Here is a 57,671-nt window from a genome sequence, read left to right as displayed (position 1 = left end):
GACCAACCGCCTCACTGATAAAGTGTGCCGTCGTTTGACCCTCAACAGTCGTACCCGTCGCCAATATCAGCTCTTCAACCGGCTCTTGCTTAACCCGCCAGACCAACTGGTCGATATTTAAATCGTCAGCACTAATGCCGTCTATCGGTGATAAGTGACCACCTAAGACGAAATAACGCCCACGATAGCCTGCGGTTTGCTCGATAGCCATCACATCGGCGGCAGTTTCAACCACGCATAGCAAGCCATCATCACGCCGTGGATCTTGGCATAATGGACAAACTGCCTCGTCGCTAAAACTATGGCAGCGCTGGCATTCGACGATATCGCGCATCGCCTCATCAAGCGCTTGCGCGAGCGCCATGCCTTGGGGGCGTTTTTTGGTAAGCAAATGCAATGCCATACGTTGAGCGCTTTTTTGACCCACACCCGGCAAAATACGTAGCTGTTTGACCAGCTGATCAAATTTGGCTGTCAGCAAAGTAACTTCCTTTATTTAGCTTAATTTATAAATCGTAGCTATAAAAATGGGGTCGTATCATGTCGATAACAACCCCATTTTTGTGGTCAATCAGCAGTTTTTAGCGCTTATAGTCCGCTATTTAGAACAGACCTTGCATACCTGGTGGTAAGCCCATACCTGAGGTCGCACCAGCCATGGTTTCTTCATAGAGCTCATCCGCTTGACGCACCGCATCATTGATGGCAGCCGCGATTAAGTCTTCAATCATATCTGGCTCATCTTCCAATAAGCTTGGATCAATGGTCAAACGCTTAACGACGTGGCGACCGGTCATAGTAACTTTAACCAGACCACTGCCCGCTTCGGCTTGAACTTCTTTATTGGCCAATTCTTTTTTAGCGTTTTCAACGTTTGCTTCGACTTTCTTTTGCATCGTTTGTGCTTGTTGCATCAATGCTTGAATATTCATAGTTGCCTCTTTTATTTTGTCTTAATGCGTATAATTATAAAGCGTTATTCATCACTAAATCTGATGTTAATGGCGATTATACCTTTATCTTTACAAACTGTCTAAACCACGCGCCAAATCTTTGATGATATCTTCCACATCTTCTAAGCCTACCGACAGACGGATGAGACTATCATTAACGCCTGCTTCTGCGCGCGCCTCAGGCGTCAAGCGAAAGTGGGTAGTGGTCGCGGGATGGGTAATGGTGGTTTTAGCATCGCCCAAATTATTGGTGATAGAGACCATTTGTGTTGAATCAATCACATGCCACGCTGCGGCTTTTGCGTCCCCAATATTTGAATCAAGGCTTTTTGAATCAGAGCTAGCTGACGACTTAACTTCGAAGCCCATGATAGCGCCATAACCATCTTTCATATGATGTTGACGCGTTGCCAATTCATGAGCGGGATGGTCGCTTAATCCTGAAAAGTGCACGGTGCTGACGTTAGGATGATTGACCAAAAATTCTGCTATTTGATTGGCATTTCGACAATGCGCTTGCATACGTAATTTCAGCGTTTCAAGCCCTTTAGTAAAGACCCATGCGTTAAATGGGCTCATACTGATACCACCTGAACGAACCACAGTAAACGCCTCTTGCATCAGCTTATCGCTACCGACTAAAGCGCCGCCTAATACCCGACCTTGACCGTCTAAATATTTGGTTGCAGAATGAATGACCACATCCGCGCCCAAATCTAATGGGCGCTGCAAGGCTGGTGTGGCAAAGCAGTTATCAACGACCAATAAGATATCGTTGGCTTTACACAGCTGGCTTAAATAACCAATATCACAAATTTGCGCAAGTGGATTACTAGGGCTTTCACAATAAATCACTTTGGTATTTGGCTGCACAGCTTGCGCCCAAGCATCATTATCGAAGCAATCGACATAGCTGACTTCAACGCCAAACTTTGCCATATAATTATTAAATAAACCAATCGATGAGCCAAATAATTGATTGGCGGCAAGTAAGTGATCGCCTGCTTTAAGATACGCCAAACACATGGTCAAAATCGCGCCCATACCTGAGGCTGTCGCCACCGCGCGCGCGCCGTTTTCGAGCGCTGCCAAACGCCGCTCAAAGGTGCGCACGCTCGGATTGGTATGGCGCGAGTAAACGTTACCCGTTTTGCTACCATTGAAATGCGCGGCAGCGTCCGCCGCTGATTCATAGACATAAGAGCTGGTGGTAAAAATAGCCTCTGAATGCTCGCCTTCATCAGTGCGATGCTGCCCTGCTCGTACGGCGATGGTTTGCATGCCATAATTAAGATCTAAATTGAGCGCGTCATCGCGCCAGTTTGCATCTAATTTGCCTGCTTGTGATTTGTTTGCATCCAATTTATTTACATTGCTATCATCGTGCGCTTGCGACTGACTCATAAATTTTCCATTGTACTGGTTATTATTAAACATACGGCTTATTTTGATTATAAACAGCATTTGTTCGCGTTATCATAGCATGGCAAGTTATTCCAAACAGCTGGTTTCAAAGCCATGCTAAATATTATTTTTGCATAGCGGCTAGTCGTTATTTATCCATTAAACCCTTGTGATTAAACTGCTTACATCAAACACCTGAGCCAAAATAGCTTGCTGCATTTCTAATGACACAATGCAAGCGCAAACGGTGACTGTGCGATATGTACATCACAGCCAAATAAGTCGCCGCAACCGAAAAAAATAACGTATTTACAATAGGCATAGATGGCGTCAGCTGTTAAGCTTAGCGGCGCTGCGAATATTGCTTTGAGCAATAGGATTTTTGAACAATATAATTATACGCGCCATACTCAGTGCTACCATCGGTAAAAATAGCCCATAAATCAAGCCCATTTTTAACTCGTGCTTTATTCAATTCAGGTCCACTAAGGTCACTCATTTATGTCGATGTTCAGTATAGAACCAAGTAACTTATCGTTGAGCTTAACTCTCGGCCTTACCTTAGGTCTTAGTGGATGTCAGAGTTTGCCAAAGCAGCCGCATTTGCCTGAAAGCCAAGCTTTATCCGCGCGTATTGACGCTTTATATCAACAAGAGGGTCGCGAGCAAAATAACAAGCAAAAAGACGGCCAACAAAACAGCCCAAATACCAATGCAAAAACGGATAGCACTGACTTAGTCGCCGCTATCAGTGAACAAAACGAGATTCACCCTGATTTATCGGGCTATCATCCGATTGTGACAGGTGCCAACGCCTTTGCTTCACGCAGTATTTTGACCAGCATGGCTACGCGTAATATCGATGCCCAATATTATATCTGGCACGATGACCAAGCCGGACAGCTGATGCTAAAGGACTTATGGGACGCGGCCGAGCGCGGCGTCATCGTTCGTTTGTTGTTGGATGACTTTAATAATAGCGCCAAATTTGATCAGCATTTATTACGTTTTGCCAGCCACCCAAATATCGCCGTACGTATTATCAACCCATTGATGTACCGCAAATTTCAAACCTTAAACTTCGTGACAGGTCTACCGCGCATTAATCGGCGCATGCACAATAAAAGCATGACCTTTGATAAGCAAATCACTATTATTGGTGGGCGTAATATTGGTGACGAATACCTAAGCAATGACAAAAACAGCCAATTTGCCGATTTAGACGTTTTGCTCATCGGTAAAGTAGTCGCTGACATTGACAATAGCTTTGCCAGTTACTGGTCAGCGCCAATTTCATTTGATATCCAAACCCTTGCCACCCTTGATAAAGGTGAAACCACGGATTTTTTGGAAGGTTTGGACAAACTCAGAGCTGATGAAAAAAACAACAGTAAGAGCAGCTTAGACGTCTATAAAACCGCTATCGAAGATTCCTCTATTGATAGTGACTTAATCAATAAGCGCGTGCCCTTTCGCTGGACTGACATGCAGTTTTTAAGCGATGACGTCGGCAAATTGACCAAAACTGTCCCAGCCGATACCAATCTGGTGCATCAGCTGCGTACCTTATTGGGCAGTCCAACCAAACGCCTGACGATTATCTCATCCTATTTTGTCCCCACCAAAGACGGGGTCAATACACTGGTCGAGCTGGCAGAAGCTGGTATTGATATTAAGATCTTAACCAATTCCTTTGACGCCACTGATGTGACCGCGGTGCATTCTGGCTACAGTCAATGGCGCCCAAGCTTATTGCGAGCTGGGGTAAAAATCTACGAGCTAAAATCAACCGCTTCTGAAGAAAAACGCGAAAACAAGCTTTGGAAAGCGCGCAGTCAATCGTCTACCAGCCTGCATGCCAAGACTTTTGCCGTTGACGACTACCAAGTATTTATTGGCTCATATAATGTCGATCCGCGCTCCGCCAACATCAATACTGAGATGGGCGTCATTATCAATGACGAGGAGCTGGCAAAACAATTGCATAGTGCGCTCAGCGATGAATTATTGGGTCAAGCCTATGAAGTTAAGTTGTTAGAAAATGGCAGCTTGCAATGGCATACCGTAGAAGCTGGTGAAAAGGTTGTTTACGATTCAGAGCCGCGCGTCGATATTAGTGATCATGTTTGGTTGGCCATCATGTCATGGCTACCGATTGATTGGTTGTTATAGATAGCCAATACTTTTATCGCACGACTGTTATTTCATACGCTTTATTTACCCATTTTAATAAACCCCTCTTTATGTGGATGCGTGATCTATTATGCCTTCTCGTTCTCAATATGCTCTGATGTCTTCTAAAGATAGAAATGCCGTGCTGTTTATTTGCTTTAGTAGCGCCGTCGCGTTTTTTGATTTTTTGATTTACTTATATCTTGCTGATATCATCGCTGCCGCCTTTTTTCCTGCTAATACCAGTGCGGCGATGGCGAAAATACAAGGGCTTGGGCTATTTGCGATTGGGTATTTGGCACGTCCGTTTGGCGGGGTTATCTTTGGGCGCTTTGGTGATATCAGTGGACGAAAACCGATATTATTAATGAGTATTTTGGTGACCGCTGCAAGCTTGCTGGCGATGGCCTGCTTGCCAACGTATGCGCAATGGGGTATGGCTGCGCCTGCTTTATTCATTATTTTACGCCTGATACAAGGAATGGCGTTTGGGCTTTTTGCACCGCTGGCTTGGGTTTTTGTGTCAGAGCATGTGCCGCGCCAATATTTGTCAGTCGCCTGTAGTTATGTAACGGCAAGCTTTTTTGTCGGTGTACTATTTTCCAACGCCTTTTTTCTTTGGCTAACCAACTCCATGACCACCGAGCAACTGGCCGCTTATGGCTGGCGGGTACCATTTTTTATGGCGGCCATCTTAAGCGTGGTGCCTTTTTTGGCGTGGCGCTGGATAGATGAATCGCCGTTTTTTATCGCCATGAAAGCTGCAAAGCCGCGTGATTATATTGCCAAACCCTTTATCCTGCTCTTTAAGCATTGTAAGCATTCTATCTTTATCGGCTTGCTACTTACCTTTATCATAGCCAGTATCACCACCGTTATCATTCTACTCCTACCCGATTTAATTGAGCTGCGTTTTACTTTGGATAATGATTTATTTGGCTTTTCACACAGTTTAGGCATCGTATTTATGATTCTCGGCTGTGTGTTTTACGGAATCATATCCAACCATCAAAACTTTGGTAAAGTATTGGCCATTGGTTCTATCTTGTTGATTGCGCAGATGTTTGCATTCTTTTATCATCTACAAGCAAGTGGCGATTACATTCTTATCATGTATGCGCTGTTAGGGTTTTGTGCGGGTATTGTGGGCATGGTTCCGGCCATTTTGGTACAATTATTTCCCACCAACGTGCGCCTCACTGGCATGGCGCTTTGTTATAATGTCGCTTATGGGATTGTTGGAGTGTTGGTACCTTTTGGGCTTGGTTACGCCACTTTATATATCAGCTTTTCGCCTGCGCTATACATTGCCTTTGTAGGCTTTATCGGTATTATCATGGGCATTTATTTTTATAATTTGCCTGAATTCAAAAAAATCGATGAAGTGATTTAGAGAATAATTACTGAGCTTTTCCCTATTTTTGCTTTGTTATTGATTTTCCTATTATTTAACTTATATAGATAGAATAATCAAAAGGCGTCATGAAAATAACACTCATGGCGCTTTATCTATTCTCCTTTTAAACACATTTAAAAATGCACGTAAAAGTAAGGTCGGTTCGCAATAAAATTGGCAAATTGATGAATATCGACGTGAGACTGGTATAACGATTTTAAAACGACCTACTATATGCATGCATAATAACGAGGCTTTACCCTAATGGTTGATATGACCAACAAACGACTCTCTGTTGCGCCCATGATCGACTGGACAACGACAGATTATCGCTACTTTGCACGGCTGTTTAATCCGCACGTTTATCTTTATACCGAGATGATTAGTACTGGTGCGCTGCTCTATGGCAATCGCGCGCGGCATCTGCGCTTTGATACGCTTGAGCATCCACTGGTGCTACAGCTTGGCGGTGCCGATAGTAGCGAGATGGCCCAATGTGCCCAATTTGCGCAGCAGCATGGCTACGATGAGGTCAATATCAACGTCGGTTGCCCCTCTGATCGCGTCCAGCACAATAAAATTGGCGCCTGCCTCATGGCAGAGCCGCAGACGGTTGCTGATTTGGTCAAGCACATGCAGGCAGCGGTCAATATTCCGGTGACCGTTAAACATCGTATTGGTATCGACGATTTTGATAGTTATGAGTTTATGGTAGATTTTGTCGAAAAAGTCGCAGCGGCAGGTTGTACACGCTTTATTGTTCATGCCCGTACGGCGTGGCTACAGGGCTTGAGCCCGAAGCAAAATCGCGAAATACCGCCACTGCGTTATGAGGATGTTTACCGTCTCAAACAAGACTTTCCAACGCTTGATATAGAAATTAACGGCGGTATCGAAACGGTTGCTGATATTAAAGCCCATTTACAGCATATCGACGGCGTGATGATTGGACGGGCGTTTTATCACAATCCGTACCTACTGGCAGAAGCCAACAGTTTATGGGGCGCGCCGATTCCTAAGCGCTCGGATATTTTAGCGCAATTGTACCCTTATCTAGAAAAACAAAGCGCTAAAGGTGAAGCTCTACCAACGATGACGCGGCATTATCTGGGATTATTTCAAGGCTTAACAGGTGCGCGCAAGTGGCGACAGGCATTGAGCGGTAAACCGCAGCTAACGATAGACGATATTAAACGAGCCGCTGAAGAAGTCTTAGCCTTAAATCCAAATGCTTAGTCATCAATCACTATAAACATAAAATAACAGCTAATGGGGGCATAGCTAGTTGATAAAGACATTCATCAATTAGCTATTTGACGTTTATATATAAACCTTTAACTAATTTCCGCTAAATACTGCGCCATCGCGGCGCCATTATTAATAATATGTAGCAGCATCGGTAATAGTAGCGAGCCTGATTTGATACGCGCGTAGCAAAATATCAATGCCAATACCACAATGGTGCCGATTTCATAAATACCATATTGCAAGTGAATTACCGCAAATATCACGCTGGTCACTAGGCTTGCAACTAATGCGCCGCGATGCTCTGCGTTAGGTACGTTTGAGAACTGCTCAGCAATAGCCGACCATAACAATCCACGAAATATAAGCTCTTCATAAATCGGCGCGACAATCACCATGGCAAATATCAATAACCAGACTGAGCTGACAGACTGATATAAAGGGTCGACGAAGACCAACGGTGATTCATTGAGTAGGTAAGTTAACGCTTGACTACCAATCATAAATATCAGCAATAACCCTAACATACCGATGCCAACCGACCATGAAAACGGCTTGAGCGCTAGATACTGTTTTACATTGCCGCCCCTCACCCGAATCAATAAAACGCTGACTGCCACCAGTAAGATACAGCCAATAATGATAGAAAGACTAACCACCGTACCATCATTACTACCAAAAAAGAAAATATCGCCCATAGTGGCATTCTTAGTAGCGGGCAATACCATTTTGCCTGCAATATAGACGCCGATTAATTGACTGATAAAGAACGTCACTACCATGCCTATGACTAACAGCAATGCACCCAAGCTTGAAAATAGCGGCGCAGGTTTAGATGATGTGGTCTTAATAGATACGGTGGTCGCTTTTTTTAGCATAAATCGTCACTCAAAAAAGTGTGCTAGCTGCTCACATTACATTTATCCTAACCTCGAGGATTCACAACCATCGTTTATTTTGGCAACTGCTTTTTGATAAGCTCAAGCACTTGACGCGCCACCGACTCTGGGTGCTCAAGCGGGAACATATGACCACCGGCGTGGGTTTCATAATCGATATTCAGGCGTGATTTGATTTGCTGCGGGAAGCGGCGCTTAAGAAAGATACTGTCTTCACCAATGATGAGCGTCACTGGCGGTTTAGGTGCACGGTTTGGGGTCAGCCAATACCATGACGGATTGGTACGAAACACCTCAACTTCACTGGCTTTAGGGATTGCCAGTGTGACTTTGCCGTCCGCACGCTCATGTAAACCATGCTCGATATAGCCTTGAAAACTACGCTCATCGAAATCTTTAAAAAAGCCTTTATGACGCAGCTTATCATAAGCGTCTTCGCGGCTATCCCAGACATCACGGCGATGCTTGGACACGCCCGCTGGCGACAGCTTATCCATCAAGCGATTATTCATCAGCGGTAATCTATCGGCGTTTTTTGCCAAATGCCACAGCAGGCTTACTTTGCCATAAATCCACGGTGGATCCATCAGCACCGCTTGCGCAAATATCTCCGGCGCACGGTATAACGCCTGCATAGTACACATGGCACCAAGCGAATGCCCAACGCCTACTAACTGACTCACCCCATGCTGCTCACACGTGCGTTTAACGCTATCAATAATCTGCTGGGTCAGGCTTTGCCAATGGTTATCTACTGGATAATCGGGCGTATTACCCAGCATAGGGATATATTCAATGGTAAAAAATTCAGCAAGCGGGGCAAAAAACGGCGCATAAACGGCGCTTGGCATACCATTGGCATGGGCAAAATGAATGACAGGTTTTTGGGTTATCTTAGACTTGGGTAGTGACGCAAAGGTCTGTGGATTAATGGCACTCATGACAAGCTCTCAGTAATTTAAATAGCTGTTTATTATAATAATCGAAATTTATATACAATTAAGGCTGAGCATAATCATATACTCAGCCCTAACAATCATACACATTAAATCTAAAATATAAAGCGCTTAGCGCATCTGCGCTTGACCCTCTTCTTGTGGTAACACGTCAAGCTTGATACTTGAACCAAGACCGGCGCCTAACTTAACGGCAAAGCGATCCATAAACAAGCTAAATGGGTCGGTTGGCGTATAATTAACGACGTTATCAAGCTTCAACTTCTTCTCTAAAGTCGAAATACTGCCCTTTTTGTCAGCTAAGCCAAGCTCAATCGACTGCTCACCGGTCCAAAATAGCCCTGAAAACAGTTTATTTTCCTCAGGATTTTTTAGACGATCGCCGCGACCTTCTTTGACCGCATTGATAAAGTGCTTATGAGTATTGTCCAGCACTTTTTCGACATGCTGCTCTTCATAGTCAGTCAGCGGACGTGACAAGCTTAAAATATCTTTATACTCGCCTGCGGTAATGGTGCGGTCTTTAACGCCAAATTTATCCATTAAGCCTTCGATATTATAGCTTGGCATAATTACGCCAATCGAACCGACTAAGCTTGATGGATTGACATAAATCTCATCCGCAGCTGAAGCGATATAATAAGCGCCCGAAGCACCCATATCACCAATCACCGCATAGAGTTTTTTGTCAGGATATTCTTGACGCAAATCCATCATCGTCTGCCAGATTTCATCAGACTGTACGGGTGAGCCGCCGGGCGAGTTGATGTCAAGCGCCACGGCTTTGGCATTACTGTTTTCAAAAGCGCGAGTTAAGGCCTCATTAACATCGTAAGCATTGGCGACATCACCACTACTAATCGTTCCTTGGATTTCAACCACCGCCAAATGCGGCTTACTGGTATCAACGCCTTCAAGCCCGGACGGTGTTTTGGTACTACAACCGCGACCAATGGTCAAAAATATCAATAAAATATAACCAAAGGTCAATAGCTTAAAGAAAATACTCCAGCGACGGGCGCGGCGCTGCTCAACCACACTGGCTAATAACGTATTTTCAAGCAGTCGCCACTCTTGTCCACTCGGCTGATTTTGCTGCTGCAGCGGCGCTGGCTGGTTGGCCGAGTTGTCAGGACGTTTGTTAGGGTCTGGTGGCCAGTTGGGCATATAACTTCCTAAGTCAGAAACAATGTAAAACGATAAAAGAGAGAACTAAAAACTTGATATAGCAAAAGCGTGATAGCTATTTTTACTTGTATCAATGCTTTTATAGCGCTTTGATAAAGTTGAATAAGCTACTAAGTATGGTGGCATTTCGCTCATGGTTCAATAGCAGAACTGTGAAATAGCTTGATATTATAAAGGCGACAGGTTATAGGAGCGAAGTATTTTATAAGGATAATACCAATAAGTCAGATTATAAGGTTAATCCTTACTATCGGCCTCAAAAGCTAGAGCGGCATCTAGTGGCTTATTATCATAAGTGATTATCTCATGGATTTGTTGCTGAGTTATTACCTCAGTAGAGATATGCGAGGCACTATGTCCAAGCCATGTTGTGCTGTTTATGACATTACCTAAGGTGTTGTTTAATGAGTTTTTTAAAGTGTCATTTTTAGCATTCGGTTCAATCGCACATAATAACGCCCACATTTGCCACACGCGCGGATGGGTATCGACATTTAAAATCAAACGTGATTGAGCATTTTTAATCTGAGAAGGTTGCGCTTTGTTATCGGACTGAAGTGTTTGTACTTTAGTAGCTAATGATTTAAGCGGGTCAGCAGCATTGTAGTTTATCACGTGAATAGGTAATCGACTGTCAAGTTCAAGCGTACAGTCCCAGACACTGGCATCGTTTATTTTGCTCCAACCTGTGATAGCTTGCAACGTTAAATCACCATTGGCGAGTTGCCAGGTTTTACCTTGCTCACAAGCTTGGGCACTGATGGTTGCCTGAGTTTTATTTTTACCAGATTGACTGGTCAGTTGATAAGCGCGCTGGAGCTCGGGCCAACGCTCACTACGCCCGGCTTGCCAATACTGAGCGGTTGGGAGACGTTGACTTAACTCAGCGACGGTCATTGGTAGCAGCTCGGAGTCGTTTGGCTTATAGATGGTCGGCTGCAATGACTGACGGTTGTTATTTGTCAATGTCGCTAAAGATGTCGTCAAGGCCGCGCTACTGCTTTGGACTACCATACCTTCTAGACGCTTGATAGATAAGCTGCGTAGTTGTTGCTCTAATGTCGCAGATAGCTTGTCAGCGGTTAGCGTGCTTGGCATCGTACGAGTATCATAAGGCCTATGATCGGCTAAAATTAACCAGCTAACGTTTGTCTTATTATCTTCATTATTTAGCACAGGGTATTGTAGCACCGCCGCGCTTAAATATTGGTCGCCCGTTGGCAGAATATAGAGAGTCGGAGTCATGGTTAACGACTGCTGATTGGCGTATACCGTCATAACCAGTAGCGTTAACGGCGCTAGCGCGAGCCAACGACTGATAAGGCCACGCGGTAATAGCCACGGCAACATCGCCAATAATACCATCAGCAAAATTGCCATATTCACTGGCGTATAAAGCCATACCTCTGAGAATATCGGTAACGCCGTTAGCCACGTAATGAGCTCGTGTAAATAAGCGACGAGAGCAATCACCAGTGCCCAAATAGTATCAGCTAGCGCAGGCGCGATAAGATAGCATAGCCCAGCCAGTAAATTTAGCGGTACAATCACCCAACCAAATAAGCCGATGGCAAAGAGATTAACGATAAGCCCTAACAGTGATGCCTTACCGAATAACAATAAGGTTATGGGTAATAGCGCGATAAATAGCCAAAACTGTAACTTAAACAACCTTTTAAACCCTAGCCATAAGCGTTGAATTATCTTCGCATTTTTATTGTCATTAGAGTTCGTGGTCGTTAAGCTTGCAGACTCTGTTTGACTCCATTGTCCTGAGCTATCTTCGTACTTTAATAGCAGGGCTACCGCTATAAAAGACAGCCAATATCCTGCTTGCCACAACACATACGGGTCAAACCATGCCATCAATATCGCCAGCGCCAACAATATACGCATGGTACTAATTGGCAATAGCGTTAAGCGTATCAACCCTATCGCTAATAACATCCATGCGGTACGCGCAGCAGGTACATCAAACCCAGTAAATAAGGCATAAATAAAAGCCGCGCTCATCATGACCCACCAGCGTACTTGCCAGCGCGGGACATGACGATAGAGAGAGGGATAAAAACGATTCAGCAATAACGCTACCAATCCCGCTAATACAATCGCTAAAAATAAAACATGGGTCCCTGAGATGGCCAATAAATGAGAAATGCCTGCCAGTTGATATAAATCTTTGGTATCGCGATTGATTAAACTGCGATCACCGGTCAGCAAACTCAAAGTCACCGCTTTTGCTTGCTGCTGTGCGGTAGTTTGCGCTGCCCAATCTTGATAAAAATGCTGACGTAGCTGCCAACGTCCTTGGTCGATAGCGGTACGCAAACGGTATAGATAAGAATTGTCCGCTGTAGACAATGCTGCTGAGTCATTAAACGGAATAGTTGAAGTGCTGGTCGCTAATATCGTGGCAACCCCATCGATATGTCGCCCTCGCAACCACCGATAACTATCAAACCCCGTTGGATTGTTCAGCGCTTGCTCAGAGTTAGCAAGTGGGGCTAGCGTCAAAGTCATCAATAACTGATCACCTGGCTGCAAATCATTTAAATCTATAGTCTCCGATTTATTGTCAGTACTTTTTTTAGAAGATTTTTTAGGTAGCGGCTTTTTAGAGAAAGATTTTTTTGGATAAGCATTTAGCAGTATACGATATTGTTTATTTTCGAAATATTCGAAATTATCTCCGTTTAAGTTATTTTCTTTATTGCTTAGGCTATTATCAGTCACCTCTTTATAATTGGCATTGTAATTTACGCTCAGTTTGTCCAAATCCTGCGACGTTAGCTCGGACAGTAAAGGCGATATATGGCTAATGGTAGCAACCTGCCGATAGCCACTATTACTTGCGTCATCATAGACACTATCACTGATGCCTTCGATGCTCACCAACGCTTGCACGCGCACAGTTTGTTTGATGGCATTACTTTGCGCCTGTTGCTGACTTATCAAAGCGAGCAGCCCACTACCAGTAATCAGCGCTAACGCTAATACTGTCGTTAATAAATAATGAGCAAATTTATAGAGTAATGGTGATGTAGAAGATGGGGTTTTAGCAGAATTTTGAACAGCAAGATTTTGAGCAGAGGAATTTTTAGAAACCCCTTTTTTAGCGTCAATCGAGGGTGCAAGCGCAATGTAACGCTGATTGATAAATAGCAGAACAATGGTCAAAGCCATTAATAATAACGGCAAGATAGAAGATGTGCTGAGGTCTGGTAATAAGGAGCCAATAGGCAGCGGAATAGTATCCGCGACGGCCAAAACCCCCATCATAACGATGATTATCAAGCTACCAATTAACCAGTACACCAGCGCTCCTCGCTTGCTTGATAGCTCGTCCATTGCATATAATTTGCATGATGGATAATGACCGTTCTAAACATTGAACCAACCACCAAGTGCGCAAACCGTCAAGCGATGGCATTTATGTGGCTATTACCCTATACTTACCAGAAATATTGCAATAGTGATTATTCAACATTATCTAGCCGCTTTTCTGATAACATTTATAGCTATATTTTTTATTAATAATATCACTGTATATCAGCCCATCAATATGATTGAGCGGGTTGAAGTTAACATGTAAAGGCGATTCTGTGCCAAACAAACGTCTAAAAGACCTACTCCCTACCCCTGAAAAAATCTTAGAAAGTCGCTCATTAAAACTATTTGCGCCGCAACTTGCCGACCCGCGTTTATGGCATTTTAATCGCCATAGTTTAAATAAAGCGGTTTATATAGGCGTGCTCAGCGCATTTTTCCCGTTGCCAGGACAGATGTTGCTGGCCTTAATCGGCGCGCTTATTTTTCGTGCCAATGTGCCGATGGCGCTTGGTCTGACTTGGATTACTAACCCGCTGACGACTCTGCCGGTGTTTTATGCTGGCTACTATATCGGTGCCAAAATCCTTGATGTGCCGATGATTAGCTTGCGCATTATCGGTCGCATGATTTCAGATTTTACCTTATGGATTATCTCTGATGGCGCCAATCCTTTTATTACTTATAAAGGTACGGTATCTATCGCCGCTTTTTGTCTAGGATTAACAATTTTAGCGGTCATCAGCAGTATTGTCTGTGGACTGGCGTTTAAAGCCATCTGGCGCTATAAAACTGTCACCAGCTGGCAAAAACGTCAGAAAGACTCTGCTGAAAAAACCAGCAAGCATGAATAGCCTTAATTATTAATAATCGATCTTGCCACGTCAGTCATCTTATAAAAATAGCAGCATTTTATAAAGTTGGAAATATCTTATAAAATCATTACCCAATTCGTAAGCGACCTTATAACTCGCCTTCTTCCTCTTTATGCTTGTCGATAGCGTTTTTAACATTATCAGCCAGATTATTATCCATCACAAAGATATCTATCACCTTCTCATCTTTTAGCAGCGTATAACGTTTTCCCGTGGCGCTATCTTGTGCCTTTAAATCGTAATCTGCACCCGCTAAAGTAATTGAGTCAAAAACCGGCGTCAGTAAGTCTATTTGTGCTTGTCTATCAATGGTGTTAAACAGCGTCGGATCCATATAAGGCTTTAGTGGTTCGTTACCTTCTTCAGCACTGCCAAACGCTTCAATCGGATCATCATTTTTATCCATTTCATTATTCCTTATTTAGCATTTTAGTTATGATTTTATCTATTCGTTAAGTTTGCTAGATACAGTCTGTTTTTTGAGTTGCTTTTATCAGTAATTTTTATAGTCAGTAGCTTTTATAAAAAAGCCTAATCGTATCATGCTGATTATCAGTAACAGCAATTCTACAGTTTATTGGAAAAAAGTATTAAAAATGACGCCTTTAGTAATCTTCCCAATGTCCATTACGGAGCAGGAGCTGACGGTCAGCAAGGGCTGCCAAACTACGGTCATGCGTCACCATCAATAGCGCGGTTTGCATGGTGCTTTGAAGCTCGGATAACAGCCCAAATACGCTTTGCGCGTTGTCATAATCCAAATTACCAGTCGGCTCATCAGCCAAAATAAGTGATGGTTTGGTCACAAGCGCGCGAGCAATCGCCACACGTTGACGCTCACCGCCTGATAGCTCACCGGGTCTGTGCGCCAAACGATGCTCCAAACCGACACTTTTTAAAATATCTATTGCTTGTTGACGTGCCTCGGTCGTCGATACTTTTGGGCGCATCAGTAGCGGCATAGCAACGTTTTCAACCGCGGTAAATTCGGCTAACAAATGGTGAAACTGATAAATAAACCCCAAGTGTTTATTACGCATCGCCCCGCGCTCGGTCTCATTCATACTATTTAATAGCTGCCCGTGTAGCCAAACCTCCCCGCTACTTGGGGTATCAAGTCCGCCGAGTAAATGCAGCAAGGTACTTTTTCCCGAACCACTGGTACCGACAATCGCAATGCGCTCACCAGCATTGACGGTCAAATCCAGACCGGTCAATACTTGCGTGCTCACCGCCCCTTCATCATAAATTTTATTAATATTGGTCGCTTTTAAAATTTCAGACATGGTACTTCCTTTGTTTTATTTATCATAGCATTGACGATTGACGCCTGTAGACTACTCGTAACGCAACGTTTGCGCAGGCTGAATTTTCGCCGCTCGGCGCGCTGGATAAATGGTCGCCAAAAAGCTCAGTATAAATGATGCACTGGTAATCAGCACCACATCGGTCAAACGCAGCTGCGATGGCAGATAATTTACAAAGTAAGCATCAAACAAATTGAGGCCAAAGGTTTGATTGATAAAGCCCAAAATATCACTGACGGTCAGGGCAAAGATAACACCAAGTATCGTGCCCGCAATGGTACCAATAAAGCCGATAACGATGCCCTGTACCATAAACACATGGGTAATCAGACGCGGTGAAGCGCCAAAGGTTTTTAAAATAGCAATGTCTGCTTTTTTGTCAGTGACTAGCATCACCAAACTTGAAACGATATTGAAAGCGGCTACAAGGATAATTAAAAACAGCAGCAAGCCAACCATGGCTTTTTCCATTTGGATGGCACCAAATAAGTTGCCGTGCGTTTGCGTCCAATCGCTAGGATAAAGCTTGTTAGGCGCAATAGCTGCTGCTTTTTGGGCCGCCATCGGTGCGTTAAAGATATCGTCAAGCTTCATACGAATACCCTGCGCGCCCTCTGGTAGACGCAGTAATTTTGCCGCATCACCCATCGGAATAAACGCCATTAAGCTATCTACCTCGGGACTGATGGTAAAAATACCTGTCAAAGTAAAACGCTTGAAGCGCGGTATCACACCCGCTGGTGATGGCGACGCTTCTGGCAATACCAACGTCACTTTATCGCCTAAGCGCAGCCCCAACGATTGCACCATCTCTTCACCAAGAACAATACTGAATTCACCGTTTTGCAGTGTATCAATACTGCCTTCTACCATGTGCTCGTTGATGATAGAAACGTTTTTCTCATACTCTGGATCAACGCCGGTGACCATAATCCCAGCCACTTGACCGTTGGAGGTCAGCATACCTTGCAGCTGAATAAAGGGTGCGACGGCAGCAACTTCGGGATCTTCTTTAATTTTACCAGCTACCTCTTTCCAATCACCGATAATCTCGGTTGAAATAACCGTCGCTTGTGGCACCATACCCAAAATACGCGTTTTGAGCTCGCGATCAAAACCATTCATGACCGATAGCACCGTAATCAGTACCGCCACGCCAAGCGTCAGTCCAATCATTGAAATCAGCGATATAAAGGAAATAAAACCATTACTACGCTCTGCTCGGGTGTACCGTAAGCCGATAAATAACGCTAAAGGACGAAACATATTCAAACTCTTTATCTTATCTACGTGCGACTTTATTTATGTTATAAAATCCAATGCAGCAACCGCCTTTTAGTATGACACTCACTAAGGCTGTTGCCGCAAAAACATATCAATCGAACAAAAAACAGGGGATTATGAGCAGCAAAATACCGCTGTCAAAAGGGAGCTAGTTTGACACAATTTGACTTATATGTGCCAGTCATTAGCGCAAACTGCCAGTATTTTTTAATAAAAATTCAACTTTTCATATTATTTTTCGCGAGGGGCTTGCTATTAGTTGCGTCTATACCTATATATTGTATGCTAAGGACAATTGTCATTAACCCCTCATTGTTGTTTGCTGCCTCTTTACTGACGACATTGCTGGTTATCATAAACCAATCCGCTCATATATTGGATAATGGTCAGCAATCACAGTTTTAGACCCAAACCTCATGGCTGACTTAAGTTTGAGTATATTCATGACCATTAATTATCAATATAAAAATATCCAATCCCCCACCAAAATCATTCTATCTGACGAGCAGTCTGCCGGTCACGCCGATCATTGGCGCATTTTGACCGATGACATGAGTCAAGACGTGCCAGAATGGCTGCAAAAGATGATTGAAAAAGCTGCTATGCCGAAAGGGCTTAACAGCAATGTCAGTGCCAAAGACAGCTGTTTATTGCTATCTGAAGACCAGCCTTGTCATATCAATCAAGTGCTGGCGATGAAAGATAGCAAGCCTGAATGCTTTATTAATGCCTACCCTTGTGTCGATAGCCCTTATGGGCTGACGTGTAAAATTGAACGTATGATTGTCAATGACAATACCCATGATGCGGTCTTACGCTTACGCACCGCTGATGGCAGCATTATTTATGCTTTCGACCAGCTTTATACCGCCAACCGTCATTTATATCAGCAGGATATGGCGTATTATGTGAATTTTAGTGCTTGGGCGCATGAGATTAAGCTTAGCGAACAAGACGAAGTGATTATGGTCGAAGACCAAGAAGCCATTCGCTACCATCGCGCTTTTAACGACATTGTCGCCGCCAACGATGGAAAAATGCCCGTTGATTTACAAGAGCAAATCAAAGCGTGGCAGCCAGAGACCAAAGAACAAATGGCGCCCGTCGAGATTAATCTTGGTCATATGTGCGCGTATTTGTTCGGCGATACCATAGGGCAAGAAGACGAAGCGTGGTGTCAAGGTCAGGTACTCGGTAAGCAAGAAACACTATTTAATGGCCAGACCATCATCTTATTTGATGTGGTGGTACTACGAGAGCAAGATGCCGACCCGTTTGTCATTCGTATCGGCGCACCTAAAACCGAAGCCACCGCTGCTATTGAAGTGCATGACTATGTACAGGCGAATATCTGGTTACAAGCGGCGATTTACAAAGAAAATCAAAAACCACAAACAACTGCGCAACAATCAAAAGCCAGTTAATTTAGAAGTTACTTTACTGTTAAATTCTCCGACGAAAAAGCCCTTAATTCATATTAAGGGCTTTTTTTATGATAAACGTTATTGATACAAAAATGAAAAACAGGCCATTAAGCTAAAGTAGTCATTGACTTGATATTACTATAAAGCTCTTTTTGCTCCGCACTTGGGCGCGCGGTTTGTACTGCCATCAATTGTGACATATCACCTTCGACACGAATTTTACCGGCCATAAAAGCGCCCATGATTTCATTGGTATCAAAGTTGGTAATGATAGATTGCAGCAGGCTACGATCCAACAATAAGGTTGTGGTTGCCTTATCATTCAAACCGCGATGCAGTAAGCCGTCAGCAAAGCTTGCTTCGATATCTTGCTCCGTATCGGTAACTTTTAAGTTCACCACCATATTAGCAAGCGCTGGTGGTAAATTTAATTCACCGGCTTCTTGACCCATTTTCTCAACTTGCTCAAACCATTCGTCTGTCAAAAAAACTGCCATATTATTATCCTTAATACCTATTATTTATGAGGTTATTTATGAAGGTAGGCTTGTGCCAGCATACGGCTAAGCCTAACCACTATTTAAAAGTTCAAAATATTCGTTAATATCAGTATAAAGCACTTGGTTAGCGATAATACAAGGCGTCATTATAAGGTGCGATTCGATGATAAGTAAAACTTATTTATAGCGCAAATGCTGCTATTGTTACAAAACCATCGCTTAATTGTATTTTTTGCGCCAAAAAGCACTATCTTTTTTCACCCCTAGAATAGTAGGGAAATTGGGTATAAAATAGGTGTATAACGCTGAAAGATTATATCGTTCATAACTATTTTTACCAAAGAGTTTGTATTTTGGCGCATAGTTCTGATGATATTTGATTAGGTTTGCGTTACAATACCCTTAAACAGAGTCGGGAGTTTTAACTAAACATTACGTAAACATGGTTTTTGTCAGCCGCCGCTAGCATACATTGATGGTGTATAAGTTTTTTATCACCGATTGAATATCAGTATCTATCTTCGTTCATACTGGCTTTTTAGCAGTAATAATTAAGATACATACTCAGCCTCAATAGATGTTTGATGCTCAAGGAAGGCACATTATCTTATCAAATTTAACCGTTTATTATTTATTAATCATCCTATTATCGTCCAGCTGTGAGCGCCGTGCATTTATATCGCCGCCCTCTACTCAGCAGTAACCGCTGATAACTAGTGTAGGTTTGACTTAATAGTAAATAAGGTCTCGATAATAAGATTTGGCAAAAACAACATGTACCGCAACCATAATCTGCTTATAATTTTTTATAATATAGAGGCTGCGGAGAGTTAGTTAATTCTGTTGATAATTCGGGCTGTAAAGGAATCATCCAATGAGTTTACAAAACACAGCAGTCGCCCCAATTGACCGTGAGTATGAAATCACTGTCGTAAGATTCTTTACGATAATGGCCGTGATATGGGGCATCGTCGGCATGAGTATTGGTGTGTTCATTGCTTCACAGTTAGCATGGCCAGCACTAAACTTTGACATTCCATGGCTGACATTCAGTCGTCTAAGACCGCTACACACTAACGCGGTTATCTTTGCATTCGGTGGCTCTGCCCTGTTCGCAACCTCTTATTACGTGGTACAGCGTACCTGTAAGACGAGACTATTCGCCCCTTATTTAGCTTGGTTTACCTTTTGGGGTTGGCAAGCGGTTATCGTCGCAGCGGTGATTACTCTTCCTTTAGGTCTGACATCGACCAAGGAATACGCTGAGCTTGAGTGGCCAATCGATATCTTGATTGCTTTGGTATGGATTTCTTATGCCATTGTGTTCTTCGGTACCCTCATCAAACGTAGAACTTCACACATTTATGTGGCTAACTGGTTCTTTGGCGCATTTATTATTACGATTGCTCTACTGCATATCGTAAATAGTATGGCCATCCCGGTTAGCGCGTTTAAATCTTACTCATTATTTGGCGGTGCGACCGATGCGATGGTGCAGTGGTGGTACGGGCATAATGCGGTAGGTTTTTACTTAACAGCTGCGTTCCTTGGGATGATGTATTACTTCGTTCCAGTTCAGATTGGTCGTCCTATTTATTCTTATCGTTTGTCTATCGTTCACTTTTGGGCATTGATTGCTTCATATATGTGGGCTGGTGGTCACCATTTGCATTATTCAGCGCTTCCAGATTGGACGCAGTCTCTAGCAATGGTATTCTCAATCATCCTATTTGCGCCATCTTGGGGCGGTATGATTAACGGTGTCCTAACGCTATCAGGCAGTTGGGATAAGCTGCGTACCGATCCGATCATTCGCTTTATGATTGTGGCATTGTCGTTCTATGCAATGTCAACGTTTGAAGGTCCGATGATGTCTATTAAGACCGTCAACGCGTTATCGCATAACACGGACTGGACAGTCGGTCACGTACACTCAGGTGCACTTGGCTGGGTTGGTATGATTACCATTGGTTCGCTATATGTATTGTTACCACGTATCTATAACAAACCAAAAATGTATTCTATTAGCTTAATCACCACGCATTTCTGGTTAGCAACAGCGGGTACTATCTTCTATATCGTTTCTATGTGGATTTCAGGTATCGGCCAAGGCATGATGTGGCTTGCGACCAATCCAGATGGTACGTTGGTATATAGCTTCGTTGATACCGTTGAGTTCTCACATTTCCCATATATTGGTCGTGCTTTTGGTGGCCTATTGTATGTATCGGGTATGGTTGTTATGGCCTATAACGTTTATAAAACACTTAAGATGCCAGAAGGTAAGCCTGTTGATATCGCAGATCCTACTGATCATGAACCTAGTGTTGATAAACCTTCGGCAGCTAACGTATAAGGAGCGATCATGTCTGGTACACCGCATGAAATTATTGAAAAAAATACAGGCTTGTTGGTTATCGGTATTGTTATTGCCATTAGCTTTGCAACGCTCGTTGAAATCGTACCGCTGATTTATGATAACAAGGGTCCTGAAGAAGGTGGGGTAAACGCTCCCCTTCCCGCCATGGAGCCATGGACCGCACTTGAGTTTGAAGGTCGTGACATCTATATTCGTGAAGGCTGTCACGTCTGTCATACGCAAATGGTGCGTCCATTGCGTGCGGAAGTTGAGCGTTATGGACCTTACTCACGTGCTGCTGAATCCACGTGGGATCACCCATTCTTATGGGGTTCTAAACGTACTGGTCCTGACTTGGCACGTGTTGGTGGACGTTATTCTGAAGATTGGCAAAAACAACATCTTATCGATCCACGTTCATTAGTACCTGAATCTGTAATGCCTGGTTTCCCTTGGCTTGCAACCAATGAAGTAAACGGTACCAATGTGCAAACTAAAATGCGTCTATTCCGTGATCAGTTTGGTGTGCCTTACACTGAAGAAGATATCGAAGGAGCGCCAGATGCGGTACTTGGCGCCACTGAGCTTGATGCTCTGGTTGCCTACTTACAGCAATTGGGTACCGCGATGGAAGGACAGCGCTAATGGGTATTGGTGAATTACAAACAATTGCGACCGTTTCTGCTTTTATTGCCTTCGTGGGCGTTGCATGGTGGGCGTATTCGCCAAAAAACAAAAAACGCTTCGAAGAAGATGCACAACTTGCGCTTGATGACAAAGATAAAGAAGCTTTGGCTGAAGAGCAGCGCAATAAGGATAAACGATGACATTTTTTTGGAGTTCTTGGATCACCATACTAAGTATTATGTGTTGGGCGGGTATCCTCGGCGTCTTACTAATGGTGTTGAAATACAAGCCAGAAGTAGAAGAAGACGGTACTACTGGGCACACTTACGACGGTATTCAAGAATACGATAAGCCACTGCCTAAATGGTGGTTAGTGATATTTTTTGGCTCGATCATTTGGGCTGTTGCATACTGGATATTTTTCCCTGCTATCTTTCCATCAAAATGGGAAGGTATCACGACTGTAGAAGTAGATGGCGAAACCGTGCCATGGACCTCGCATAACGAGTTAGCAAGCGAGCTTGAAAGTAATAATAAGGTGTTTACCGATAACTTTGAGCAAAACATTTTGGCTAAAGCAGATGCTAGCGGTGCGACTAAAACGCTAGCAACGCTATCTGAGATGCAAGCAACCATGCGTCGCAGTGAAACACCACCTGCGAATCTGCAAACTGAGATTGATGAAAAAATCGCTGAGCTTGCACCGTACGTTGAAAAACTTGCTGAAAATCCGAATGCGCTAAAAGTCGGTAGTCGCTTGTTCTTACAGAATTGTGCTGTCTGTCACGGCTCTAATGCGAAAGGTGCGCTAGGCTACCCTAACTTAACCGATAATGACTGGTTATATGGCGGTGAAGCTTCACATATCCTAACGACGCTACATAATGGTCGTGTTGGTGGTATGGCAGCTTGGCGTGACCAACTTGGTGAAGATGGTGTGCGTGCAGCGGCTGAATATGTCTTGTCAATCTCTGGTAACCAACCAGGTTATGAGCTTGACCAAGCTAAAGTTGCTCAAGGTAAAGCCATTTTCCATGAGCCTACTAACTGCGTGCTTTGTCATGGTGAAGACGCTAAAGGTATGATCTCTACTGGGGCGCCAAACTTGACTGATAACATCTGGTTATATGGCGGCGATCGCGAAAGTATTCGTGATACCATTCGTTATGGCCGTGCCGGTGTGATGCCAGAATGGGAAACCAAACTGGGTAATGAGCGTATTATGCTGCTTGCTGCGTATGTTTATTCTCTATCAGACAGAACGCCTCAGCCTGCTAAAGCGCAGCCTGTTTCTGCCGCTGCACCAAAAGCAGCAACACCTGAAACGGCAGTTGCAAACTAAGCACATTTAGTCAGTTGTATATCGTAAATAAGTAGTATTTAACAAAGGGAGGACTGTTATTGCAGTTCTCCCTTTTTACTTATTTATCAGTTTTATGTTTTATTAATAAATTCTGCCTACGAGCAACTCGCAAAATCAAACTGCTGATAGATTTAATACGTTTTATGCTCTATCACCACTGGTTTTGATATTTATTAGGCTTAATAGTGATATGCTCTTCGTCTATCAATAAGTTGTAGATAAGTATTGCTTTTTAACATTCTCACCCCATTTATAGTAGGGAAACTGCTAAAATAGCAATCGAGTAGAAACACTATAGAATCATCTATTTAAGCATATTTTAATCCTTTATTTACAATCGCTCATTTGGTAGCAAGCTCGGATACTTTTTTTGGTATGAGACTTGCTACTTACTGACATTGATAACATCGCACACCCATATACCTAGCCATTCAAGGTATTTGTTCATCATGCCAGCAGACTGATTCTTTTTTTAAAGAGGCACGTTTATGTCAGCACAACCATCCAATAAAATTCCTGTCGTTGAGGTGGATCTTAACGCCAATAAAAAACGCGTTCACCCTAGATTTATCACCGGATTTTACCAAAATATCCGCGTGATTAGCATGTATGCGTTATTGGCATTATTTTTGATTTTACCGTGGATAAGGTATAACGGCAGGCAAGCTATCTGGTTCGATGTGCCGTCGCAGCATTATTATATTTTTGGTATGACGTTTCTGACCCAAGACTTTTACTTTCTTGCCGTCTTTGCGCTTATTGCGGCGTTTGCGCTATTTATGGTGACGGTATATGCAGGACGGGTTTGGTGTGGTTATGCCTGTCCGCAAACCATTTGGACGCATATGTTCCAATACGTTGAAAAAATAGTGATTGGCGATCGCAATAAACGCATCAAGTTTGACAAAGAACCTATGAATGCTAAAAAAGTCTTCAAGCGTTTCTTAATCTACTTTATTTGGTTTGTATTTTCGATGATTACGGCGATGACGTTTGTCAGTTATGTATCAGGGACAGAAGCTCTATATAGTAGTTGGCAAATGTTAGGGGGTGTTATCCCCTTCCCTGACTGGTCAACTTGGATATGGGTATCGATATTTATTTTCGCTTTTTCAACTTACGTCAATGCAGGCTACATGCGTGAGCAGATGTGTATCCAAATCTGTCCGTATGGCCGCTTCCAAAGCGTGATGTTTGATAAAGATACCTTGATTGTTTCTTATGATTATGAACGCGGTGAACCTCGCGGCGCCCGTAAAAAAGGCACCCATCCTGAGAATTTAGGCGACTGTATTGACTGTACGATGTGTGTGCAAGTATGCCCAACAGGTATCGATATTCGTGATGGTTTGCAGGTTGCGTGTATCCAGTGTGCCGCCTGTGTCGATGCTTGTAATGATGTAATGGATAAAGTTGGCTACCCACGTGGCTTGATTCGTTATACCACAGAGCGGCAATTGGTCGAAAAAGAGCCAAGCCGTGTATTACGCCCGCGCTTTTTTGCTTATTTAACCTTGCTTGCGGTACTTTGTGGCGGTGTGGTTTATGCATTGACAGACCGCGTACCGTTAGAGATTGATATTCGCCGTGACCGTAATCAGTTGTCGTCATTGAATCAACAAGGCATGATTGAAAACAGCTATATCGTTAAATTGACCAACAAAACCCAAAGTGCACACACTTATAAAATAAGCCTTGAGCCACAAGAGGGCTTGAGCTTAGGCGTACGCTTTAATGATGTGCCATTAGAAGCAGGCGAAAGCTTTGATATGCCAGTCAGTATTTATGGCGACCCTGAGGTGATTGAGTTTGGTCAAACGCCGATTACTTTAACAGTAGCCAGCGAAGATGGTAAATATAATGTGAGTAAACAAAATATCTTTACCACGCAAGGGCAGTAATTATTGAGTATGTAGTTGCTTTTATCTATTCATCCGCTCGTTAGTGGCACTTAGTCAAAGGCTAATTATCATTGACTTGCGGGTGAAGTATTTATCATTAAACTGGCTGCTCTGAGCCGTCGGTTTATTTTTTGATAGCGTTTATAATAAGCTGACAAACCGCACTTTATAAACGAGTATCTGATTAATAGGTATGTTATGTCTAGTCCAGCACCGAACTTTAAGCATCAAGACAGCCAACCATGGTACAAAAACTATATGGTGGTTATCTTTGTCATTGGCATGCCAGCTTTTGTAGTAATCGCTTGCATTTGGTTTGTTTATTATTCTTATCAAATCCGTGATAGCGTGGTACGCGACGATTGGTATATGGATGGCAAAACCCTATATCATGACGTCTCACGCGACAAGCTCACCTATGATTTAGATTTACATGGCAAGATGCAGTTTGCCGATAATGGCGATGTCGTGTTTTATCTCAATTATCCTGAGCAAAGCTTGCAGTCTGGTAAATTATTAAACGGTGAGCCTTTGACCTATCCTGATTCTTTAGAGTTGTCTATCTCGCACGCCACTGACATTAAAAAAGACCGCGATGCGGTACTCAAACATCAAGAAGGTAACAAGTACACGGCGCAAGTCGATTTGGATGACGTAAAAGGCAAATATTATTTGCAAGTCAGTTATGATGGAAAGAATGATTGGCGCATGCAGGATGTGGCAAAATTACCACGCCCTGAGGTGAGTTTTAACCCTCTACCCGTTTTTGCCAAAAGTTAATTGTTAAGGTTAAATAAATACAAAAAAAACCAGCCATTAGTGAATAATGCGCTGGTTTTTTTTGTTGGTAATTTTATAAAAACATAGTGAGTAAAAAGTAATATCGATACATCACGCACTGCTGATTTCAGTTTTTCTTGCTTGCTGTACCTGCGCAGACAGAGGCTACAAAAAGTTGATATCAGCAATACCGTCGCGTTTTTAGGATATTTTGACTATAGCTATCTATATGATTTAAATCACCGGATTAATCGTGGGGATTTTTTGCGTGGTACGGCTAGTTTTTGCCATGCTATCGGTGCTTTCTGCCTGCTGATCATGGTCGTGGTTGTGATGACTGGCAAACTTCGGATTAAAAACTTGAGTTTTTGGCGCTACTGGTAAACCAATCTCAGCCAAACTGTCGGTCTGCCCTGCTTGGATATTATCGCCTTCGAATAAGCGCTCATTGTCATCGCGCTCTATGCTTAAAGTTTCAAAGTCAAACAACTCGCGATCGGCCAATTGTGACGGTGCGACGTTTTGCATCGCTTTAAAAATAGACGCCAAACGCTGCGGATGGGCGTTATCCCATTCGCGTAGCATGTCATTGATAATTGCTCGTTGCAGATTGGTTTGGCTGCCGCATAGATTACACGGAATAATCGGAAACTCTTTTAAACGTGCGTATTCAATGATGTCTTTTTCTTCAACATAAGCAAGCGGACGAATCAGTAAGTTTTGCTTATCATCGCTTAGCAGTTTTGGCGGCATAGATTTCAGCGCGCCGCCGTGGAATAAGTTTAAAAAGAACGTCGCCAGCATATCATCGCGGTGATGACCAAGGGCGATTTTGGTGGCACCGATTTGTTTGGCAAAACCATATAGCGAACCGCGACGCAGGCGTGAGCAGGCCGAGCAGTACGTTTTACCTTCTGGCACCACGCTTTTGACGATACTATAGGTATCTTTTTCTAAAATATAATGGGCAATACCTTGCTCATTCAAATAAGCGGGCAAAATATCTTCTGGATAACCGGGCTGTTTTTGGTCAAGATTTACCGCAACGATATCAAAGCTAATCGGGGCAATGCGTTTGAGCAGCAATAAGATATCGAGCAACGTATAGCTGTCTTTACCGCCTGAAACGCAAACCATAACAACATCGCCGTCTTCAATCATATTAAAATCGCGAATCGCCCATGATACTTGGCGACGTAGCTTTTTTTGTAGCTTGCGAAATTCTGCCGTTTCAGTCGGTAAAATGTGCGTAGAAGATGCTTGCTCAGCGGTATTATCGTTACTCATGGTCTCGTCAGCACCGTCGTCATCCATGCTATCAGTATCTTCAGCATCACTATCCCAGCCAGTATTGGTAGAATCGGCATCTGCAGAAATCGTATCGCTAGTTGCTGCATCAAACTGGGAAGGGATTTTAGGCGTAAACAAGGTCGCTACGGTCATAAGGCACTCAATATCTTTACAAAGTTGATGTTACGGTAAAAATAAGCAGCCGTAACTTTAACAAGCTGGCTTTAAAAGCAGCGATTATAACAAATTTTGCTAACAGATTGAAAAGTCGCACAAAATTAGTGGCTTTTTGTGCCCATTTTTATCGCCACTTAAGGGCAATTAAACATATCTTCAAAGTTATGTAATAATGCCACCTTAGGGCGTTTCCTCAATTCAATCGATAGACATCTAAATGAGGACACGCCCTAGTTAAAATAGCCATTTCTCAGAAACTCAAATTTTTCAAATTTCTTAAACCAACAATAGACAATACTATGACTCAAATAACTGCGCAGACCTCCTCTCCCAGTCTCAAAGACAATGCTGATTTAGCAGCACTACATAAAAGCCAAAATGCCGTGGTGCTGCTATCAGGCGGGCTTGATTCCGTGACGTGTTTGTATTGGGCAAAGGCGCGCTATGCGTCTGTGACGGCGGTCAGTTTTAACTATGGTCAACGCCATAATAGCGAGCTTGTCGCTGCCAAAACCATTGCAAAGACTGCCAATGTTAACCATCGCATTATTGATATCGATATCGCCCAGCTTGGTGGCTCATCACTCACCGACCACAGCATGATTGTCCCTGATGGCGATGCGGATAAATTCCCGAGTAACGATAGCGATGGCAGTGATGTCAATAATATCGATAACGTTGATAACGTCGATAACTTTGATAATAATGCCATTCCAAATACCTATGTGCCGGCGCGTAATACCATATTTTTATCTTATGCCTTGGCAGTCGCTGAAGTCACTGATGCTAATCATATCGTCATCGGTGTCAGTTCGGTCGACTATTCAGGCTACCCTGATTGTCGTCCAGAATATATCGCCGCCTTCGAACACATGGCAAACCTTGCCACCAAAGCTGGCGTTACTGGTCATCATTTATCGATTCAAACGCCGTTGCAGCATTTATCCAAAGCCAAAACCATTGAGCTCGGTTTAGCGCTCGGGGTCGATTATGGGCAGACGATTTCTTGTTATCAGGCAGATGCCAATGGTCTTGCTTGCGGTATTTGCGACAGCTGCGTCCTACGCCGCCAAGGATTTGCCCAAGCTGGGGTTGCTGATCCGACGCGTTACCAGTCTAATGAGTCTTAATAAGCCTTTGGAAATATTCTGTTAAGCACTTGAAAATGCCACTATTATTATCTTAGCATAATGGCTTATTAAACATTTGCGCAACATTTGCTTGCATTAACACAGCACGCTAGCGTTGTATTTTAGACGATTTACTTGCTATGGTATGAGCGACTATGTCAGTCACAAGCGGCATATACTGCTGGTTTACTAAAATATAATGAGTGACATAGATAAAAAAGGCTTTTATAGTTACCTATACTTTTATCATCACTTATATAAGCCATAAAACCTGTGACCACATAACACTACCAAGATTTTTATATAAAATCTGAGAAATTGACACGACCCGTAGAGGATGTTTATGAAGTTTTTGCCCGTTTTACCCCTAGCTCTTGCGGCGCTGTTTGCCTTACCACAAGCAAACGCAGCCGACATCAAACAAGACAATATCAATACCTGTGTCAATGGCGCGGTCAAATATAAAGTCGCTAATAAAAGCGATGCCACCAAACTTTGTAACTGCACCATCGGTGTCCGTAGCAATATGACCATCGGTCAAATGTGGGAAATCGAAAGCTATGCAAAAAGCAAAAAAGACCCATCAGGTCTTCCCTACGTGAAAAAAATGCAAAAAGACTTGCAGCAATGCACCGTGGGCTTGGACCTAAAACAGCCACAAAAACCTGCCTAAGCTGCTTAAGAAAATATTTGCTAAAAAATACAAAAGACTGGTCATTGCCAGTCTTTTTTGTTGCGAATGAATAAGTGAAGTGTAAAACGGAGTATTTATTTCTGCCAATCTGCCTATAATAAGACCACCTACCATAATATACGCATAACCGAAACTAATAAGGATTTTATAATGGCTAAGCCCACCACAGAGAACCTTGCCCTGCCCGATTTTCCGGTCACTATCGTGCGCGAGCTAGACGGCAATTTTATTCATGACGATATCAGCCTAAAAGAGCTGGTTGCCCATACCGATAAGGGGCTTATCTTATATTTTTATCCAAAAGACAATACCCCAGGCTGCACCACGCAAGCGACAGAATTTACTACTCATATCAATGCATTTGATGAATTGGGCTACGATATCATCGGTGTGTCGCGCGATAGCGTTGAGTCTCACGAAAAATTCATCGCTAAGTACAATTTGCATATTCCCCTGATTAGCGACAGTGACGAGAAATTATGCCAATATTTTGATGTGATTAAAGAAAAAAATATGTATGGCAAAGTCAGCTTAGGCCTTGTACGCTCAGCCTTTGTCTTTAATAAAGATGGCATACTTACTCATGCACAGCGCAATTTACGCGCAGCCGGCTATACCGAACGCTTACTCGCCACGCTCGCGCCATAATATTTTTATGATTATTTGGCAATTTTATTTATCTCTATCGACTACGATAAAACCTTTTTTTTGTGAGTAATATGAATCAACAGACTGACAGCACCGCCGATAATAACACTAATAAAAAAGCGACGCGCAAGGTATCGGTGGCGGTCATCGGCGCCGGTACCGCCGGTCAAAACGCCTTTCGCCAAGCCAGAAAACTAAAAGACGACGTCCTCATTATTAATGACGGCTCTTGGTCAACGACTTGTATTGCCGTCGGCTGTATGCCGAGTAAACTTCTCATCGCTGCTGCCGATCGCGCCCATGACACCAACCATTCTGGCGAGTTTGGTATTCATGCTACTGCTCAAATAGATGGCAAACAAGTGATGGAGCGGGTTCGCGCCGAACGCAATCATTTTGCCAGTTACGTCCAAAAGCAAGTAGAAAGCTGGCCTGCTGAGACAAAAATAGCGGGTCGAGCTTATATCAACCAACAAGGTCTTATTGAGGTCAATGATGAACTCATCGAAGCCGATAAAATTATCGTGGCGACTGGTAGTAAGCCGTTTATCCCTGATAACTGGGCGGATAAACTTGGCAAAACATTATTGACTTCCGATACCGTCTTTGAGCTAACTGATTTACCAAAGTCTCTCGCCGTCAGCGGCGCAGGGGCTATCGGCTTGGAGCTCGCCCAAGCCTTTACACGTTTGGGCGTCGAGGTGACACTTTTTAATCGCGACAAACGCGTCGCCGGTCTAAAAGATGAGGATATCAGTAATAAAGCCATTGATTGCTTAAGTCGTGAGCTGACCATGCATTTGGGTAGCAAAATTAACGACGTCGGTCAGCAAGCAGCTAGTAATGATGGCTCAGCGGCTTTTATCGATTACGAAGACAGCGCTGGTGAGACGCGCCAGTGGCAGGGCGAGTATGTATTGGTCGCTACGGGCCGACGCAATAATATCGCAGCCCTAGGCGTTGAAAACTTGGGCGTTGAGCTTGATGACAAAAATCGTCCAAAGCAGCTCGATAAAAAAACAGGTAAAATTGGCAATTTAGAAGTTTATATTGTCGGTGACGCCAATGCCAATCTGCCTTTATTACACATTGCCAGCGATGAAGGTTTTAGTGCGGGTAGTATGGTCTGTAACAACAATAGCGATGCTTATATCCGCCCAACTGCTACGCCGTTTTCTATCGTCTTTTGCTCGCCACAAATCGTCAACGTCGGCATGTCGCTACCTGCAATACAAGCCGATTCAGAGCTTGAATACGTCATTGGAAAAGTCAGCTTTGATAATCAAGGTCGTAGCCGCGTGATGGGTGTCAATTGTGGTCTACTGCACATTTATGGTTGCAAAAAAACAGATAGAATCTTGGGCGCAAGCATGGTTGCCCCTGATGCTGAATATATCGGTCATATATTGGCGATGGCGATTACCAATGATATGAGTATAAAGGACATGCTCGATACGCCTTTTTATCATCCGACGATACTAGAAGGTCTGCGTACGGCGTTACGTGATGTGCAGCGTATGATGAAAATTCCTTATCAGTATCACGATACTCAAGAAGGGACTTTTTAATCGACTGATAAAACCATTTTTATTAAAATTAACGTTAATATGGTTTAAGCTATTACGCGCAGCTAAGCTCAGATTGAAAATGAGCTGCGCGGTTTACGCTGATTGTTCCTTAAAAATTTAGCGTTAAAACTTTATTATTAGATGATTTTATAGCTGAACTATCTTAGTATAAGCTCTTTTTACGATTCATTTGATGTAGACCCAAACTTTGCATGGATAAAACAATGGCAATCGCTGGTATTACTGACTTCTTTCGAGAGATTGTTCGCGACCTACATACCAGCCTATATATTGCTATCGGCGGCTCCATCGAAGAAGACTCACTCGACTGGACTTCTAAATCAGTAGAACTGGTGAGCACAGCCATCAAAATCCTAATACTGCTGGCGGTATTGGGGTTTTTTTATTGGCTTGCCATCTATCTTATCAAAAAAAGCAAAAGCCGCATTGGTCTCAATGAACGCCGCTCCAAAATCGCCCGCTCGGTATTACGCTATATTTGGATAGTCAGCAGCTTGATTGCCATTATGAGTCAGCTAAGCTTTGAACCAGATACGGTCAAAGCCACGGCCAAAGCCAGTACGTGGGCGGGAATTTACTATGTGTTATGGGCGTCATCTGGACAAATTATACATAAGGTTTTACAGCACTATGGTCTAAACGCCTCTATTGAGCAGCTGCTCAAAAATATTTTATCAGTGCTATTACTAGTCTTCGGACTTGCCAGCGTTATGGCACAATTTGGCTTTGATATCGTATCTTTGGTAGCAGGTCTAGGGATTGCCGGTATTGCCGTGGGTTTTGCCGCCCAATCGACGCTTGCTAACTTTATCGCCGGCATTACCATTTTACTTGAGCAGTCCTTTCAAGTCGGTGACTGGGTCAATATCAATGATAATGAAGGGCGGGTTGTGGTCATCGCGTTACGCACGACCCATATTTTGACCCGCGATAATATCACCGTCATCATCCCCAACTCCAATGTCGCCTCATCAGTGGTCACCAATTTGACCTCAAAAAACTTTATTCGTTTCGATATTCGTATGCGCATCGCTTTTGAAGACGATGTGGATAAAGCGCGCGAGGTCATTTTACAAGTGCTGTCTGATAGTGAAGTAGTGCTAAAACGCCCTGAAACCTCAGCGACGGTAGACGAGATTGGCGAATATGGGGTGTTTTTTGTTATCCGTTTTTGGGTTAAGCCCGCCGCCGTAGCGCGTATGCCAAAGATTAAAGAGGCCTTGACGGAAAATATCAAACGCGCCTTTGATGAGACAAATATCTCAACCCCCTACCCGCATATGCGCCTGCTAATGCCAAAAAACGTTGATTCTCCTATCGACACCAAGCCCTTTGCAACCACGACCAAACTGATTACTGAAGACAACTCATTAAAACAAGATGCTGAATAACGGCTCGATAATTTCAAAACCCAGTAAGTCATCATTTTTTCAATGTAGCTTTTAAACACTGCACCATAAACACTGCACCATAAACACTGCCACTTTAAACTATCCACTTCGTAATTATGGTAAAATTGCCAGTTAAACCTCATAATTTTAAGCCTCAAGATTTTAAACATCAGGGTTTTGAGGTGCATTATTTATCAATTTAGCCCACAGGTAACCGTATGACCGAAACCACCACGCCCAACTCCTTATCAACCGCTGCAGCCGAGTTGTCGCTTGACCTTATTATTACTTGTGCCGATGGGCTTGAAGCACCGCTACAAATTGAGCTAAGCAGCTTTGGCATTGCAAGCGAAATCAAAAGTACGGGACGCTTAGCGGTCACCGGTAGCTTGCGCGACCTATATACCATCTGTTTATGGTCGCGGGTGGCCTCGCGGGTATTGATGCTGATTAAACGTAAAAATATCAATACTGAATACGATGTGGCAGAACAGCTGTATGGCTTGGCAAAATCGGTCAATTGGACCGAGCAATTTAGCTTAGAGCAGACGTTTGCCATTCGTCTGTCTGTCGATAAGCGCGTTGCCGTCAGTCAGCAATTTGCCATGCTGCGTATCAAAGATGCGATTGCCGATACCTTTAACGAAATCTATGACAGCCGTCCGAATGTCGATAGTAAAAACCCAGATTTTTCAGTATTTGCGACGGTCAATGACAAGCAGGCTGAGCTGTATTTAGATTTATCAGGTACCAGTTTGCACCGCCGTGGCTACCGCGTTGCCATGACTGAAGCGCCGCTAAAAGAAAACTTGGCAGCGGCGCTACTTTATAGCGCGGGTTGGCATAAGAAAAATGATGCCGGTAATGCCCCTTTTTATAATGCCCTAATCGACCCGATGTGCGGCTCTGGTACTTTCATGATTGAAGCGCTACTCATGCACTGCGATTATGCTGTCGGTATCGATAAAGCGGCCAATCAATTTGGCTTTTATCAATGGCAACATCATGATGAAGCGCTATGGCAACAGATGATTGACGATGCGCAGACGCGTTTTCGTGAAGCTTTAGAGATTATCAACGAACAACCTGATACATTGCCGCTCGTTTTGGGCTTCGATGCCGATAGTGGCGCGATTTTGGCGACAGAAAAGAACTTGATTGCCGCAGGCTTGCAGGATTTATTACCGCTACTTGACCTTGAAACGCGCGCCCTTAATCAGCTCAGCCACGTTTTAAAGCCATTAGCCGATAATGGCCGCTTAAGCAATCCTTTGGTCATTACCAACCCACCTTACGGTGAGCGCTTGGGCGATGAAGATATGATTAAGCCATTATATCAAGCGCTTGGGCTTATTTTGCAAGACAGCTTTGCGGGTAGTGGCGTCAATCCGATGCTTGGTATCTTGGCAGCCAATGTCGAACAGGTTGATATCTTGCCCATTAAAGAGCCAAAAACTTTGCGCTGCCATAATGGGGCAATCACGGTTTATTTCCGCTACGGTACCTTGATTGCTGGGCAAACAGGCAGCCTCATTAGGCGCTTTGAGAAGCGCGAGATTGCCGTGGAAGAAGGCCAAGACTTTATTAACCGCTTGCAAAAAAATCTGGGCAAACTTAAAAGGCTGGCTAGTAAAGACAATGTCAGCAATATTCGCGTATACGACGCTGACTTGCCTGACTTTAAAGTGGCGATTGATTTGTATGGCGATTACGTACACGTGCAAGAATATGCGCCGCCAAAGACCATTCCGGTAGAGACCGCAAAAAAACGTTTTAATTTGGCCTTGATGGGCATTCGCGAAGTGCTCAATATTAACCGCGAACAAGTTTTTATCAAAACTCGGGCACGCCAATCGGGCAATGACCAATATAGCAAGCAAGGCAATAGCGAAAAACGCGGTAAATTTTATGTTGCGCGCGAAAATGGCGCCTATTTGTATGTCAATTTTACCGATTACCTCGATACGGGCTTGTTTATTGACCATCGCAATATGCGCGCCCGTATCAAAGACAATAGCCGCGGCAAATCGGTGCTGAACTTATTTGCTTATACTTGCACGGCGAGCGTCCACGCGGCATTGGCTGGCGCGAAAAAAGTCACCAGCGTTGACTTATCGCAAAACTATCTTGATTGGGGCAAGCAAAACTTTGCTTTAAATGGTTTAAATGTCAGCAGCAATAAATATCAATTCGTCGCCGCTGATATTTTTGAATGGATTAAAGGTAATACGGAACAATTTGATATTATCTTTATCGATCCGCCAACTTTTTCAAACTCGAAAAAGTTCCAAGGTACCTTTGATGTCCAGCGTGACCATGCTGCTCTTATTAATCGTGCGATGAACCGCTTAACCTCTGATGGCGTGTTATATTTTTCCAACAACTTCACGCGCTTTGAGCTTGATGAGCAATTAACCGAACGCTATGACATTATCGATATCACGCCACAAACGATAGGTTTTGATTTTAATATCAAAAAGCCGATTCATCAAAGTTTTGAGATTCGCCATCGCTAGAGCTGCTTGGTTAAATATAAAAGCAGCATTTAAACCTTGTCTTTTCCAGTCCGTCTTAGCGTACACATAACTATGACCCAATCAGCTTTGATTGGGTCATTTTTTGTTGCTATGATAGAACGTTACTAGCAACCGTTAAGCGACAGATTTATAACCGCTTTAATCCCACTTTTGCTAGCGTTTTGATTGATATAACCAAACTATCAAACCCTTAATCACTCTAATAACAAGGATAATCTCATGGCTTTATCATTAAATAAAGGCGGTAATTTATCGCTCACCAAAACTGACCCAAATTTAACCAAGCTACTTATCGGTCTTGGTTGGGATGAGCGCGCAACCTCTGGCGCTGAGTTCGACCTTGATGCCAGCGTGTTTTTGCTAAATACCGCTGGTAAAGTACGCGGCGATCATGACTTTATTTTTTACAACCAGCTAAAATCTGACAATGGTGCAATCGAACATACCGGCGATAACCGCACGGGCGAAGGCGACGGCGATGATGAAGTCGTCAAAGTAAACCTGACCCAAGTACCTGCTGATGTCGATAAAATCGTCGTTACGGTCACAATTCATGATGCTGCTGCTCGTAGCCAAAACTTTGGTCAAGTCGCCAACGCCTTTATCCGTGTGGTCAACGAAGAAACAGGCACGGAAGTAGTACGTTTTGACTTAGCAGAAGATTACTCTGTTGAAACGGCAATGGTGTTTGGCGAAGTTTATCGTCATAACGGTGAGTGGAAATTCCGCGCCGTTGGTCAAGGCTATTCAGGCGGCTTACAAGCCATGTGTCATCAGTATGGCGTCAATATCTAACTCGATATTAACCTCTGCCAACAACTTAGCCCATACTAAAAACAATGCCTAGACATAAACACCGCCGAAACTTAGAGCAATATGGCAGCGCTATCGCTTGCCATTCTGCCAGTAAAATATGGTTGCAAAATAGTCACAATTATTCCTAGCTAAAAGACTGGAAATGCTTTAAGTTTCGTTTAAAATTAGGCAAAAAAGTGGTTAGCGATAACCACTTTTTTTGTGGTTTGTGTTTATAATAGACCGACTTTAGCTTTATGCAACCAGACAGGATATGTCATGAGACATTTTTATTTAGACTTTATCTTCACCATTATTGCCCTAGCAGTCGCGGCATGGTGGGGATATTCACACGGCGGTATAGGCGGTATGATAACCACCTTATCTATTACCGCTATTTTGGCCGTCATGGAGATTTCATTATCCTTTGATAATGCGGTGGTCAACGCCTCAGTCCTCAAAGGCTGGGACGAGTTTTGGAAAAAGATATTTTTAACCGTTGGTATTTTAGTTGCTGTCTTTGGGATGCGCTTGGTATTCCCAATCGTTATCGTAGCAGTGACGGCTGACCTTGGCGTTATGCAAGTGGTCGATTTGGCCTTAAACGATCCTAAAGAATACTCAGCCAGATTATTGGCGCACCATGCTGAAATCTCAGCCTTTGGTGGTATCTTCTTATTACTCGTGTTCTTAAACTTTATCTTTGATGATAAAGAAGTACATTGGTTTGATTGGCTTGAGAGCCGCTTGGTCAAACTGGGCAAAGTCGATGCCATGAGTGTGTTTGTCGCGCTTATCGTGTTGATGATTGCGGTATCATTTGCCAACCCTGAGCAGTCAGCCGCGGTATTGATTGCAGGCGTTTGGGGTATCTTAATATACCTTGGCGTCCAAGTGGTTTCAGGTATGCTAGAAGGCGACCTTGAAGAAGACTTAGAAAACGCTGAAGCTGGCTCAGGCGCAGCAACGAGTGCGATTATGAAAGGTGGTATTATCGGCTTCTTATACCTAGAAGTCCTTGATGCCTCATTCAGCTTCGATGGCGTGATTGGCGCCTTTGCGATTACCAATGACGTTATCGTGATTATGCTGGGTCTAGCAATCGGTGCGATGTTCGTACGTTCGATGACTATTTTCTTAGTCGATAAAGGCACGCTTGATGAGTTTGTCTATCTCGAACATGGCGCGCATTATGCCATCGGCGCGCTAGCCATCATTATGCTATTGTCGGTGAAATTCCATGTACCAGAGATTATCACTGGTCTGATTGGTATTGCCTTTATTGGTTGGGCGTTTGTCGCGTCACTCAATTATCGTAAACACCAAGCGCTTGAATAACGCAATAATTGTCGACGTAATACTTAGACTTATTCAGATTATTAAATCACAGGTCATCACCATTATTGGTTATGACCTGTTTTTTATAGTAATTGTGAAGAATAGAGTTGTGAGCAGGGATTAGCTTAGGCTATTAATTTTTGCGCTACTTATCAGCGAGCATCTTTTGCAATTTTGCCAATATCACACCATATAAAGGTAAAAAGATAAGCACGCCCATCACTATCTTAAACAGATAGTCCATCGCGCCAATCTCAACCCAGTGCGTCGCCATAAAAGCATCTGGGCTTTTATAAAAAGCGATGGCAAAAAAGCAGAAGCTATCGACCAGATTGCCAATAAACGTCGATGCCAGGGGTGCAATCCACCACGTTTTAAGCTGGCGTAACTTATTAAAGACTTTGATATCTAACAGCTGTCCAATGACGTAAGCACTAAAGCTGGCGAGGACAATGCGAAAGACAAATAAATTAAAATCGAGCAGATGCTCATGACCGACGAACTGTCCATCAGCAAATACCACCGAAAAATAGTAAGAAATGGCGAGCGCTGGCAGCATGGCAAAGAAAATAATGCGTCTAGCGAGATGTTGACCAAAGATGCGTACGGTCAAATCTGTAATCAAAAAGATAAAAGGAAAAGTAACGGCCCCCCATGTCGTAATAAAGCCAAATAGCCCGACCGGTATTTGCACTAAATAATTACTAATGGCGATGATAAAGATATGCAGGCTGACAAGCCAAAATAAAGCACGGCTGTAACGAATGGATGAAGCGGGATTGGTCGAAATGGTACAGGTATTCATAAAGGAGGCCTTTTTTTGAGTCAGGGTGGAGGGAACCTGAGCGCGCTATTATAAATGATAATAAGATAAATAGCTAAAATAGGTCAGACATGCTCGTAACATCCTCTTATATAAGCAAAAATATAACTGTCAGATAGGCACACAAAATACGCCTTGCTTAGTAAGCAAACGCTTAGTATAGTAAAACGTAATGATAGGCAGGTTATGGCGTACAGGTCGATTTATTGACCTTTTTACGCTGAAATACTTACATCCAAATAGCATGACTGCCCTATTTTTATTTTATAAAATCAAATCCACTTAATTATTAATCCAAAGGATATTTATATGGCTATTAGCTTAACAAAAGGCGGCAACGTAAACTTATCAAAAGAAGCCCCAGGCTTAACCAACATTACCGTTGGTCTTGGCTGGGATCCACGCGCTACTGACGGTCAAGAATTTGACTTAGACGCCATTGCCTTTTTGGTAAACGAAGCAGGCAAAGTGCGTAATGACCAAGATTTTATTTTCTTTAACAATCTAAAGTCGGACAACGGCGCGGTTGAGCACACAGGTGACAACCGTACGGGCGAAGGCGACGGTGATGATGAGAAAATCAAAATCAACCTTGCCAGCATCCCAGCTGACGTCAGCAAAGTCGCTATCTGCGCCATCATTTATGAAGGTCAAGCGCGTAACCAAAACTTTGGTCAAGTCGGCGACGCTTATATCCGTGTGGTCAATGATAATGGTCAAGCCGAAATCGCCCGTTATGACCTATCAGAAGATGGTAGCACTGAGACGGCGATGATTTTTGGTGAGTTATATCGTCATAACGGCGACTGGAAATTCCGCGCTGTTGGTCAAGGCTTTAGTGGTGGTCTAGGCCCATTAGCCTCTTCTTATGGCGTTAACGTTTAACGCTCTATAAGATGTTTGTAAGACGACTACCGAAACCACTATCGCAATCGACTATTTGATTGCGATAGTTAATAAGCCATCAAGTGTGCCTATTCATAGCATTTGATGGCTTTAAATGTAATTGACCCAGTTAAATTGAAACGCTCATTTTTATAAAAAAACATTTAAGACATTAGAATAAGGATTTGCAGCTTATGGCAGCGACGTTTAGCTTAATCGGCACCATTGAACCTTTTTTGCATTGTAACTTAAAAAAAGGCGATTCGATTTATTGTGAAGCCAATGCCATGGTGATGATGGAGTCGAACCTTGAGCTTAAAGGTAAGCTACAAGGCGGTCTTATGCAATCACTGATGCGCCGCTTTGCCAACGATGAATCCTTATTCCAACAGCAGATTGAAGCCGTCAATGGTGAAGGTGATTGTCTGCTAGCACCGACGCTTGATGGCGATATGCAAATCATCGATTGCGGCGCGCAGCAATATACCTTGAGCGATGGCGCGTTCGTTGCCGCACAAACTGGCGTCGATATCAGAGCCAATATCCAGCGTAACCTCGGCGGCGCGGTCTTTGGTGATACCGGCGGCTTTATGGTGATGCAAACCCAAGGTCAAGGCCAAGTTGTCGTTTCTGGTTTTGGTTCGCTATTTGAGATTGATGTGACGCCTGATAAAGACGTCATCATTGATAATGGCCACGTGGTCTGCTGGGATTCAAACCTTGATTATAAGCTTTCGGTATCGACCAGCAAGAAAAAAGGCATCATGAGCAATATTATCAATTCGGTCACCAGTGGTGAAGGCATGGTTTTAAACTTCTCAGGAACAGGCAAAGTCATCATCTGCTCGCGCAATCGTGACAGCTATCAAGGCTGGTTACAAAGCATCTTAGGTACCAGCTCAGGCGGTCGCGGTGGCAGCGGTGGTTTTTTAGATAATATTTTGTAATTGAAGTTGCATTTTATCATTAAAGTTATATTCCAGATTGATAGCTATAAAACAGCGCAGGAATGAAGCACTAAAACAGCGCAGAAATGAAGCATTAAAAATAAGCACTAAAAATTCATTAATCCCCTCACAATTATTATAAGGATTTTACCATGGCAGTTAGTCTACAAAAGGGTCAAAAAATTTCCCTCAGCAAAGAAGCTGGCGGCGAGCTTACGCAAGTAAAATTGGGTTTAGGCTGGGATGTTTTCCAAGGCCAGCAAGAGAAAAAAGGCGGCTTCTTAGGCAAGTTATTCGGCGGCGGTACGGGCGGCGACTCGATCGATTTAGATGCTTCATGCATTATGTTTGATGCCAATAAACAAGCGGTCGATGCGATTTGGTTCAGTCAGCTAAAATCAAAAGATGGCAGCATCGTCCATACGGGCGACAACCGCACAGGTGACGGCGATGGCGACGACGAAGTTATCAATGTTGATTTATCAAAAGTGCCAGCAAACGTAGTATCGTTAGTATTTACCGTTAATAGCTTTACTGGTCAGACGTTTGAAACCGTAGAAAATGCTTTTTGCCGCATCGTTAATGCCAATAACAATCAGGAAGTCGCCCGCTACAATTTATCAGCGCAAGGTGGCCATACAGCGATGATTATGGCAAAAGTCTATCGTCATAATAACGAGTGGAAAATGCATGCCATTGGCGAAACTGCTTCTGGTCGTACTTTTCATGATTTGATGCCTGCTATCACGCCGCATGCTTAATTCATTGCAGCTCCACTTGTAAGACTGTTAGTAATCTATAAGCAATCAGCCCGTCTATTTACAGTAGACGGGCTGACTTTTTTATTAAATAATACTCTTAAAACCCCACTCTCAACTTATTTTTCTAAGGTATTGGTTTACTTAGTTTTTAAAATTTCAGTTAAAACAATTAAAATTTTAAATTCTATAAAAATCAAAGGCCTACGATAAGTTGAGATTGGCGTTCTTAAAGCACTTACTTACGCCCACGCTTCCAGCTGAAGCCCCAATTAAAAGCTTTGTCCATTTCTTGGTGACCTTGAAAATATTGATTGATACGCTCAACATTGATACTGCCTTGCTGATTGACCAAACGCGCAATTGCGCACATCGGCAAATTACTTGTGCCTTCTGTCAAACGAGTTTCAATCGGTGGCTGCTCGGGTACATGAATGGTCACGACACCATCGGTTTGCGCCCAATTTGGTACGCCTTCGTAAATAAAAGCAAAGATAAAGACTTCTTCAATCTGCGACCACTGTTGGCCGTTGATATCGAGCCACTCACCGCCGCTGACTTGTCCGGTTCTATCATCGGCACGGAGCAACACATAAGGCGCTGATTGTAAGTTACCAAAGCGATTGCCCAAAGCCTGAATCAGCGTCTTTTCGCCATTTTTCAGATGAATCATCGCCCCGACATCAAGGTCAATACCGCCCGCCTTATGCTGTTTAAATAAATCGCCGAGCAAGCCTTTTTTGGGGGCTGATTTATCGCTATTTGGGCGCTGATTCCAGTTAAGGTTGACAGAGATTTTACCAAAATCATCGCGTTTCTTTAGATTGATGCTAGATTGGTTCTTGGTTAAGGTGATTTTACTGAGATTAATTGACGGATTTTGAGCAGCGCTAGGAATTGGCGGCGGCGTAGTTGTTTGCGGCGCACTACCCGCTTTTTGCGTGTTGATTGGCTTTTGTGTATTGATTGGTTGAGCTTGAGCTGGCGCTTCATCGGCAATCTCAACACCGAAATGCTCAGACAACGGCTTTAAGCCACCTTCAAAACCTTGGGCGATAAAACGGAACTTCCAGCTACCTTGGCGACGGTAACATTCCGCTAAGATAATGGCTTTTTCATTACGTCCGGCGGCACTTAACTGGCAAGTCATCAGCACTTGGCTGCCTTGTAGAACCTGAATATCCACATCACCAACTTGCGCCAGCGTTTGCGCACTAGAAAACGCAAGGGCAATCTTCTCAATACTCGCTGGCTGCGCAGGTAAATTAATATCAAAAAATCCATCGCTATCATGTCCACGGAAACTTACACTGCCATCATCGCTACGCGTCTGCCCATAAAATATCATGTCGCCATCGCCGCGTACTTTACCGTTAGTGGTCAGGCGATAAGCGGCGCAATCAATGGCACTTTGGCTTAAAATACGGATGCTAATGTTATCGGTTGGCAGCGGCGCATTGGCACCAGCAATCAGTTTTTGAGGTTGACTCATCATTTATCCTTTAGGTTATTTATTATTTGTTGATATGGATGCTGTTGACTATCGCACTATAGTAGCATGGATAACAGCTGATTTTTACAGCGCACGCCCGTTCAACAAAGCATTAACCAGCCGGCAAAAACATTTTTACAAATCCTTAATGCTATTTTGTTAGCAGCATTTATAACGCTTAGCATTTGTATATAATAGCCTCTATTTTAGGTAATATGATAACGCGCTGAACGACTGACCCTCTTCAAGACTCAATTCTAGTTGTTGCACTCTATAAATTTTAATAACGCTGAGAGAATTATGAAACCCCCTGCTAACCAAAGCCCTCATACAACGTCTACTACGCCATCTGCCGTTTGGTTAGCGGAAGGTCAGTCAAGCCAGCGTGATATGCTCGCCAGCCTACAATCCTTCAAAGCCCAATCTGAGACGCCATTTAACATTATCGCGTCACACCGCCATAATAGACCTGAGATTTTTGAATTTGCTGATAGCGTTTACCGTGAGCCCTCTGCAAGCGCCATAGATAGCGATGAGCAAGCAATGTTTGAATCTGCTAAGCCATTGATGCCGCGTTGGCAGTTTGTCTTAGAGCAAGCCAAAAATAACAACGTTAAAGTGCTACTCACGGGGCGCAATGGCATTGATTATGAAGCGCATCGTCAGGCATTTGAGGCGGCGGGCATTCGTTTATTGACTGGCGCGACGAGTGTGGCGGCGTTAGAAGCGATAGATGACAAATTTGCCTTTATGCAGCAGTGTCATGAGCATGATATTCCCGTCGCCGAAGCGTGGCGCTTTGATAATGTCGCAGAGCTTGAGGCGTTACTTGCTAGGCACGGTCATCAGCCTTTATGTGTCAAACCGGTGACAGGTATTTTTGCCCAAGGGTTTTGGCGACTTGATACCGACAAGGAAGCTGACGCACGATACGATAGCTTTGAACATTTATACTTTACCGAAGAGAAAAAAATCAATACCACGCAGTTTATTCATGCCTATGCAAACAGTCTGATGGTGCACGAGCGCCCAATTCCTATGTTGCTGATGCCATATTTATCAGGGCAAGAGTACTCTATCGATGTCGTCTGTGAATACGGCGAAGTATTGGCGGCTGTTACTCGTTATAAAACAGGAAAAATCCAGCATATCGGCTACGAGCAAGCGGTCATGGGTGTGATTATTCCACTGATTAAAATGTTTGGCTGTGATGGCATCGTTAGCGTGCAGACCAAGGCCGATGATGACGGTCAGCACCGCGTACTTGAGATTAATAGCCGTCCCTCTGGTGGTATCGGTTACACCACTCATAGCGGTGTTGATTTAACCCAAATTGCATTTGGCTATTGGCTTGGCTTAACCGCTAAGCCAAAGCTTGCAGATATTGCGCAGCAAATCATTCCCTGCCAAGTACGCTCAATTATGGTTAGCGTAAAGATTGAAGAAGATGCTACCGAGTAAGTAAAAATAACGATTAACAAATTGCAAGACCGAAGGAAAATAAATGCCAAATAAGCAACACAGTACGACCATCCCCCTACCACGCGGCACTCTTGATTTAACTTATCAAACCAATTCAGCTACTGCAAAAGATGGAACAAAACCAAGCAATCACTATCAATTAGAAGACTTGCTTGGATTTGCGCAGCGTATCAATCCAAAACGCGCGTTTTTATTTGTATCAAAAGTCTTAGGTCGCCATATTCCAGTCGCGCCTAGCACCATGCGTCATGCTTTTACGGATTTAGCAAACCTAGTACCTGATGATTTGCCTGAACCCATTTTGGTTATTGGTATGGCAGAGACGGCAGTTGGTTTATCTGCGGGCGTACATCAAGCGCTACAAACGCGTTACCCCAGTGCTTTATTATTAAACTCTACGCGTCATACGCAACATAACGAGGATAATACTGAAACCTTGCTAACGACTTTTAGCGAAGATCACAGTCATGCCAGCCAGCACTTAATTTATCAAAGTGCAGATACAGTAACGCAAGCGCAGCTACTAGCGAGCAAAACCTTGATTATGGTGGATGATGAAGCGTCAACGGGCAATACTTGCGTCAATGTCGTCACCGCCCTCCGTAACGCAGGGCTTGATAATTTAGAGCAAGTACATCTGACCACTTTGGTCGATTGGTCATTAAATCAGAACCAAAGTAACGCTAATGACGATACGATTGCTACGCGATTGCCAAATATCGATTTCCATCGTCATCACTTGTTATCTGGCGCGTGGCAATGGACGGATGCGCCCAACCCTGAATCCATTACCATGCCATCGGTCGACACCACTGAGGCTGGCAGTCATACGCTAGGTGATACTGGCAATTGGGGGCGCTTCCCAACGCTAGATAGTACCGATGGTTTTGATAATTACCTTTTACGGTTTCAAGCTGCCCTTAACGTTTTTAATCAGCAAGCCCAACTTGAGAAAGAACAGCTTGAGAAACGACAACTTAATAAAAAGCAGTTGCCCAAGCGGATTTTAGTATTGGGCAGTAATGAGTTTGTTTGGTTACCGTTTTTATTGGCTGAATGGCTTGAGACACAAACTCAAAACGCTACGGTTAAGTTTAGTGCCTTAACCCGCTCGCCGATTGCCCTTGGTGGGGCGATTAACACGATGCTCAGTTTTAGCGATAACTATGGGCTTGGTATGACCAACTTTGCTTATAATGTTGAGCCTAGCGATTGGGATTTGATTGTCTTGTGCGTGGAGACATCGGCGGATAGCGTTGATGAGATGTGGAAAGATTTGGATAATGTGCTGGTGGTGAGTCCGACGCTTTAAGCTATTTTATAAAAGCTAGCTTACAAAGGCTATCCTATTAAAACTATCCTTTAAACCCTACTTTACTTTTCACATTTACGCACGCTTTTATGGCAAATACTATGACTAGCCCATTTTTTCAAGCCAATCCCGATATTATCAAACCCTACGCGCTGATGGATTTGGACGATACACTTTTTCAAACCCAACGCAAAATCGATGCGTGGGAATTACCAACGTCTGAACCTGAAAACTTAGTTTGCGCGACTATTAACAAGCAAGGCAAGCCACTAAGCTTTATGAGCCAGCGCCAAGCCGCGTTCTTTAATTGGTTACTAGCTAGCACTGATCTGATAGTGGTCACTGCACGCGATCGCAGTGAAATTAAACGTGTTAAGCTGCCTTTTGATAGTTGGCAAGTCTTAACACACGGTGCGATTATTCTTGATAGAGACGGTGCGCTACAAATTCAGTGGCAACAGCGTATGCATAGTGCACTTGCACCACTGCAAGATAAATTGCAGCAGCTAAGCCAATTATTTGCCAATCACAGTAGAAATGACAACAGCCAGCTGATATTTACACCGCATATCGATCACTTTAATGATGGCGCTGCTAATGAAGCGCTGACCATTTATCTGGCTATTAAGCATGCGCAAAAGGACCATCAAGCGTTAGTAGAGCTCGCTAAAAAGTTGCCAACGTTAATACGTGACTTTGAGCAAGATTTTTATGTGCATGTGAATGCGAATAATCTGGCGATATTGCCGCACGCGGTTCATAAACGTCATGCGGTACAGTTTTTATTAGTCCAGCATTTAGACCATCAGCGTCCGAGCTTTGGTTTTGGTGACAGCTTGGCCGATTTGCCATTTTTGCAATTGCTTGACTGGTACGGCATGCCCAATCGTGGTCAGCTACACGACAATTTTAGTTCTTAATAGTTTTTAAATAATAACAATAGTAGTAGTAGAACTCATTTTTTTAAGTAGAAACCATCTTATGACCCATCCTATAACGAACCCTAATATGCGAAAAATGCAGGAATATGGCTCAGGCAGCTATCTTGCCAGCGATGTGACTGTGCTGCTTGATATCGTTGATAAAAACGCCGTTGCTGATGTACCAGTGAGTCAAAAAGAAGCGCTCATCCAAAGTGGACAGCGCCATTATTCCGATATGTTGACATTAGAGCATGCGCCAACTGCCATGCATGAGCAATTGTATCAGCAGGCATTAGCGCAAGGTACCACGAGAACCGCGACAGATATTGCTAACTTGGCTTATACGTTACATCATATTTTTCAGCAAACGGTAAGTACTGAACGTCCATTAATATTAGTCAGCTTGGTACGCGCAGGTTTACCCATTGGCGTATTGTTGCAGCGGGCATTAGCAGATGCTGATAGCAGCTATGCGTTGCCAAGTGTGCATTATGGTATCAGTATCATTCGCGATCGCGGACTTGATCCAGTCGCGCTACAGATGATATTGGACGCTCATCCAGACAGTGCCATCGTATTTGTCGACGGCTGGACGGGCAAAGGGGCAATTTATCAAGAGCTGGCTCGTAGCTTAGACGTCTTTAGCAACCCTAATCATCCAAACTTTGCCAATATTTTCCATCAAGGCAAGGATGTTATTCCTCTATTAACCCTTGCAGACCCCGCAGGCGTTGCTTGGTTGGCGGCAAGTGAGGAAGATTGGCTGATTCCATCAGGGTTATTAAACAGCACGGTATCAGGGTTGATATCACGCAGCTTATATACCGAGCCGCAATCGGGGCTACATCGTAGCGTCTTTTATGATAACTTGGTTGCGGTAGATCATAGCTTAGCCTTTGTTGATCATATTGATAGCACGCGGCGGGCTTTGTCTACACCTCCACAATACTTGCAAACGTTTAAGCAACCACGCTATCAGACCGCGGATTTAATTAATACGTTGGCAATTGATTATGACATTGGCAATCGCAACCGTATTAAGCCAACCATTGCAGAGGCGACACGGGCGATATTACGCCGTGATCCTGAGTGCATCTTGCTGGCCACCGCCGATCACCCAGATACCGTATTATTGCGCCATTTATGTAGCGAGCGCGATATCAATATCACGGTATTAGGTGCTAAAATACTTCCCTATCAAGCGATTACGCTGATTAAGCAGCGGGCAACAGATCGCTCATGATTCATTAATGTATTGATGCCTTGATGTATTGATGCCTTGCGAAAGAAAGGCATCAATACTGCATCAGCACCGCTGTTTTTATCATACGTCCTTACGCTATGATTTCTTGCTATAACCACTCATTTATCACTATTTACGATGCCAACTATGTCCGATATACCGCACAACGAGTCCAACCTTTATAACAACAATCAGTCTTATGCCCACCTAATTACCGAGCGTCATGCGATGCTCAAACCGCTTACCCATCATCCGTATCAATTGGGTGCTAGCCTTTATATGCCTGCAACGCGGCAAGATATTTGGCAAGTCATTACACGCGACAAATTGCCGACGATTAACAGTATTATTATCTGCTTAGAAGATGCGGTCAGCCATAGCGATGTTGAGTTGGCGCTCATACGTCTACAAACGCTGCTACATACGTGGGCGGCGCATGTCGATAGCATCAATGACCCAGCAAAAAAAAATGGCATTCAATCAAAAGCGCACACCAATCAACCAACCAGACCACTAGTCTTTATTCGTCCGCGTCATCCGGCGATGCTAGAGCAGCTGGCAGATTTTGCGCATATTGATTTGGTCGACGGTTTTGTCATGCCAAAAGTCGATATGTATAGTTTGTCTAATTGGCGTATGGCGTCTCAGAATTTAAGCACTGAGCAGCTATTGATGCCGACGCTTGAGACAGCAGCGCTCTTTAACCCGCATCACAATCAAGAATTGGCGATTGGCTTTAAAGAAGCCTTCAGTCAACCCGTTTTTGCCCTGCGTATCGGTGGTAACGACTTATTTGCCGCACTGCGTTTACGCCGTCCTAAAAATAGCATCGTTTATGATACCCCGATTGGTACGCTCGCCTATCAGCTGCTTGGCTGCTTTGTACCGCATGGTTTTTATCTTACCGCGCCAGTATTTGAATACTTAGAGCAGCCAACGCTGTTTATGAAAGAGCTGATGCGTGATGTGAACTTAGGACTGGTCGGCAAAACGGTCATTCACCCAAGCCAGATTGCGTTGGTACAGCAGGCGTATTGCGTGCCGCTGAGCACCTTGGATGAAGCGCAGGCAATCTTGCATAGCGAGGCAAAGGCGGTCTTTAAATATAACGATACCATGCTTGAGCCTGCCACGCACCGTGCATGGGCCACCGAAATCGTCAATCGCGCTGAGGTCTTTGGCACCCTTGATGATATTAATAGCGACTATACGACCCGCTTATAAATAAAGACGTTAGCCTGACTGCTTTATAGTATTTTTTAAAACTGCCGCTTTAACGTTAATCTGCTAAATGGTTTCAATAAAAAAGCCGTTATCCTATTTAAGTTAACGGCTTTTTTTCGTATAAATACTTTATTAATTGCTATGTCTGATTCAAAACTGGTTCCAGTCTCGCTCAAAGTTAGACACAGTGGGCTAAAAAGGTATTAATCACTTTATTAACCTGCTCAGGCTCTTCTACCGTCGCTGTATGTCCAGCGCCTTTAATAACCGCAAGCTTTGAGCCTTTAATGGCAAAATGCATGCGCTCCGCTTTTGAATAAGGCGTTGCCACATCTTCATCACCAACGATAATCAATGTCGGCGTGCTAATCTCGCCTAGCTGATCGTAAGTGCCCGAGCGCTCAATGACACCTGTGGTCGCCTTAACGACCCCGCCCTTACGATTGCCTTGTAACATCGTGAGCCACGCTCTGCGATCAGCCTTACGCGACTTATCGTTCAAAAAGCTACTGCCAAACATAATAGGCATGACTTTTTGACTGACTCGCTTCATACCCAGCCAGCGGATAGCCTTCATCAATTTGCGATACTGCGGGACGTTTTTTGGGTCTTCAGGGTCTGCTGACGTTTCAAGTAAGGTCAGCGATAACACTAACTCCGGACGTTTTAGCGCGATACGCTGAGCGACAAAACCACCCATCGATAACCCTAAAAAATGGCATTTATCAATATCTAGCGCATCCAACAATGCTAGCGTATCCTCGGTCAGCGTCTCCATATCATAGCCTGATTTGGTAATCTCCGACTGACCTTGCCCACGAAAATCAAACGCAATACAGCGGCAGCCAGATTTAAAGTACTCCACTTGCTTATCATACATCCGCGTATTCCATAGTAGCCCATGCGCAAAGACCATCACTGGCTTTTGCTTATCCTCCGGCGCGCTGTCTTCATAATAAATATCAACGTTATTCACATTTATCATTGGCATAATTACTTCCTTGTTTGTTGCTTGTTGATTGCTTGTTTGGTTAACGAAATCCTTAACATTACTGCCATTTAGCATAATGCACCAAGCGGATACTTCATAGCGTTATTTTTGCACGGCAGATAATATATATTTATTAAATCAAATATAAGACAAAATAAGGAAAACTCAAACATTTTTGTCCGTGCCTTTAGCGCCCACAAAACCCGCTTTTATAATCATAACAAGCTGCTATAGTAATCAGCTTGCATGACTTGTTACAACTTTGTCCATTATAACCTTCATTGTTATCCGCAATGCTTATCTAGAACTTCTTACTAAGGAAACCAACCATGTCACAACCTTTGGTCGAATATCACAGCGAAAATCATATTGCCACCATTACCATGAATGACCCTAAGACGCTAAATGCCTTTAGCACACCATTAAAAGGCGCGATTATGGATGCGCTTGATAAGGCTGATCAAGATGCCGACGTACGCGTGATCGTGTTGCAAGGATCAAACAATAATTTCTCTAGCGGCGGTCATATCGGTGAGATGTTAGAGAATGGCATGGAATCAGAAGCACTTGTGGCAAAGCTTGATTTTATGCTCAGAGAAGTGGCTGAGGTAAGCTTAAAGCTACGGAATATTCACAAACCCATTATTGCCAAATTAGAAGGTGCCGTCGCGGGTGCTGGGATGAACTTGGCATTAACCTGTGATTTCCGTATTGCCGCTGACAATGCTAAATTTGTGCAAGCATTTGTCAATATCGGCTTGATTCCAGATGCGGGCGGTATTTACTTGCTCAATCAATTGATTGGCGCGGCGAAAACCACTGAGCTTGTGATGCTGGGTGATAAGCTTACTAGCGACGATGTCGCGCGTCTAAACTTAGTCAATAGCGTCGTAAGCAAAGATGAGCTTGACGCCAGCGTATTGGCATTGGCAACTCGCCTAAGTAATTTACCCGGTAAAGCTTTGGCATCAATGAAGCATATGATTAACGTACATGCTTTTTCAGGTTTAAATGAAGCGCTCGATATGGAAGTTGACCAACAAACCATGATGGCAAAAACCGCTGACTTTGCCGAAGGCATCACCGCCTTTATGGAAAAACGTAAGCCCGTTTATCAAGGTAAATAAAAGCTTCTAACGCTACCTTCTGTACTATCAACAAAAAGACTGCCTAATTTAATAGCAGTCTTTCTGTTGATCATTTAATAAGATTAATTTCTGTATTTATGAAGAAGCAGAAGCACTCTTATCGTAATGTGGTAGGGTGAATATCTTGTCAAAACCTAAGGTAAATACAAAGGTATAAACCAAGAAAAATAGCAGTAACGCCGCCTCCATCATAAATGCTTTGATTAAACCAACGTCATACCAAATCATATAAAGTGGCAGGCAAATCAATACCAAGCCACCTTCAAACCCTATCGCATGAGCGCTGCGGATTAATAAGGTACGCTTTTTAACCTGCTTGCGCCGTTCCCACGCTTCGAAAGCCGTATTGTATAAAAAGTTCCAAATCACAGCGGCTAATGACACCATCACCGCAACGGGTAACGACTCTGCCGCATCGCTGCCGCTAAGTTTCATGAGCACAAAGGTAGAAGCAATAATAGCGATAATTTCAAAGATGGTCACATAGACAATACGACGTTTGAGTGGGGGTAAAGTAATCAACCAAGACTCCAAAGCACTTAGCACTTAAGTATAAACAAAAAGTTGCTTAGTAAAGTATCGGTCCGTCCCGAGATAGAAATGAGAAAAGAGTGCAGAGCCACGGTTTCCGCCTGCCCCTATATTATACATAAGATAATGAGAGAAACCAGTCGCAGCTTATTTTGCTGGCGGACCCCATTGATTGATTTCGAGCTTGGTATCGCTCGCTAAAAATACCAGTAAGATAATAGAGCCTATCAATGGCAAAATAGATATCAAAAACCACCATCCTGAACGGCTAGTATCATGCAATCTGCGAATAGTCACTGCTAAGCCCGGCAAGAACAAACCAAGCGCTACAACAATATAAAATAACCCTATTTCTGAATTGAAGATAATCGCATCTAAAATCATCGCTATGATGACCAATCCCATTTGCACCAATACGAAATACCAATACTCTTTACGCCGAGCACGTCCAGAGAAATTGGCATAATTCCTTAGACCTTTTTTAAACCAGTCCATAATGCCATAGTTTGCCTCAGCACTATGATTATTAACCATCCCAGAATTTGGTAAAGGTGGCGGCGTTACTTTATCAAGCATATTTTTATTTTCCATAGGATTTATTATCACTCACCTTTAACGGTAGAGTCGCCAACTAAAACATTTAATCAACGACTTTGATTATAAGCACTCAATAAAAGTTTGCAAACCATTATTCATATTTTTCAAACATGTAAAAAACCCCGTATCATCACGATACGGGGTTTGTTTTCAAAAAATTAAGAAGCTTTCGAATGAAAAACTAGGTCAACTGAGCAACGTTAATTTTATCCGCTTCTTCAGTATAGTCTTCCATACGATCAAAGTTCATGTATTTATAAACTTCATCGCCCATGCTGTTTAGCATGCCAGCATACTGCTGGTATTCGTCGTTGGTTGGCAATTTACCAAGTACCGCTGCTACCGCTGCAAGCTCTGCAGACGCGAGATAAACGTTCGCGCCTTGACCAAGACGGTTCGGGAAGTTACGGGTAGACGTTGAAACGGCCGTAGATTTCGGTGCGATACGTGCTTGGTTACCCATACATAGTGAACAACCTGGCATTTCAGTACGAGCGCCGGCTTGAGCGTAGATGTTGTAATAACCTTCTTCCATCAACTGACGCGCATCCATCTTAGTCGGTGGCGCAATCCATAGACGAGTTTTGAGGCTTCCCGCTGGTACGTCTTGTAGCAGTTTACCCGCAGCACGGAAGTGACCAATGTTGGTCATACATGACCCAATGAATACTTCATCAATGGTATCACCAGCGACGTCAGCCAATGTTTTAGCATCGTCTGGATCGTTCGGGCAGCAAAGAATTGGCTCTTTGATCTCGCTCATATCGATAGTCATATCGATAGCATATTCTGCATCTTCGTCAGCACGCATGAGGCTTGGGTTCGCTAGCCATTCTTGCATTTGCTCAACGCGGCGGCTGATGGTACGCGCATCGCCATAGCCTTCTGAAATCATCCATTTAAGCAAGGTGATGTTCGAGTTTAGGTACTCAGTCACTGATTCTTCAGACAAAGTAATGGTACAACCAGCAGCACTACGCTCAGCTGACGCATCAGACAATTCAAACGCTTGCTCAGCGGTCAAGTCTTCTAGACCTTCGATCTCTAAAATACGACCGTTAAACTCGTTGATTTTACCTTTCTTATCAACGGTCAAATAACCTTCTTTGATGGCTTGATAAGGAATCGCATGGACCAAGTCACGTAGCGTGATACCAGGTTGACGTTCGCCAACGAAGCGGACACGAACAGATTCAGGCATATCAAGTGGCATCACACCAGTTGCTGCTGCGAATGCAACCAAACCAGAACCGGCTGGGAACGAGATACCCATTGGGAAACGCGTATGCGAGTCACCACCAGTACCAACGGTATCTGGAAGTAGCATACGGTTAAGCCACGAGTGAATGATACCATCACCAGGACGTAAGCTGACGCCGCCACGGTTCATGATAAAGTCAGGCAATGTATGCTGAGTTTCAACGTCAACTGGCTTTGGATAAGCTGCGGTATGACAGAACGACTGCATCACAAGATCCGCTTGGAAACCCAAACATGCCAAATCTTTTAGCTCATCACGGGTCATCGGACCTGTGGTATCTTGCGAGCCGACCGTCGTCATTTTTGGCTCACAGTACATGCCCGGACGTACGCCTTCTAGACCACACGCTTTACCAACCATTTTTTGTGCAAGGGTAAAGCCTTTACCGGTATCAGCTGGCTCTTCTGGCTTAGCAAATACGTCTGAATGACCAAGACCCATATATTCACGAGCACGATTGGTCAAACCACGACCAACGATTAGTGGTATACGGCCGCCTGCGCGCACTTCGTCAAGCAAGGTTGGCGAGTTTAGCGTAAAGGTTGACAATACTTCGTCAGAGTCGTGCTTGGTGATTTTGCCTTCATACGGATAGATGTCAAACACATCGCCCATGTTTAGGTTATCAACGGCCACTTTTTCGATTGGTAAGGCGCCAGAATCTTCCATAGTGTTAAAGAAGATAGGAGCGATATTGTTACCTAATACTAGACCACCACCACGTTTGTTTGGTACGTTCGGAATGTCTTCGCCCATGAGCCACAATACAGAGTTGGTTGCAGACTTACGGCTAGAACCGGTACCAACCACGTCACCAACATAGGCAAGTGGATGACCTTTTTCTTTTAACGCTTCGATTTGCTTCATTGGACCAACAACACCCTCTTCGTCAGCAAAGATGCCGTCGCGAGAGTTTTTGTGCATGGCTAATGAATGCAATGGAATGTCGGGGCGGCTCCACGCGTCTTGCGCTGGTGACAAGTCATCAGTGTTGGTTTCGCCAGTGACTTTAAAGGTGGTATAAGTAGTTTTCTCTGGTACTTCAGGACGGCTTAAGAACCACTCCGCGTCGGCCCAAGATTGCACCACTTCTTTAGCAATAGCATTGCCAGCTTCGGCTTTTTCGGTCACGTCATTGAACGCGTCAAATACGAGTAATGTTTTCTTTAACGCATCAGCAGCTTCTTGTGCGACTTCCGCGTCATCAAGCGCGGCAACTAATGGCTGAACGTTGTAACCACCTTGCATGGTGCCTAAAATTTCAACGGCTTTTTTCTTGCTGATAAGTGGTGAAGTCGCTTCGCCTTTAACAATAGCAGCTAAAAATGCAGCTTTAACATAAGCGGCTTGGTCAACACCGGCAGGAATACGGTTTTCTAACAAGTCCATCAAGAACGCATCTTCGCCCGCTGGTGGGTTTTTAAGTAGCTCTACCAATTCTGCTACCTGCTTCTCATTTAATGGAAGTGGTACAGTCCCTAGCTCAGCACGTTCTGCGACATGTTTACGATAAGCTTCTAACACAATAGTCGTCCTCGTCGGTTGGTGACCAGTACATCACGTGAGTAGTCAGGATGACAGCCTACATCGATGTACTGCATTGAATAATTATCCGTGCAATCATAGCTCAAAACGCTCAAAATGTTAATGGCTGAGCCGCGAAAAGGCGCAGAATAACGCCATATTGGACATTTATTATAAAAATAGTGCCATAACCAATATGATTGACGCGGTTAAATAAAAACCGTGTGCCTGCTATACTCTGACAACCTCAGAACTTATCAGATGTTTTACGTTAGCGAATTTTTATATGCGACTTGATAAAACACACTTTGCCAATAAATATTAAGGATAATAAGATGGACGATAATGCCAATTATCAAAACGGTCTAAAAGTTCGTACCGAAGTGATGGGCGAGCGACATGTCAAACGCTCGCTCGATTCGGCGACCCCATTTACCCAGCCGCTGCAAGACTGGATTATCGAACACGCTTGGGGCAGCACGTGGCAAGACGACACCATACTACCGCGCAAATATCGCTCCTTAATTACCATGGCTTTTTTAATTGCGCAAAAAAGCCCAAATGAGCTCAAGGGACACATCCGAGGAGCGATTAATAATGGCGCCAGTGTCGCTGAAATTCGAGAAGTACTGATGCACAGCTTGCCTTATTGCGGCGCGCCTGCCACCCAAGAAGCGTTTCGCGCAGCCATAGATGTGCTAAATGACATGGACATTGATATCAATAAATAAAACTAGGGTAAAGGTGCGCTTCATAGTAGTCTTATTAGTGATAAAACCTTATTTAGCGCTAGTAGCTTTTTTGATTGTCTTAACAAGATTGCCCAAAAAACTTTGAGCCATTATCTGCTATAATAGCTGCATCCATAAAACATTCTAATAATGCCAAAAACCCTTATCCTATCAAGGGTTAAGAGAACATTTGATTATGACAAACGCCGTACAAACCCACGTCCCCGCTGCCCGTGCAAAACCAAAAAAAGCCATCCAAGGCGAAAAGCTACGTGGCTACGACAAGGTAGCGCGCATCCCAATTAAAGTGATTCCGACCGTCGAGGCAAAGAAAAAGCCTGATTGGATTCGGGTTAAAATGTCGTCACCTGCGGAAGTAGCGCGTATCAAAGCCACTCTGCGTGAGCAAAAGCTTTATACCGTCTGTGAAGAAGCCGCTTGCCCGAATCTGCCGCAGTGCTTCGCTGATGGTACGGCAACCTTTATGATTATGGGTGATATCTGTACCCGTCGCTGCCCGTTTTGTGATGTCGGTCATGGTCGCCCAAATGAATTGGACAAAGACGAGCCACGCCATACCGCCGAGACCATTCAAGGTTTGGGTCTAAAATACGCAGTGATTACTTCAGTTGACCGCGATGATTTAAAAGACGGCGGTGCTGGACATTTTGTTGAAGTGTTAAATGAATCGCGCGCGCTAAGCCCAAATTGCTTGATTGAGATACTGGTGCCAGATTTCCGTGGGCGTATGGAGATTGCCTTAGACTTATTGACTGAAACCGCGCCAGATGTCTTTAACCACAATATCGAAACCGTGCCGCGTCTCTATAAAGCCTTCCGTCCAGGTTCTGATTATCAGCATTCATTAGATTTGCTTAAAATCTATAAAGAGCGCCGCCCTGATATCGCCACCAAATGCGGCTTTATGGTTGGACTGGGTGAGACCGAAGAAGAAATCTATGCGCTGCTTGATGATTTAAAAGCCCATGACGTCGATATGATTACCATCGGTCAGTACCTGCAACCCAGTAAAGACCATGCGCCTGTTGATCGTTATGTCCATCCAGATGAATTTCAGCGCTATATGGATTATGGCAAAAAGATTGGTTTCTTTAGCATTTGGGCCGGCCCAATGGTACGCTCAAGCTACTTTGCCGATCGTCAATACTATGGCGAAGATTGCCCAGCGCCTATCCGCAGCAAAAAAGCGCTTGAAGCAGAAGGTAAACTTGGCTGTTAAGTAATATTCGTCACTATATCAAAGTAGGATGACGAATCTTAAAATATATAAAGGGCGAATAGTAGATAGTTACTATTCGCCCTTTTTTTATGCTTATACACTCAATCCCTAAATAACGTTAAACATTTAGAGGTTGGACTGCTGTTTTACTGTTTTTCATATTTAACAACGCGATACCAAGGATCATGGCACCGCCTATCAAACCTGTGATAAGACCCGGATAAATCAGCAGTAAAGCACCAATTGCCAAAAGGATACGCGTGATTGTATTCATACTGCCTTTAAAATACCCTTCTAACGCTGCACTAAGGCCAATTACACCAATCACAGACGTCACAACAGCCGTAACAATATCGATGATGGGTGGCAATGGGAATTCTTTTGCCGTAACCGCAAGACCTGTCGGGTCAATCATCAACATTGCAGGATTATAAATAAACATAAATGGAACGATAAATCCAGCCAGTGCCAACTTCAATGACAGAAACCCTGTTTTCATAGGATCGCCACCAGAGATACCAGCGCCAGCAAAGGCTGCCAAGCAGACTGGCGGAGTAATATTGGCAAATACGCCAAAATAAAATACGAACATATGCGCCGCCAAAATAGGAATATCAAATCCTGCTAATGCGGGCGCCGCCATCGTTGCCGTAATAATATATGCAGGAATCGATGGTAATCCCATTCCTAAAACCATCGACGCCAGCATGGTTAAAATCAAGGTGAGCAATAATGAGCCTGCTCCTAAAGTAACAATGGAAGAGGTCATTACCGTACCAAAACTCGTTAAGCTGACTACCCCAATAATAATCCCTACGACCGCACAGGCCGCCATGACCGCTAACGACTGGCGCGCACCGTCTTCTAGCGCGCCCAAAATGTCTTTAAAGCTCATGCGTGTTTCTTTACGTAGCATACTGATGACAACAGTAAAGCCAATGGTATAGGCAGCGGCATACCCTACCGGTACATTCTTAATCAATAAAAAAATCAGAAAAACAATCGGCAGC

The 57,671-nt window shown here is 43.7% G+C and carries 49 protein-coding genes (2 of these 49 only partly in view); 30 read left to right on the top strand and 19 right to left on the bottom strand.

What is annotated here, in order from left to right:
* The 3 genes from recR to AB8P72_RS04305 form a co-directional block, all read right to left on the bottom strand.
* Positions 1-481, bottom strand: the 5' portion of a protein-coding gene (gene recR / locus AB8P72_RS04315) for a recombination mediator RecR (protein WP_144297116.1). The gene continues 113 nt to the left of window position 1, outside the view; 481 of the gene's 594 nt are visible here — the first part of the coding sequence; the start codon lies at positions 479-481; its stop codon lies off the left edge, out of view.
* Positions 482-602: 121 nt separating this feature from the next.
* The gene (locus AB8P72_RS04310; RefSeq protein ID WP_068404078.1) at positions 603-932 is read right to left on the bottom strand and encodes a YbaB/EbfC family nucleoid-associated protein; all 330 of its coding nucleotides are present in this window, start codon (positions 930-932) and stop codon (positions 603-605) included.
* Between the two features lie 90 nt (positions 933-1,022).
* Complete coding sequence (locus tag AB8P72_RS04305) at positions 1,023-2,234, bottom strand: O-succinylhomoserine sulfhydrylase (RefSeq protein WP_369958269.1); 1,212 nt, start codon at positions 2,232-2,234, stop codon at positions 1,023-1,025.
* Between the two features lie 624 nt (positions 2,235-2,858).
* Between AB8P72_RS04305 and AB8P72_RS04300 the strand changes: the two genes are divergently transcribed.
* The 3 genes from AB8P72_RS04300 to dusA all read left to right on the top strand — a co-directional run bounded on the left by AB8P72_RS04300 (position 2,859) and on the right by dusA (position 7,161).
* Positions 2,859-4,529, top strand: coding sequence for a phospholipase D family protein (locus AB8P72_RS04300; RefSeq protein WP_369958079.1), 1,671 nt, complete (start codon positions 2,859-2,861; stop codon positions 4,527-4,529).
* Positions 4,530-4,620: 91 nt separating this feature from the next.
* Positions 4,621-5,922, top strand: coding sequence for an MFS transporter (locus AB8P72_RS04295; RefSeq protein WP_198327927.1), 1,302 nt, complete (start codon positions 4,621-4,623; stop codon positions 5,920-5,922).
* Positions 5,923-6,189: 267 nt separating this feature from the next.
* Positions 6,190-7,161: a tRNA dihydrouridine(20/20a) synthase DusA gene (dusA, locus tag AB8P72_RS04290; RefSeq protein WP_369958078.1), complete on the top strand. Its 972-nt coding sequence runs from the start codon at positions 6,190-6,192 to the stop codon at positions 7,159-7,161.
* 98 nt (positions 7,162-7,259) lie between these two features.
* Here dusA and AB8P72_RS04285 read toward each other — a convergent pair whose 3' ends face one another.
* From AB8P72_RS04285 to AB8P72_RS04270, 4 genes are all read right to left on the bottom strand, one after another.
* Positions 7,260-8,048 (bottom strand): CPBP family intramembrane glutamic endopeptidase, encoded by a 789-nt coding sequence (locus AB8P72_RS04285; protein WP_225211762.1) that lies wholly within the window; start codon positions 8,046-8,048, stop codon positions 7,260-7,262.
* Positions 8,049-8,122: 74 nt separating this feature from the next.
* Positions 8,123-9,010 (bottom strand): alpha/beta fold hydrolase, encoded by an 888-nt coding sequence (locus AB8P72_RS04280; protein ID WP_286796996.1) that lies wholly within the window; start codon positions 9,008-9,010, stop codon positions 8,123-8,125.
* A gap of 126 nt (positions 9,011-9,136) precedes the next feature.
* On the bottom strand, positions 9,137-10,192 hold the full coding sequence (gene sppA, locus AB8P72_RS04275; protein ID WP_198327924.1) for a signal peptide peptidase SppA: 1,056 nt from the start codon (positions 10,190-10,192) through the stop codon (positions 9,137-9,139).
* Positions 10,193-10,450: 258 nt separating this feature from the next.
* Positions 10,451-13,528 (bottom strand): ComEC/Rec2 family competence protein, encoded by a 3,078-nt coding sequence (locus AB8P72_RS04270; protein ID WP_369958077.1) that lies wholly within the window; start codon positions 13,526-13,528, stop codon positions 10,451-10,453.
* Positions 13,529-13,815: 287 nt separating this feature from the next.
* Between AB8P72_RS04270 and AB8P72_RS04265 the strand changes: the two genes are divergently transcribed.
* Positions 13,816-14,394 (top strand): DUF2062 domain-containing protein, encoded by a 579-nt coding sequence (locus AB8P72_RS04265; RefSeq protein WP_223808538.1) that lies wholly within the window; start codon positions 13,816-13,818, stop codon positions 14,392-14,394.
* Between the two features lie 109 nt (positions 14,395-14,503).
* On the opposite strand, the gene AB8P72_RS04260 is transcribed toward AB8P72_RS04265, so the two are convergent.
* From AB8P72_RS04260 to AB8P72_RS04250, 3 genes are all read right to left on the bottom strand, one after another.
* On the bottom strand, positions 14,504-14,821 hold the full coding sequence (locus AB8P72_RS04260) for a hypothetical protein (RefSeq protein WP_288726713.1): 318 nt from the start codon (positions 14,819-14,821) through the stop codon (positions 14,504-14,506).
* Positions 14,822-15,020: 199 nt separating this feature from the next.
* Positions 15,021-15,701 carry a lipoprotein-releasing ABC transporter ATP-binding protein LolD gene (lolD, locus tag AB8P72_RS04255; RefSeq protein WP_068408142.1) on the bottom strand — a complete coding sequence of 227 codons (681 nt, stop codon included), beginning with the start codon at positions 15,699-15,701 and terminating at the stop codon, positions 15,021-15,023.
* Positions 15,702-15,752: 51 nt separating this feature from the next.
* Entirely contained in the window at positions 15,753-16,988 is a 1,236-nt protein-coding gene (locus AB8P72_RS04250; protein WP_369958076.1) for a lipoprotein-releasing ABC transporter permease subunit, read from the bottom strand.
* Positions 16,989-17,449: 461 nt separating this feature from the next.
* Here AB8P72_RS04250 and AB8P72_RS04245 point away from each other — a divergent pair, with 461 nt between their 5' ends.
* Entirely contained in the window at positions 17,450-18,430 is a 981-nt protein-coding gene (locus AB8P72_RS04245; protein WP_369958075.1) for a hypothetical protein, read from the top strand.
* Between the two features lie 107 nt (positions 18,431-18,537).
* Here the strand turns inward: AB8P72_RS04245 and AB8P72_RS04240 are convergent, their stop codons facing one another.
* Positions 18,538-18,927: an SCP2 sterol-binding domain-containing protein gene (locus AB8P72_RS04240; protein ID WP_068408139.1), complete on the bottom strand. Its 390-nt coding sequence runs from the start codon at positions 18,925-18,927 to the stop codon at positions 18,538-18,540.
* Between the two features lie 877 nt (positions 18,928-19,804).
* Between AB8P72_RS04240 and ccoN the strand changes: the two genes are divergently transcribed.
* From ccoN to AB8P72_RS04210, 6 genes are all read left to right on the top strand, one after another.
* A complete protein-coding gene (gene ccoN, locus AB8P72_RS04235; RefSeq protein WP_068408137.1) occupies positions 19,805-21,286 on the top strand; it encodes a cytochrome-c oxidase, cbb3-type subunit I in 1,482 nt (493 codons plus the stop codon).
* A gap of 9 nt (positions 21,287-21,295) precedes the next feature.
* The gene (ccoO, locus tag AB8P72_RS04230; RefSeq protein WP_068408135.1) at positions 21,296-21,934 is read left to right on the top strand and encodes a cytochrome-c oxidase, cbb3-type subunit II; all 639 of its coding nucleotides are present in this window, start codon (positions 21,296-21,298) and stop codon (positions 21,932-21,934) included.
* Positions 21,934-22,116 carry a CcoQ/FixQ family Cbb3-type cytochrome c oxidase assembly chaperone gene (locus AB8P72_RS04225; protein ID WP_068408133.1) on the top strand — a complete coding sequence of 61 codons (183 nt, stop codon included), beginning with the start codon at positions 21,934-21,936 and terminating at the stop codon, positions 22,114-22,116. Before ccoO ends, AB8P72_RS04225 begins: the two co-directional genes overlap by 1 nt.
* On the top strand, positions 22,113-23,258 hold the full coding sequence (ccoP, locus tag AB8P72_RS04220) for a cytochrome-c oxidase, cbb3-type subunit III (RefSeq protein ID WP_369958074.1): 1,146 nt from the start codon (positions 22,113-22,115) through the stop codon (positions 23,256-23,258). Before AB8P72_RS04225 ends, ccoP begins: the two co-directional genes overlap by 4 nt.
* Before the next feature lie 509 nt (positions 23,259-23,767).
* The gene (gene ccoG / locus AB8P72_RS04215; RefSeq protein ID WP_369958073.1) at positions 23,768-25,180 is read left to right on the top strand and encodes a cytochrome c oxidase accessory protein CcoG; all 1,413 of its coding nucleotides are present in this window, start codon (positions 23,768-23,770) and stop codon (positions 25,178-25,180) included.
* Positions 25,181-25,378: 198 nt separating this feature from the next.
* On the top strand, positions 25,379-25,960 hold the full coding sequence (locus AB8P72_RS04210) for a FixH family protein (protein WP_191690606.1): 582 nt from the start codon (positions 25,379-25,381) through the stop codon (positions 25,958-25,960).
* Between the two features lie 234 nt (positions 25,961-26,194).
* Here the strand turns inward: AB8P72_RS04210 and ttcA are convergent, their stop codons facing one another.
* On the bottom strand, positions 26,195-27,247 hold the full coding sequence (gene ttcA, locus AB8P72_RS04205; protein WP_369958268.1) for a tRNA 2-thiocytidine(32) synthetase TtcA: 1,053 nt from the start codon (positions 27,245-27,247) through the stop codon (positions 26,195-26,197).
* Positions 27,248-27,726: 479 nt separating this feature from the next.
* On the opposite strand from ttcA, the gene queC reads away from it, so the two are divergent.
* The 8 genes from queC to AB8P72_RS04165 all read left to right on the top strand — a co-directional run bounded on the left by queC (position 27,727) and on the right by AB8P72_RS04165 (position 37,549).
* Positions 27,727-28,557, top strand: coding sequence for a 7-cyano-7-deazaguanine synthase QueC (queC, locus tag AB8P72_RS04200; RefSeq protein WP_369958072.1), 831 nt, complete (start codon positions 27,727-27,729; stop codon positions 28,555-28,557).
* A gap of 343 nt (positions 28,558-28,900) precedes the next feature.
* A complete protein-coding gene (locus AB8P72_RS04195; protein ID WP_068408057.1) occupies positions 28,901-29,230 on the top strand; it encodes a hypothetical protein in 330 nt (109 codons plus the stop codon).
* Between the two features lie 171 nt (positions 29,231-29,401).
* Positions 29,402-29,899: a peroxiredoxin gene (locus AB8P72_RS04190; protein WP_191690600.1), complete on the top strand. Its 498-nt coding sequence runs from the start codon at positions 29,402-29,404 to the stop codon at positions 29,897-29,899.
* A gap of 71 nt (positions 29,900-29,970) precedes the next feature.
* Entirely contained in the window at positions 29,971-31,467 is a 1,497-nt protein-coding gene (locus tag AB8P72_RS04185) for a dihydrolipoyl dehydrogenase (protein WP_369958071.1), read from the top strand.
* Positions 31,468-31,691: 224 nt separating this feature from the next.
* Positions 31,692-32,879: a mechanosensitive ion channel family protein gene (locus AB8P72_RS04180; RefSeq protein WP_369958069.1), complete on the top strand. Its 1,188-nt coding sequence runs from the start codon at positions 31,692-31,694 to the stop codon at positions 32,877-32,879.
* 218 nt (positions 32,880-33,097) lie between these two features.
* Positions 33,098-35,395: a bifunctional 23S rRNA (guanine(2069)-N(7))-methyltransferase RlmK/23S rRNA (guanine(2445)-N(2))-methyltransferase RlmL gene (rlmKL, locus tag AB8P72_RS04175; RefSeq protein WP_369958068.1), complete on the top strand. Its 2,298-nt coding sequence runs from the start codon at positions 33,098-33,100 to the stop codon at positions 35,393-35,395.
* A 240-nt stretch (positions 35,396-35,635) separates the two neighbouring features.
* Entirely contained in the window at positions 35,636-36,211 is a 576-nt protein-coding gene (locus tag AB8P72_RS04170; RefSeq protein WP_068408067.1) for a TerD family protein, read from the top strand.
* A 279-nt stretch (positions 36,212-36,490) separates the two neighbouring features.
* The gene (locus AB8P72_RS04165; RefSeq protein ID WP_068408069.1) at positions 36,491-37,549 is read left to right on the top strand and encodes a DUF475 domain-containing protein; all 1,059 of its coding nucleotides are present in this window, start codon (positions 36,491-36,493) and stop codon (positions 37,547-37,549) included.
* Between the two features lie 145 nt (positions 37,550-37,694).
* On the opposite strand, the gene AB8P72_RS04160 is transcribed toward AB8P72_RS04165, so the two are convergent.
* Positions 37,695-38,354, bottom strand: a complete 660-nt coding sequence (locus tag AB8P72_RS04160) for a 7-cyano-7-deazaguanine/7-aminomethyl-7-deazaguanine transporter (protein WP_068408071.1) — start codon at positions 38,352-38,354, stop codon at positions 37,695-37,697.
* Between the two features lie 327 nt (positions 38,355-38,681).
* On the opposite strand from AB8P72_RS04160, the gene AB8P72_RS04155 reads away from it, so the two are divergent.
* The 3 genes from AB8P72_RS04155 (at position 38,682) to AB8P72_RS04145 (ending at position 40,965) form a co-directional block, all read left to right on the top strand.
* Entirely contained in the window at positions 38,682-39,257 is a 576-nt protein-coding gene (locus tag AB8P72_RS04155; RefSeq protein WP_068408073.1) for a TerD family protein, read from the top strand.
* Between the two features lie 194 nt (positions 39,258-39,451).
* Positions 39,452-40,204: a TIGR00266 family protein gene (locus AB8P72_RS04150; protein WP_068408074.1), complete on the top strand. Its 753-nt coding sequence runs from the start codon at positions 39,452-39,454 to the stop codon at positions 40,202-40,204.
* 152 nt (positions 40,205-40,356) lie between these two features.
* Positions 40,357-40,965, top strand: a complete 609-nt coding sequence (locus AB8P72_RS04145; protein ID WP_068408075.1) for a TerD family protein — start codon at positions 40,357-40,359, stop codon at positions 40,963-40,965.
* Between the two features lie 235 nt (positions 40,966-41,200).
* Here the strand turns inward: AB8P72_RS04145 and AB8P72_RS04140 are convergent, their stop codons facing one another.
* The gene (locus AB8P72_RS04140; protein WP_369958067.1) at positions 41,201-42,454 is read right to left on the bottom strand and encodes a TerD family protein; all 1,254 of its coding nucleotides are present in this window, start codon (positions 42,452-42,454) and stop codon (positions 41,201-41,203) included.
* A gap of 300 nt (positions 42,455-42,754) precedes the next feature.
* Between AB8P72_RS04140 and AB8P72_RS04135 the strand changes: the two genes are divergently transcribed.
* The 5 genes from AB8P72_RS04135 (at position 42,755) to AB8P72_RS04115 (ending at position 48,638) form a co-directional block, all read left to right on the top strand.
* Positions 42,755-43,915 carry an ATP-grasp domain-containing protein gene (locus tag AB8P72_RS04135; protein ID WP_068406167.1) on the top strand — a complete coding sequence of 387 codons (1,161 nt, stop codon included), beginning with the start codon at positions 42,755-42,757 and terminating at the stop codon, positions 43,913-43,915.
* Positions 43,916-43,958: 43 nt separating this feature from the next.
* Entirely contained in the window at positions 43,959-45,248 is a 1,290-nt protein-coding gene (locus AB8P72_RS04130; protein WP_068406171.1) for a phosphoribosyltransferase domain-containing protein, read from the top strand.
* Positions 45,249-45,349: 101 nt separating this feature from the next.
* Positions 45,350-46,168 carry an HAD hydrolase family protein gene (locus AB8P72_RS04125; protein ID WP_369958066.1) on the top strand — a complete coding sequence of 273 codons (819 nt, stop codon included), beginning with the start codon at positions 45,350-45,352 and terminating at the stop codon, positions 46,166-46,168.
* An 88-nt stretch (positions 46,169-46,256) separates the two neighbouring features.
* The gene (locus tag AB8P72_RS04120) at positions 46,257-47,414 is read left to right on the top strand and encodes a cysteine protease StiP domain-containing protein (protein ID WP_369958065.1); all 1,158 of its coding nucleotides are present in this window, start codon (positions 46,257-46,259) and stop codon (positions 47,412-47,414) included.
* Positions 47,415-47,561: 147 nt separating this feature from the next.
* Entirely contained in the window at positions 47,562-48,638 is a 1,077-nt protein-coding gene (locus tag AB8P72_RS04115; protein ID WP_369958064.1) for an HpcH/HpaI aldolase/citrate lyase family protein, read from the top strand.
* Between the two features lie 178 nt (positions 48,639-48,816).
* Here AB8P72_RS04115 and AB8P72_RS04110 read toward each other — a convergent pair whose 3' ends face one another.
* Complete coding sequence (locus AB8P72_RS04110; protein WP_198327901.1) at positions 48,817-49,629, bottom strand: alpha/beta fold hydrolase; 813 nt, start codon at positions 49,627-49,629, stop codon at positions 48,817-48,819.
* Between the two features lie 329 nt (positions 49,630-49,958).
* Between AB8P72_RS04110 and AB8P72_RS04105 the strand changes: the two genes are divergently transcribed.
* Complete coding sequence (locus tag AB8P72_RS04105) at positions 49,959-50,756, top strand: enoyl-CoA hydratase/isomerase family protein (protein WP_198327900.1); 798 nt, start codon at positions 49,959-49,961, stop codon at positions 50,754-50,756.
* A 96-nt stretch (positions 50,757-50,852) separates the two neighbouring features.
* Here AB8P72_RS04105 and AB8P72_RS04100 read toward each other — a convergent pair whose 3' ends face one another.
* The 3 genes from AB8P72_RS04100 to acnB form a co-directional block, all read right to left on the bottom strand.
* Complete coding sequence (locus AB8P72_RS04100; RefSeq protein WP_193031206.1) at positions 50,853-51,299, bottom strand: PACE efflux transporter; 447 nt, start codon at positions 51,297-51,299, stop codon at positions 50,853-50,855.
* Positions 51,300-51,455: 156 nt separating this feature from the next.
* A complete protein-coding gene (locus AB8P72_RS04095) occupies positions 51,456-51,899 on the bottom strand; it encodes a DUF805 domain-containing protein (RefSeq protein ID WP_227678215.1) in 444 nt (147 codons plus the stop codon).
* A 187-nt stretch (positions 51,900-52,086) separates the two neighbouring features.
* Positions 52,087-54,690 (bottom strand): bifunctional aconitate hydratase 2/2-methylisocitrate dehydratase, encoded by a 2,604-nt coding sequence (acnB, locus tag AB8P72_RS04090; protein WP_068406186.1) that lies wholly within the window; start codon positions 54,688-54,690, stop codon positions 52,087-52,089.
* A 335-nt stretch (positions 54,691-55,025) separates the two neighbouring features.
* On the opposite strand from acnB, the gene AB8P72_RS04085 reads away from it, so the two are divergent.
* Positions 55,026-55,421: a carboxymuconolactone decarboxylase family protein gene (locus AB8P72_RS04085; RefSeq protein ID WP_193031204.1), complete on the top strand. Its 396-nt coding sequence runs from the start codon at positions 55,026-55,028 to the stop codon at positions 55,419-55,421.
* A 196-nt stretch (positions 55,422-55,617) separates the two neighbouring features.
* Positions 55,618-56,661 (top strand): lipoyl synthase, encoded by a 1,044-nt coding sequence (lipA, locus tag AB8P72_RS04080; protein ID WP_068406192.1) that lies wholly within the window; start codon positions 55,618-55,620, stop codon positions 56,659-56,661.
* Positions 56,662-56,779: 118 nt separating this feature from the next.
* On the opposite strand, the gene AB8P72_RS04075 is transcribed toward lipA, so the two are convergent.
* Positions 56,780-57,671, bottom strand: the end of a protein-coding gene (locus AB8P72_RS04075; RefSeq protein ID WP_198327899.1) for a TRAP transporter permease. Its footprint extends 1,190 nt past the window's final position; 892 of the gene's 2,082 nt are visible here — the last part of the coding sequence; the start codon falls outside the window, past its right edge — the gene reads right to left on this strand; its stop codon occupies positions 56,780-56,782.

The organism is Psychrobacter sp. CLB018 (assembly GCF_041222815.1).
Taxonomy (GTDB): Bacteria; Pseudomonadota; Gammaproteobacteria; order Pseudomonadales; family Moraxellaceae; genus Psychrobacter; species Psychrobacter faecalis.
Note: the sequence above shows the minus strand (reverse complement) of the source record. Positions and strands in the feature narration are given on the sequence as shown.

Excerpts from the sequence above, each read along its gene's own strand:
- AB8P72_RS04310 (WP_068404078.1), bottom strand. The coding sequence starts at position 932 with ATGAATATTCAAGCATTGATGCAACAAGCACAAACGATGCAAAAGAAA.
- AB8P72_RS04305 (WP_369958269.1), bottom strand. The coding sequence starts at position 2,234 with ATGCAAACCATCGCCGTACGAGCAGGGCAGCATCGCACTGATGAAGGC.
- AB8P72_RS04300 (WP_369958079.1), top strand. The coding sequence starts at position 2,859 with ATGTCGATGTTCAGTATAGAACCAAGTAACTTATCGTTGAGCTTAACT.
- AB8P72_RS04295 (WP_198327927.1), top strand. The coding sequence starts at position 4,621 with ATGCCTTCTCGTTCTCAATATGCTCTGATGTCTTCTAAAGATAGAAAT.
- dusA (WP_369958078.1), top strand. The coding sequence starts at position 6,190 with ATGGTTGATATGACCAACAAACGACTCTCTGTTGCGCCCATGATCGAC.
- AB8P72_RS04285 (WP_225211762.1), bottom strand. The coding sequence starts at position 8,048 with ATGCTAAAAAAAGCGACCACCGTATCTATTAAGACCACATCATCTAAA.
- AB8P72_RS04280 (WP_286796996.1), bottom strand. The coding sequence starts at position 9,010 with ATGAGTGCCATTAATCCACAGACCTTTGCGTCACTACCCAAGTCTAAG.
- sppA (WP_198327924.1), bottom strand. The coding sequence starts at position 10,192 with ATGCCCAACTGGCCACCAGACCCTAACAAACGTCCTGACAACTCGGCC.
- AB8P72_RS04260 (WP_288726713.1), bottom strand. The coding sequence starts at position 14,821 with ATGGATAAAAATGATGATCCGATTGAAGCGTTTGGCAGTGCTGAAGAA.
- lolD (WP_068408142.1), bottom strand. The coding sequence starts at position 15,701 with ATGTCTGAAATTTTAAAAGCGACCAATATTAATAAAATTTATGATGAA.
- AB8P72_RS04250 (WP_369958076.1), bottom strand. The coding sequence starts at position 16,988 with ATGTTTCGTCCTTTAGCGTTATTTATCGGCTTACGGTACACCCGAGCA.
- AB8P72_RS04245 (WP_369958075.1), top strand. The coding sequence starts at position 17,450 with ATGACCATTAATTATCAATATAAAAATATCCAATCCCCCACCAAAATC.
- AB8P72_RS04240 (WP_068408139.1), bottom strand. The coding sequence starts at position 18,927 with ATGGCAGTTTTTTTGACAGACGAATGGTTTGAGCAAGTTGAGAAAATG.
- ccoN (WP_068408137.1), top strand. The coding sequence starts at position 19,805 with ATGAGTTTACAAAACACAGCAGTCGCCCCAATTGACCGTGAGTATGAA.
- ccoO (WP_068408135.1), top strand. The coding sequence starts at position 21,296 with ATGTCTGGTACACCGCATGAAATTATTGAAAAAAATACAGGCTTGTTG.
- AB8P72_RS04225 (WP_068408133.1), top strand. The coding sequence starts at position 21,934 with ATGGGTATTGGTGAATTACAAACAATTGCGACCGTTTCTGCTTTTATT.
- ccoP (WP_369958074.1), top strand. The coding sequence starts at position 22,113 with ATGACATTTTTTTGGAGTTCTTGGATCACCATACTAAGTATTATGTGT.
- ccoG (WP_369958073.1), top strand. The coding sequence starts at position 23,768 with ATGTCAGCACAACCATCCAATAAAATTCCTGTCGTTGAGGTGGATCTT.
- AB8P72_RS04210 (WP_191690606.1), top strand. The coding sequence starts at position 25,379 with ATGTCTAGTCCAGCACCGAACTTTAAGCATCAAGACAGCCAACCATGG.
- ttcA (WP_369958268.1), bottom strand. The coding sequence starts at position 27,247 with ATGAGTAACGATAATACCGCTGAGCAAGCATCTTCTACGCACATTTTA.
- queC (WP_369958072.1), top strand. The coding sequence starts at position 27,727 with ATGACTCAAATAACTGCGCAGACCTCCTCTCCCAGTCTCAAAGACAAT.
- AB8P72_RS04195 (WP_068408057.1), top strand. The coding sequence starts at position 28,901 with ATGAAGTTTTTGCCCGTTTTACCCCTAGCTCTTGCGGCGCTGTTTGCC.
- AB8P72_RS04190 (WP_191690600.1), top strand. The coding sequence starts at position 29,402 with ATGGCTAAGCCCACCACAGAGAACCTTGCCCTGCCCGATTTTCCGGTC.
- AB8P72_RS04185 (WP_369958071.1), top strand. The coding sequence starts at position 29,971 with ATGAATCAACAGACTGACAGCACCGCCGATAATAACACTAATAAAAAA.
- AB8P72_RS04180 (WP_369958069.1), top strand. The coding sequence starts at position 31,692 with ATGGCAATCGCTGGTATTACTGACTTCTTTCGAGAGATTGTTCGCGAC.
- rlmKL (WP_369958068.1), top strand. The coding sequence starts at position 33,098 with ATGACCGAAACCACCACGCCCAACTCCTTATCAACCGCTGCAGCCGAG.
- AB8P72_RS04170 (WP_068408067.1), top strand. The coding sequence starts at position 35,636 with ATGGCTTTATCATTAAATAAAGGCGGTAATTTATCGCTCACCAAAACT.
- AB8P72_RS04165 (WP_068408069.1), top strand. The coding sequence starts at position 36,491 with ATGAGACATTTTTATTTAGACTTTATCTTCACCATTATTGCCCTAGCA.
- AB8P72_RS04160 (WP_068408071.1), bottom strand. The coding sequence starts at position 38,354 with ATGAATACCTGTACCATTTCGACCAATCCCGCTTCATCCATTCGTTAC.
- AB8P72_RS04155 (WP_068408073.1), top strand. The coding sequence starts at position 38,682 with ATGGCTATTAGCTTAACAAAAGGCGGCAACGTAAACTTATCAAAAGAA.
- AB8P72_RS04150 (WP_068408074.1), top strand. The coding sequence starts at position 39,452 with ATGGCAGCGACGTTTAGCTTAATCGGCACCATTGAACCTTTTTTGCAT.
- AB8P72_RS04145 (WP_068408075.1), top strand. The coding sequence starts at position 40,357 with ATGGCAGTTAGTCTACAAAAGGGTCAAAAAATTTCCCTCAGCAAAGAA.
- AB8P72_RS04140 (WP_369958067.1), bottom strand. The coding sequence starts at position 42,454 with ATGAGTCAACCTCAAAAACTGATTGCTGGTGCCAATGCGCCGCTGCCA.
- AB8P72_RS04135 (WP_068406167.1), top strand. The coding sequence starts at position 42,755 with ATGAAACCCCCTGCTAACCAAAGCCCTCATACAACGTCTACTACGCCA.
- AB8P72_RS04130 (WP_068406171.1), top strand. The coding sequence starts at position 43,959 with ATGCCAAATAAGCAACACAGTACGACCATCCCCCTACCACGCGGCACT.
- AB8P72_RS04125 (WP_369958066.1), top strand. The coding sequence starts at position 45,350 with ATGACTAGCCCATTTTTTCAAGCCAATCCCGATATTATCAAACCCTAC.
- AB8P72_RS04120 (WP_369958065.1), top strand. The coding sequence starts at position 46,257 with ATGCGAAAAATGCAGGAATATGGCTCAGGCAGCTATCTTGCCAGCGAT.
- AB8P72_RS04115 (WP_369958064.1), top strand. The coding sequence starts at position 47,562 with ATGTCCGATATACCGCACAACGAGTCCAACCTTTATAACAACAATCAG.
- AB8P72_RS04110 (WP_198327901.1), bottom strand. The coding sequence starts at position 49,629 with ATGCCAATGATAAATGTGAATAACGTTGATATTTATTATGAAGACAGC.
- AB8P72_RS04105 (WP_198327900.1), top strand. The coding sequence starts at position 49,959 with ATGTCACAACCTTTGGTCGAATATCACAGCGAAAATCATATTGCCACC.
- AB8P72_RS04095 (WP_227678215.1), bottom strand. The coding sequence starts at position 51,899 with ATGGAAAATAAAAATATGCTTGATAAAGTAACGCCGCCACCTTTACCA.
- AB8P72_RS04085 (WP_193031204.1), top strand. The coding sequence starts at position 55,026 with ATGGACGATAATGCCAATTATCAAAACGGTCTAAAAGTTCGTACCGAA.
- lipA (WP_068406192.1), top strand. The coding sequence starts at position 55,618 with ATGACAAACGCCGTACAAACCCACGTCCCCGCTGCCCGTGCAAAACCA.